Raw genomic sequence first — 57,182 nt, forward strand, 5'->3', positions numbered from 1 at the left:
CAGCTCCGCGCGGACCCACAGCTCGTGGGCGAGCCACACGGGGGCGTTGGTGGTCAGGCGCTTGACCGTGGCGAGGATCCGGTCCAGGACCTCCTCGCGGCCCTCGCGCGCGGCGGGCAGCTCGCGGGTGTCGGCCTCGGCCGTGGCGGCCTGGAGCAGCAGCGGCCAGGCGTAGCGCTGGGTGCCGGGCGGGAAGCCGGGGCGCAGGGTGCGGATCAGTTCGGCGCGGGCGTCGGGCAGGCGGCCCTCGGCCACGGCGACCCCGATGGTCAGGCCGGCGATCGGCAGGTCGTGCTGCGGCATCGGGTCGTGCGGGCCGTAGGAGGCGCGGCCCTCGGCGAGATGCCGGGCCGCCTCGGCCACCCGGCCGCGGGCCAGGGCGAGGAACGCCAGGATGTTGGCGCCGGCGCCGTGCGGCCCGGCCGTCTGCCCGCGCCGCTGGGCGTTGGCGGCGGCCTCGGCGGCCTCGTCCCAGCGGCCCAGGGAGACGAGCGACTCGGCGAGGTTCCCCCACACCCAGCCCTCGGGGTCCCGCAGCCCCAGCTCCGAGGTGAGCCGCAGGCCCTCGCGCAGGATGGCCACGGCCTCCTCGGAGCGGCCGACGCCTTCGAGGGCGGAGGGCAGGTTCACATGGCTGCGGCCCACGATGGGGGCCAGGCCGCGGACCACCACCTCGTCCTTGACCTCGTACATGTGCGCCAGCCCGGCCTCGATCTGCCCGGCGTCCACCATGAGCCCGCCGAGGGTGAGGCGGGCGTTGGACTCGATGGCGTCGGCGCCCACCATGCGCGCGTACTCCACGGCCCGCTCGGCGGCCGTCAGGGCGTCGGGGCCGGGTTCGTGCAGCATCGACCAGTGGGCGGCGGTGGCGAGCACCTCGGCGTGCACGGCGGACGGCGGCAGCCCGCGCACCAGGTCCTGCGCGGTGGCGATCTCCTTCCAGCCGTCGCCGCGGGCGAGCCCCTGCACCAGCCGGGAGCGCTGGATCCAGAACCAGGCGGCGCGCTGGGGGTCCCTGCCGTTCGCACGCGGTGGGGAGCCCGTGGCGGGGCCGCTGTCCTCGTCGAGGAGGCGCAGCGCCCGCTTGGTGATCTTCAGGGCGCGCTCGCGCTCCCCGCAGAGCCGTCCGGCCACGGCCGCCTCGGCCAGCAGGTCGAGGTGGCTCAGCGCGGTGGTGGCCGGGTCGCAGCCGCTGGGGGTCCCCCCACGCCGTTCAGGCAGTGAGGGAGGGTAGACCTCGGCGTGGTCGGCCGGGCGCAGGGTCGCGCGCACGGCCTCGGGAGCGGAGTCCCACAGCTCCATCGCGCGTTCCAGCAGGCGCAGTTGCTCCGAGTAGGCGTGCCGGCGGCGGGCCTCGACGGCGGCGTCCAGGACGGCGGGCAGGGCCTTGGCGGCGTCGTGGGCGTGGTACCAGTAGCTGGCCAGGCGGGTGGCCCGCTGGTCGGCGGGCACGAGGCCCGGGTCGGTCTCCAGGGCTTCGGCGTAGCGGCGGTTGAGGCGGGAGCGCTCGCCGGGGAGCAGGTCGTCGCTGACGGCCTCGCGGACCAGGGAGTGGCGGAAGCGGTAGCCGTCGCCGCCGGGCGCGGGGGTGAGGATGCCGGCGTTCACGGCGGCCCGCAGCGCCTCGATGAGGTCGTCCTCGGCGAACCGGGCGACGGCGGCGAGCAGCCGGTACTCGACGGTGGAGCCGCCCTCGGCGACGATCCGGGCGACCTGCTGGGCGGACTCGGGCAGTCCCTCGACGCGGACGAGCAGCAGATCGCGCAGGGAGTCCGGCAGGCCCGTGGAGCAGCCCTCGTGGGCGGCGACGGCGAGCTCCTCGACGAAGAAGGCGTTGCCGTCGGAGCGGGCGAAGATCGCGTCGACCTGGTCCGGGTCGGGTTCGTGGGCGAGGATGCCGGCGACCTGCAGGCACACCTCGTCGCGGGTGAAGCGGGCGAGTTCGAGGCGGCGGACGGTGCGGAGCCGGTCGAGTTCGGCGAGCAGGGGGCGCAGCGGGTGGCGGCGGTGGATGTCGTCGGAGCGGTAGGTGGCCAGGACGACGAGGCGGCCGGTGCGCAGGGTGCGGAACAGGTAGGAGAGCAGGTGGCGGGTGGAGGCGTCCGACCAGTGCAGGTCCTCCAGCGCGAGGACGACGGTGTGCTCGGCGGCGACGCGTTCCAGCAGGCGTGCGGTGAGCTCGAACAGGCGGGCCATGCCGTCCTCGTCGTGCCGGCCGGAGCCGGCTTCGCCCAGCTCGGGCAGGAGCCGGGCCAGCTGCTCCTCCTGGCCGGCGGCCGCGGCGGCCAGCTCGGCGGGCAGGGCGCGGCGCAGGGCGCGCAGGGCGGTGGAGAAGGGGGCGAAGGGCAGTCCGTCGGCGCCGATCTCGACGCAGCCGCCGAGCGCGACGACCGCGCCGTGGCGGCGGGCGGCGGCGGTGAACTCCTCGACCAGCCGGGTCTTGCCGACGCCGGCCTCCCCGCCGATGAGCAGGGCCTGCGGCTCTCCCTCCCGGGAACGGACGAGCGCGTCGTGCAGCGCGCCCAACTCCTCGGCACGGCCGACGAACACGGGGCTGACGGACCTGGTCTCCACGGCCCCGAGCATCGCACGCGAGTCCGACACCCCGGCACCGGTTTTCGTCCCCGCGGCACCGTCACGGCTCACACCGGCCTCCCCTCCTCCGGCTCCGCGACGCCCGGCCGCGACCTCGGCAGGCCCCGCGCCCCGCACGGGCCCCGCCATGTCCCGCACCGGCCCGGGCGCCGGTGCCGTACGGGTGGGCGGGGGGCTCACGCGAGCGGCCGCGGCCACCGTGGTGGTGGTCGCGGCCGCTGTGTTCCCCCGCGCGATGCCGGCCGTCGGCCCGTCGGCGGCGGCCGTTCCCGCTTCCGCGTTCACGCGGCCCGGGCCCAGCGGAGCCGCCGGAAGTGGCGGCTATGGCTCTCGTGCTCCGCGGCCCCGTGGCCGGCTGCGCGGCGGGCCTCGCGGCGGGCGCGGGTCGCCTCGCGGACGCGGCGCTCGTGGTCGGCCCGGCGGATGAGGGCGGCGGTGCGCAGCTGCTGGAGTTCGTACTCGTACATGGCGTGTCCTTGGTGAGAGGCCGTCCCGGAGGGGTTCCTCCGTGATGTCTCCACCTTCGTCTCCCAGGCGGGGCCGCCACATCGGGAGAGTTCCGCATCTTGGGAGGCCGGCGGGGCCTTAGACACGCGTGAGGGGTCTTAGTCCGTCCGTAAGGTGCTTACGAACGGACCAAGACCCCTCGGGAGCCGCGAGGGCTCAGCTCGCGGACGGCAGGCCGAGCAGCACGCCGGTGTACTTGAGGACGGCCAGGAACAGGCCGATGACGCCGAGCGCGACACCCGCCCAGGCGACCGACTTGATCCACGGCGCCTGGACGCGGCCGGGCGTGCCGAACGCGGGCCGGGCGAGCACCACGACGCCGACGACCAGCGCGGTCAGCGCGAACAGGCCGGCCCACAGGGCGGTCGTCTGCCAGGCGTCGCCGTAGACGGCCTGGATCTGCTTGGCCACGCTCGCGTTCTGCGCGGTCTCCAGCTGGCCGATCAGGTTGCGGCGGGCGGCCGCCACCGTGCCGACCCAGCTGCCGGTGAGCGAGACGACACCCAGCGCGGCGGAGACCACGGCACCGGCGCCCTGGCCGACTCCCTGGGAGCCGTCCTCCTTGGTCACGGGGGCCGGGGCCTCGGACCCGGTCACCTCGTCGGACTCGGTGATGTCCACCGCCTTCTCGTCGGTCGTGGCCTCGGTGGCCTCGGTCTCGTCCACTGCGTTCGTTGCCATGTCTCGCACCGTAGGGTCGCTGTCTGAGAAGTCTCTTAATGATCGCTGTGACCGGCACGCGCGCGTGCCTCACGCCACTCCGGCGCCAGCACCGACCAGACTTCGAGATCGTGCCGTACGCCACCGTAGTGGTGCGCCGCGCGGCGCACGCCGTCGCGGGTCATGCCGAGTCGCCGCGCCACGTTCAGGCTCGGCTGGTTGCCCGAGGCGGCGACCCATTCGACGCGGTGGATGCCGCGCTGCTCGACGGCCCAGTCGATCAGCACCCGCATCGCGCGTGTGACGAGACCCCGGCCGGTCCCGGCGGGCTCCAGCCAGCAGCCGACCTCGCAGGTGCCGTTGGCCGCGTCGAAGTTGAGGAACAGCACACCGCCGACGAGTGTCCCGTCCAGCCACAGTCCGTGCAGGGAGCCGGTGTCGGCGGCCCGCATGTCGGCGTAGACCTGGAGCTTCGCCCGGGCGGAGAGCAGGTCCGTCTCGGTCGTCCCGAACGGGATGTACCGGCCGATGAAGTCCCGCCCGCGCTCCAGGTGGGCCAGGAACTCGGCGGCGTGCCAGGGCTCCAGGGGCCTCAGCTCGGCGTCGTCACCCAGGGATATCGCGTACATCCCGCTGCCGCTCCTCCTCCGCCAGGACGTCCGCCACCTCGGCGTCCGTCGCGGCGGCCAGCCTCTCATGGGAGGCCCGCGTCTCGGGCGGCTCGATGCTGATGCGCGGCATGCGCTTGTCGAGCCACCGGGGCAGCCACCAGTTGGCGCCGCCGAGCAGGTGCATCAGGGCGGGCACCAGCAGCGTGCGCAGGACGAAGGCGTCCAGGGCGACGGCGGCCGCGAGGGCGATGCCGAACATGGCGATCACCCGGTCGCCGCTGAGCACGAAGGCCAGGAAGACGGAGATCATGATGACCGCCGCCGAGTTGATCACGCGGCTGGTCTCGGCGAGGCCGACGCGGACGGCCCGCCGGTTGTCGCCGGTCTCCAGCCACTCCTCGTACATCCGGCTCACCAGGAAGACCTGGTAGTCCATGGAGAGGCCGAAGAGCACCGACACCATGATCACGGGCAGGAAGGGCTCGATGGGCCCGGCGCTGCCCAGGCCGAGCAGTTCGCTGCCCCAGCCCCACTGGAAGATCGCGACGACGACACCGAAGGCGGAGGCCACCGCGGCGACGTTCATCGCGGCGGCCTTCAGCGGGATGCCGATCGACCGGAAGGCCAGCAGGAGCAGCAGACAGCCCAGGCCGATCACCACCCCGACGAAGACGGGCAGCTTGGAGACGATGACGTCGGCGAAGTCGTCGTAGCCGGCCGTCATGCCGCCGACCTGCACGTCGAGCGAGGTGCCTGACTCGGCGCGCGGCAGCACCTCGTCGCGCAGCCGGTCCACCAGGTCGCTGGTCTGCTTCGACTGCGGCGAGGACTCGGGGACGACGGTGAGGTACGCGCTGTGGCCGCCGGAGCCGAAGGTCACCGGGGTGACCGAGGCGACGCCGTCGGTGGCGCGCAGGGTGGCGTCCAGGTTGTCCAGGGCGAGCTTGTCGCCGGCCCCGTCGACCTCGGTGACGAGGGTGAGCGGGCCGTTCACGCCGGGGCCGAAGCCGTCGGCGAGCAGGTCGTAGGCCTGCCGGGTGGTGGCGGTGCGCGGGTCGTTGCCCTGGTCGGAGGTGCCCAGGTGCAGGGAGAAGGTGGGCAGCGCGAGGACGGCCATGACGACCAGGGCGACCGCCCCGAGCAGCTTGGGGTGGCGCTCCACGAACGCCGACCAGCGGGCGGCGAACCCGGTGGGCAGTTCGGGCTGGGGCCCGTGCTCGGCGAGGCGGCGGCGTTCGCGGCGGCTGAGCGCGCGCATGCCGATGAGGGAGAGCAGGGCGGGCAGCAGCGTCACGGAGGCCGCGACGGTGAGGACCACGGTCAGGCCGGCCGCTATCGCGACGCCGTTGAGGAAGCCGAGCCGCAGGATGAGCATGCCCAGCAGGGCGATGCAAACGGTGGCACCCGCGAACACCACGGCCCGTCCCGTGGTCTGCACGGCGTTCGTGGCGGCCTCGGTGACGGACAGCCCCCGATTCAGGCCGCGCCGGTGCCGGGTCACGATGAACAGCGCGTAGTCGATGCCCACGCCGAGCCCGATCAGCATGCCGAGCATGGGGGCGAAGTCGGCGACGGTCATGGCGTGCCCGAGCAGCACGATCCCGGCGTAGGCGGTGCCGACGCCGACCAGGGCCGTGGCGATGGGCAGCAGGGAGGCGGCGAGCGAGCCGAAGGCGAGGAACAGCACCACCGCGGCGACGAGCACGCCGACGATCTCCGCGAGGTGCCCGCCGGAGGACTGGGTCAGCGCGATGGCGCTGCCGCCCAGCTCCACCTGGAGCCCGTCGCTCTCGGCGCTCTCGGCGGTGTCGACGACGGCCCGTGCCTCGCCCTCGGCGATGTCCTCGGCCTGCGCCTCGAAGGTGACCGTGGCGTAGGCCGTGCGGCCGTCCGCGCTGATCCGGCCCGTGCCGGGCCCGTCGTAGGGGCTGGTGACCGAGGCGACGCCGGGGAGGTTCTCGATGCGGTCCAGGGTGCGGGTCATCGTCTGCTCGACGTCGGCGGCGCGGACGCTGCCGGAGTCGGTGTGCCAGACGACGGTGTCGCTGTCACCGCCGAGCTGCGGGAAGCCCTCGTGCAGCAGCTCGGTGGCGCGGCCGGACTCGGTGCCGGGGACCTGGTAGTCGTTCGAGTACGTGGTGCCGGCGACGGCGGCGCCCGCGGCGACCCCCGCGAAGGCGAGGAGCCACAGCAGAACGGTGACCAGACGGCGTCGGACACACCAGCGTGCGAGGGCTGCCACGAATCGTGCTCCCAGAGTTACTTTTTGCGGATCTTTGACCGGGAACAGTCGTCCATGAACTGAACAGCCCGCAAAGAACGCATGAGCAATGCGAAGCCACTCTTACAAACGAACGAGATCGTTTGTCGGTTTCGTGGGCTTATTCACAGCGGTCGCGGCCGGGAACGGTCAGTCGAACTGGTCCCCCAGTGCCATGACCATGACTCCGGCGATCAGCAGCCACAGCGCACGCCGGGTGCGGCCCCGGGAGCCGAGTACGGCGGCAGCCGCGCACACGGCGGCGCCCGTGGCGTACGCGGCCGGGACGAGGGGCGGGGCGGAGCGGGTGAGGCGGAGCAGTGCGGCGGCCAGACCCGCCAGGGTCAGGGCGGCACCGGTGCCGGCGGCGGTCCAGCGGGCCCGGCGGGCGTCCTCCCACAGGTCCTCGGCATCGTCCTGCTCAACGGCCGTCTCCGAGTCCGCTATCTCTGGGTCGGTGTCGGAATCAGCGCGTCCACTCATGGCCGAGACGGTAGCGCGTCGGCCGGGAAAACCGGGTGCGGGGGCCGGTCGCCCGCTGCTACCGTCCGCGCGTCCGAGCACACCCGTGGCATCCCGCCGCCCGGCCGAAGCAGGTGCGTTGTTTGACGGTCCGACCGAGCTCCTCCGCGTTCCCCTTCTCCCTCAAGGACTCAAGGAGCCCGTTCACCGATGTCGGACATCACGTCCCGGACCCCGAACGACCCCCTCGCTGACCGCGTGAGCCATCCCGGCTACCCGCGCAGCAACGGCTACGACGCCCGCTGGACCATCGACAACCAGATGGGCCCGCACGCCCTGTGGCTGCTGGAGTGGCTGGCCCCGGCCCTGGGACTCGACACCCTGAGCCCCGGCTCGCGCGTGCTCGACCTGGGCTGCGGACGCGCCATGACGTCGATCTTCCTGGCCAGGGAGTACGACGTGCAGGTCACCGCCGCCGACCTGTGGATCAAGCCCGACGAGAACGCCGGGCGCATCACCGCGGCGGGCGTCGCCGACCGCGTCCTGCCCGTGCACGCCGAGGCGCACGACCTGCCGTTCGGCGAGCACACCTTCGACGCGATCGTCTCCATTGACGCCTACCAGTACTTCGGCACCGACGACCTGTACCTGCCCGGGCTGACGCGGCTGCTGAAGCCCGGCGGGCGGATCGGCGTCGTCGTACCGGCGCTGCGCGAGGAGATCGACGGCGTCGAGCCGCCGGAGCACCTCGCGCCGTACTGGGAGCCCGCCTTCTGGTGCTTCCACACGGCCGCCTGGTGGCGCCGCCACTGGACGCGCAGCGGGGCCGTGGAGGTCGAGACGGCGGACTGGCTGCAGGACGGCTGGCGCGACTGGCTGCGCTGGAGCGAGGCCGTGGCCGAGGAGCACACCGACCCGTGGCACGTCGAGATGGCCGGCCGGTCGGCCGAGATGCTGCGCCTGGACCAGGGCCGCACGCTGGGCTTCGCCCGGGTCGTCGGGCGTCGCGACTGAGTGCATGACGAGGGGGGATGCACCGGCTCCGGTGCATCCCCCCTCGGTCGCGTCCGCGGGCGGGCTCAGCCCTCGCCGACGCCCAGCTTCTCCAGGATCAGCTCCTTGACGCGCGCCGCGTCGGCCTGCCCGCGGGTCGCCTTCATGACCGCGCCGACCAGGGCGCCGGCCGCGGCCACCTTGCCGCCGCGGATCTTGTCCGCGACGCCCGGGTTGCCGGCGATCGCCTCGTCGACGGCCGCCGTCAGCGCACCCTCGTCGGAGACGACCTTCAGGCCGCGCTTGTCGACGACCTCGTCCGGGGTGCCCTCGCCCGCGAGGACGCCCTCGATGACCTGGCGGGCCAGCTTGTCGTTCAGGTCGCCCTTGGCGACGAGCTCGGTGACCCGGGCCACCTGCTGCGGCGTGATCGCCAGCTCGTCGAGCGCCTTGCCCGACTCGTTGGCGCTGCGGGCCAGCTCGCCCATCCACCACTTGCGGGCGGAGGCGGCGTCGGCCCCGGCCTCGATGGTGGCGACGATCGGCTCCAGCGCACCGGCGTTGAGGATCGCCTGCATGTCGGTGCCGCTGATGCCCCACTCCTCGCGGAGCCGGTTGCGGCGGACCAGCGGCAGCTCGGGCAGGGAGGCCCGGATCTCCTCGACCCACTCGCGGGACGGGGCGACCGGCACCAGGTCGGGCTCCGGGAAGTACCGGTAGTCCTCGGCCTCCTCCTTCACGCGGCCCGAGGTCGTCGACCCGGTGTCCTCGTGGAAGTGGCGGGTCTCCTGCACGATCGTGCCGCCGGAGGAGAGCACGGCCGCGTGCCGCTGGATCTCGAAGCGGGCCGCGCGCTCCACGGACCGCAGCGAGTTGACGTTCTTGGTCTCCGAACGCGTGCCGAACTTCTCGGTGCCGTGCGGGCGCAGCGACAGGTTAACGTCGCAGCGCATCTGGCCCATCTCCATCCGGGCCTCGGAGACACCCAGCGCGCGGATGACCTCGCGCAGCTCACGGACGTAGGCCCGCGCGACCTCGGGAGCGCGCTCGCCCGCACCCTCGATCGGCTTGGTGACGATCTCGATGAGCGGGATGCCGGCGCGGTTGTAGTCCAGCAGGGAGTGGGACGCGCCGTGGATACGGCCGGTGGCGCCGCCGACGTGCGTCGACTTGCCGGTGTCCTCCTCCATGTGGGCGCGCTCGATCTGCACGCGGAAGGTCTCGCCGTCCTCCAGCTGCACGTCGAGGTAGCCGTTGAAGGCGATCGGCTCGTCGTACTGGGAGGTCTGGAAGTTCTTCGGCATGTCCGGATAGAAGTAGTTCTTCCGGGCGAAGCGGCACCACTCGGCGATCTCGCAGTTCAGCGCGAGGCCGATCTTGATGGCGGACTCGACGCCGGTCGCGTTGACGACCGGGAGCGCGCCGGGCAGGCCGAGGCAGACCGGGCAGGTCTGCGTGTTGGCGTCCTGGCCGAGAGCGGTCGAGCAGCCGCAGAACATCTTGGTCTTGGTGCCGAGTTCGACATGGACCTCGAGGCCCATGACGGGGTCGTAGGACGCGAGGGCGTCCTCGTACGACACCAGGTCGGTCGTGGTGGTCACGGTGAAGGTTCCCTCTCAGCCCAGCAGGACGTCGTCGTCGCCCAGCCGCTTCAGCTCGCGGTAGAGAATGGCCAGGTTGGTGACGACCGCCGCTCCGGTCACGACGGCGTCGAGCAGCCGCAGCGTGTCGTTGTCTCCGCGGGCCTTCTTGATCTGCTTGTAGACACCGACGGCGCCGAACGCCGACGTGGCCATCGAGACGTACAGACCGGACTTGGACTTCTTGAAGCCCTTGGCCTTGGACAGTGCGCTCACAGCGACGGAGCCTCCTCGATCAGCGGGTGGCCCCACTTTTCCACGAAGGCGGCCTCGACGGCGGCGCCCACCTTGTACAGGCGGTCGTCCTTCATGACGGGGGCGATGATCTGCAGACCGACCGGGAGGTTGTCCTCCGGGGCGAGGCCGCACGGCAGCGACATCGCCGCGTTGCCCGCCAGGTTGGTCGGGATGGTGCACAGGTCGGCGAGGTACATCGCCATCGGGTCGTCGGCGCGCTCGCCGATCGCGAAGGCGGTGGTCGGGGTCGTCGGGGAGACGATCACGTCGACCTGCTCGAAGGCCTTGTCGAAGTCCTGCTTGATGAGCGTGCGGACCTTCTGGGCGCTGCCGTAGTACGCGTCGTAGTAGCCGGAGCTGAGCGCGTACGTGCCGAGCATGATGCGGCGCTTGACCTCCGGGCCGAAGCCCGCCTCACGGGTGAGGGAGGTGACCTCCTCGGCGGAGTGCGTGCCGTCGTCGCCGACGCGCAGGCCGTAGCGCAGGCCGTCGAAGCGGGCGAGGTTGGAGGAGCACTCCGAGGGCGCGATCAGGTAGTACGCCGACAGCGCCAGGTCGAAGGAGGGGCAGTCCAGCTCGACGATCTCGGCGCCCAGCTCCTTGAGCAGCTCGACCGACTCGTCGAAGCGCTGGATGACGCCGGCCTGGTAGCCCTCGCCGCGGAACTGCTTGACGACGCCGACGCGCATGCCCCGCACGCTGCCGTTGCGCGCGGCCTCGACGACCGGCGGGACGGGCTCGTCGATGGACGTCGAGTCGAGCGGGTCGTGCCCGGCGATGACCTCGTGCAGCAGGGCCGCGTCGAGGACGGTGCGGGCACAGGGGCCGCCCTGGTCCAGGGAGGACGAGAAGGCGACCATGCCGTAGCGGGAGACCGCGCCGTAGGTCGGCTTCACGCCGACCGTGCCGGTGACGGCGGCGGGCTGGCGGATCGAGCCACCGGTGTCGGTGCCGATGGCCAGGGGCGCCATGTACGCGGCCAGCGCGGCGGAGGAGCCGCCGCCGGAGCCGCCGGGGATCTTGGTGAGGTCCCAGGGGTTGCCGGTCGGGCCGTAGGCGCTGTTCTCGGTGGAGGACCCCATGGCGAACTCGTCCATGTTGGTCTTGCCGAGGATGACGACGTCGGCGGCCTTCAGCCGCTGGGTGAGCGTCGCGTCGTACGGCGGGATCCAGCCTTCGAGGATCTTCGAGCCGACGGTGGTCGGGATGCCCTCGGTGGTGAAGATGTCCTTCAGCGCGAGGGGAACGCCGGCCAGCGGGCCGAGCTTCTCGCCCCGCTCCCGCTTCTCGTCCACGGCACGGGCCTGGGCGAGGGCGCCCTCGCGGTCGACGTGCAGGAAGGCGTGCACCTTCTCGTCGACGGCCTCGATGCGGGCGAGGTGGGCCTCGGTGACCTCGACGGCCGTGAGCTCGCCGGAGGCGATCTTCGCGGCGGTCTCGGCGGCGGTGAGCTTGATGATGTCCGTCACGGTCTTAGTCCTCCCCCAGGATCTGCGGCACCTTGAAACGCTGCTGCTCCTGGGCCGGGGCGCCGGAGAGCGCCTGCTCGGGGGTGAGCGAGGGACGGACCTCGTCCGGGCGCATGACGTTCGTCAGCGGGAGCGGGTGCGAGGTCGGCGGTACGTCTTGGTCGGCGACCTCGCTGACGCGGGCGACCGCGCCGATGATGTCGTCCAGCTGTCCCGCGAAGTGGTCGAGCTCTTCGGGCTTCAGCTCCAGACGCGCCAGCCGGGCGAGGTGGGCGACCTCCTCGCGCGTGATGCCAGGCATGCAGCGATCCTCTGGGGTGAGTGAATGTGGTGTGGCCCAATCCTATGGGGCGGGGGGCCGTGCCCGTGAAACGGTTTGCCCTCCCTCGCCCGGGAAGGCCGGCGGACCGCGTCTCGCGCCCCGGCCGCGGGCCGGGCTACCCCACGCGGCCGGAGTCGTCCGCCGCGGCCGCCGGAAGCGCGGCGCGGGGGCGCTGCCAGCCCCGCGAGCCCCGGGCGCGCAGCCAGGCCGTGGTCTCGTCGGGCGGCATCGCCGCGGCGACCAGCCAGCCCTGTACGGCGTCGCAGCCGAGGTCGCGCAGCCGCTCCCAGGTCTCGTCGTCCTCGACGCCCTCGGCGACGACGAGCAGGCCGAGGGAGTGCGCGAGGTCGACCGTGCAGCGCACGATCTCCGCGTCCTCGTGGTCGAGCACGAGCCGGGCCACGAACGAGCGGTCGATCTTCAGCTCGCTGACGGGGAGCCGGCGCAGGTGCACGAGGGAGGAGTAGCCCGTGCCGAAGTCGTCCAGGGACATCTTCACGCCGTGCCCGGTCAGCCCGTTGAGGGTGTCGGCGGCGCGCTGCGGGTCCTCCAGCAGGACGTGTTCGGTTATCTCCAGTTGGAGCGCTCCCGCGGGCACGCCGTGCCGGGCCAGCCGGGCGGCGACCGAGCCGGCGAAGCCGGGGGTGTGCACGTCGCGCGGGGAGACGTTCACCGCGACCGGCACGAACAGGCCCTGGGCGCGCCAGCGGGCGACCTGGCCGAGCGCGGTCTCCAGGACGTACTCGGTGAGGTGGGGCATCAGGCCCGAGGACTCGGCGATCGCTATGAACTCGTCCGGCGGCACCTTGCCACGCTCCGGGTGCACCCAGCGGACCAGGGCCTCCAGGCCCGCGACCTGGCCGTCGAAGCGGACCTTGGGCTGGTAGTGCAGGTGCACCTCGTGCGCGTCGAGCGCGCGGCGCAGATCACCGAGCAGACCGAGCCGGTCCGGGGTGTTGGAGTCGCGCTTGGACTCGTACACCTCGACGCCGGTGCGGTCCCGCTTGGCCTGGTACATCGCCACGTCGGCCCGGCGCAGCAGGCCTTCGGCGTCGAGCGCGTGGTCGGGGAAGACGGCCACTCCGGCGCTGGCCTCCAGGACCAGCGTGAGGCCGTCGAGGTCGAGGGGGGAGCTGAGCGCGGCGACCAGCTGGCGGGCGATACGGGTCGCGGACGTCGTGGAGTCGGCGACCGGCAGTAAGACGGCGAACTCGTCCCCACCGAGCCGCGCGGCCTCCGCTCCGCGTGGCAGCGCCACCCGCAGCCGGTCGGCGATCTGCAGCAGCAGCCGGTCACCGGCCAGGTGGCCGAGGGTGTCGTTGACCGACCGGAACCGGTCGAGGTCGATCAGCATCAGGGCGGCGCGGGCGTCGATCCGCTCGGCGTCGTCCAGCGCGGTCCAGATGCGCTCCAGCAGCCACTGCCGGTTGGGCAGCCCGGTGAGCGGGTCGCGCAGCTGCTCCTCCGCCCGGGCCCGGGCTATCCACAGGGTGGAGTCCAGGGCGATGAGGGGGATGGAGAACAGCGGCAGCAGGATCGGCTTGGCCTCGGCCACCACGCACACCAGCGGCGCGATGCCCAGCAGCGCGACCGCGACCAGGCCCTGTCTGACCAGGGCGGTGCGGGCGACGGTGGGCAGGCCGGGGCGCGGGGCGTGCAGATACCAGAGCAGGACGCGGGTGACGGCGAGGTAGGCGACGGCGACCAGGGCCACCTCGGGCGCCGTGGTGAGCGTCCAGCCGCCGGGGTCCGTGGGCGACTCGACGGACGGCACGGTGCCGAAGGCGGCCAGCACCAGGGCGCCGGCGCCGATGCCGAGGAGGTCGACGGCGCCGTGCAGCACGCCCTGGCGCCAGCGGTTGCGGCGGGCTATGCCGACCAGGACGACGACCGTGAGGCTGACCATGCCGGCCGGGAGCCAGCCGTAGAGCAGCAGCACGGCGAGGGTGAGGGCGGCGCCCGAGCCGGTGCCGCCCCACCAGCGGGAGCGGCCGAGCATGACGAGGTGTCCGACGATGATGCCGGTCAGCAGGGCCAGCGCCCAGCCGGTCGTGCCCGACGGGAAGAGGGCGTGGCCGCCGGTGAAGGCGCGGTAGAAGCCGGCGCCCAGGACGAACCCGGCGGCCGCGACGATCGCCGCGGGCAGCGCGGGCCAGGACGGGTGCCGTTCGCCGTCCGCGCCGGGGCCGGCCAGGGCCGGGGGGTGCTCGGTGCCCGGCTGGGCGGCACCCCGGCCGTCCGCGGCGGCGCGCCCGGCGGCGGTGCGTCCGGCGGCAGCGCGTCCGTCCGCGGTGTACTGTCCGACGGCGCGCACCTCCGCGCCCCCACGCTCCGCCGGCCGTCCGGCCCCACGGACTGCGCGCCACGCGACCGCCATCCGGCGCAGCCGTGAGCCCGGCACGGCGCTCTCGGTCGGTTCCATTCCCGTCCCTCTCACAGCCGGCGGTGCCCACGCCCCGCGGCCCGGTGCCCGACAAACTCAACGGCCCGCGTTGGAAAACCCTTCCCCGCACTCCGCGCGAGCACGAAGATGCCCCGACCGCAGCTGGGCACGGCAGGCGCACATCTCAACAGTAGGCCGCAGAAGGCTTCCACGGGCAGCGGTCGCCGACGGTTGCCCGAATGCGCCCCGGCCACCCGTATGCATCTGGTATGCGCCGAACGGGTGGCCTTCAACCGCTACTCCTCGGGCGAAAGGGCGACTTCGGCCGCTGCTTCCGGCCCTTCTTCCAGCAGGACCCCGAAACCTTCCTCGTTCAGAACCGGAACCTTCAGCTGCATGGCCTTGTCGTACTTCGATCCCGGGCTGTCCCCCACGACGACGAAGGACGTCTTCTTCGAAACGGAGCCGGTCACCTTCGCACCACGGCTCTGCAGGGCCTCCTTGGCGCCGTCCCGTGTGAAGTGTTCGAGGGTGCCGGTGACGACGACCGTGAGGCCTTCGAGGGGGCGCGGCCCTTCGTCCTCGCCGGTGCTCTCCGCCTCCATGCGGACGCCCGCGGCCTTCCACTTACGGATGATCTCGCGGTGCCAGTCCTCGGCGAACCACTGCTTGAGGGAGGCGGCGATGGTCGGCCCGACGCCCTCGGTGTTCGCCAGCTCCTCCTCCGTGGCCTGGTCGATGCGCTCGATCGAGCGGAACTCCCGGGCCAGGGCCTCGGCCGCCACCGGCCCGACGTGACGGATCGACAGGCTGGTGAGGATGCGGGCCAGGGGGCGCTCCTTGGCCGCGGCGATGTTCTCCAGCATGGCGAGGGCGTTCTTGCGGGGCTCGCCCTGCTGGTTCGCGAAGACCGTCGCGACCTTCTCCTCGCCGGTCTTGGGGTCGCGCTTGGGCAGGCCGCTGTCCTGGTCGAGGACGTAGGCCTTGATGGGCAGCAGCTGCTCGACGGTGAGGTCGAACAGGTCGCCCTCGTCCACCAGCGGCGGGGTCTTCGGCTCCAGCGGGGCCGTGAGGGCGGCGGCGGCGACGTAGCCGAAGTGCTCGATGTCCAGCGCCTTGCGGCCCGCGAGGTAGAACAGGCGCTCGCGCAACTGGGCGGGGCACGTGCGGGCGTTGGGGCAGCGCAGGTCGACGTCGCCCTCCTTCATCGGCCGCAGCGCGGTGCCGCACTCGGGGCACTCGCTCGGCATCACGAACTCGCGCTCGCTGCCGTCGCGCAGGTCGGCGACGGGGCCGAGGATCTCCGGGATGACGTCACCGGCCTTGCGCAGCACGACCGTGTCGCCGATGAGGACGCCCTTGGCCTTGACCACGTCCTGGTTGTGCAGCGTGGCGAACTCGACCTCGGAGCCGGCGACGGTGACCGGCTCGACCTGGGCGTACGGCGTGACCCGGCCCGTGCGGCCCACGCCCACGCGGATGTTGACGAGCTTGGTGTTGACCTCCTCCGGCGCGTACTTGTACGCGATGGCCCAGCGCGGGGCGCGCGAGGTGGAGCCGAGGCGGCCCTGGAGGGGGATCTCGTCGAGCTTGACGACCACGCCGTCGATCTCGTGCTCCACGGAGTGGCGGTTCTCGCCGAAGTGGGCGATGAACTCCCGTACGCCGTCGAGGCCGTCGACCACCTTGTTGTGCCGGGAGGTGGGCAGGCCCCAGGTCTTGAGCAGGTCGTAGGCCTGGGAGAGGCGGGTCAGGCCGGTGAAGCCCTCCAGGGCGCCGATGCCGTGGACCACCATGTGCAGGGGGCGGGTGGCCGTGACGCGGGGGTCCTTCTGGCGCAGTGAACCGGCGGCCGCGTTGCGCGGGTTGGCGAAGGGCTTGTCGCCGGCCTCGACCAGCCGGGCGTTGAGCTCCTGGAACTTCTCCATCGGGAAGTAGACCTCGCCGCGGATCTCCACGAGGTCGGGGACCTCGTCGCCCTTGAGGCGGTCGGGGATCTCCGCGATGGTCCGCACGTTCGGTGTGATGTCCTCGCCGGTGCGGCCGTCGCCGCGGGTCGCCGCGCGGGTCAGGCGGCCGTGCTCGTAGGTGAGGTTCACGGCGAGGCCGTCGACCTTCAGCTCGCACAGGAAGTGGTACTCCTGCTCGCCCAGTTCCCTGGCGATGCGCTCCGTCCAGGCGGCCATCTCGTCGTCGTTGAACGTGTTGTCCAGCGAGAGCATGCGCTCGCGGTGCGCGACCGCCGTGAACTCCGTCTCGTAGGACCCGGCGACCTTCTGGGTCGGCGAGTCCGGCGTGCGCAGCTCCGGGTACTCCTCCTCCAGCGCCTCCAGGGAACGCAGCAGCTGGTCGAACTCCGCGTCGCTGACGACGGGAGCGTCCTTCACGTAGTAGCGGAAGCGGTGCTCCTCGATCTGCTCCGCGAGGCGCGCGTGCTTCTCCCGTGCCTCGGCGGGCACCGTCGTCGTCTCCGCTTGCTTGTCGCCGGCCACCGTGTCGTCCTCCCGTTACTCTGGGTTGTCCGCGAGGGATCTCGCCGCCCTGACACAGTGGGCGAGAGCCTGGCGCGCGTACCCCGGGGAGACCCCCGCGAGTCCGCACGCCGGGGTGACCGTGACCGCCTCCGCGAGAAGCCCCGGAGACAGCCCCAGCCTGCGCCACAGCGTCCTGACACCCATGACGCTACCGGCAGGGTCTGACAATGGGCCCTCCGCGGACGGGACGACACCGGCGAACAGCCGGGTGCCGGCCTCCACGGCCTCCCCGATCGCCTCGTCGTCACGCTCGGTGAGCAGCGAGAAGTCGAACGAGACGGCCGCCGCGCCCGCCCGCCGCAGCAGGGCGAACGGCACCTCCGGGGCGCAGGAGTGGACCACGACCGGGCCGCCGGTGTGGGTCCCGACCAGGTCGCGCAGGGTCTGCTCGACGATCTGCCGGTCGACGGCCCGGTGGGTGCGGTACCCGCTGGCGGTCTTCACGCGGCCGTGCAGCACGGCGGTGAGGGACGGCTCGTCGAGCTGGAGCACGAGCTGCGCGCCCGGGACCCGCCGCTGCACCTCGGCGAGGTGCTGGCGCAGTCCCTCGGCGAGGGAGGCGGCCAGGTCCCGGCAGGCGCCGGGGTCGGACAGGGCCGCCTCGCCGTTGCGCAGCTCCAGGTGGGCGGCGAGGGTCCAGGGGCCGACGGCCTGGACCTTCAGCGGCCCCTGGTACTCCTGCGTGAACTCCTCCAGGGCGTCGAGGTCCTCGCCGAGCCAGGAGCGGGCCCGCTTGGTGTCCCGGCCCGGCCGGTCGCCGAGCCGCCAGCCGCTGGGCTCCACGCGCGCGTACAGCTCGACGAGCATCCCGGCGGTGCGGCCGAGCATGTCCGCGCCCGGGCCCCGGGCGGGCAGTTCGGGCAGGAAGGGGAAGTCCTCGAAGGTCCCGGTGACGGTTTTGGCGGCCTCCCGGGCGTCGCCCCCGGGCAGGGAGCCGACGCCGGTGGCCGGACCGAACCTGAACTGGCTGTTTTCGCTCACCGGAGCAGCCTACGGAACCGGTGAGCCCGGGTCAGTTCCCCGGTCGGACCGTCAGGTCGTTGACCTCCGCGTCGCGCGGCAGGTCCAGGGCCATCAGGATCGTCGTGGCCACCGACTCGGGGTCGATCCACCGCGAGGCGTCGTACTCCTTGCCCTCCTGCTGGTGGACCTTGGCCTGCATGGGGCTGGCCGTGCGGCCGGGGTAGACCGAGGTGACCCGCACGCCGTTGCCGTGCTCCTCGTGGCGCAGCGAGTCGGCGAGCGCCTTCAGGCCGTGCTTGGAGGCGGCGTAGGCGGACCAGTCGGCGTGGGCGTTGAGTCCGGCGCCGGAGTTGACGAAGAGCACGTGGCCGCGGGCGGCGCGCAGCTGGGGCAGGAAGTGGCGGGTCAGCTCGGCGGGGGCGACGAGGTTGACGTTGAGCTGGTGGCGCCAGGCCTTCGGCGTGAGCTCGCCGACCGGTCCGAGGTCGACGACCCCGGCGATGTGCAGCAGCGAGTCCACCCGGTCGGGCAGCGACTGGTGGGAGAAGGCCCAGGAGAGCTTGTCGGGGTCCGCCAGGTCGCCGACCAGGGTCCGGGCGCCCGGGAACCCGGCCGCCAGCTCCTTGGCGCGGCCCGCGTCGCGCGCGTGCAGCACGAGGTCGTCCCCGCGCGCGTGCAGCCGGCGGGCCACGGCCGCGCCGATGCCGGATCCGGCCCCGGTGATCACATGAGTAGCCATGACCGCCATGCTCGCATCAGGTCCGGGTCACGCGATGCCCCGGCTCTCCTCCAGGTAGGCCAGTGCCCCGACTGGCTCCTCCGCGAAGAAGACCAGCTCGGTCAGCGGGCGGGGCAGGAAGCCCTCGTCCTCCATGCGGCGGAACTGCTCCTTGAGGCCGTCGTAGAAGCCGGCGGTGTTGAGCAGGACCACCGGCTTGTCGGTGTGGCCGTGCTTCTTCAGCTCCAGGATCTCGGTCGCCTCGTCGAGCGTGCCCGTGCCGCCGACCATGACGACCACGGCGTCGGCCTTCTCCAGGAGGAGCTTCTTGCGCTCGGCGAGGTCCTCGGCGACGACCATCTCGTCGACGCCCGGGCGGACCTTGGACGCGAGGAACCGCACGGAGACGCCGGCCAGCCGGCCGCCCGCCTCCTGCACGCCGTCGGCGACGACCTTCATCAGGCCGACGTCGGAGCCGCCCCACACGAGGGTGTGACCGCCCTTGCCGAGCAGCTCGGCGAATTCCCGCGCGGGCCGGGTGTAGCGCTCGTCGAGGTCGGCGGCGGAGAGGAAGACACAGATGTTCATGAGCCCACCGTACGGGCCCGGTCGGCCGCGGCGGTCAGGCGCATCTTGGACTGGCGGTGGGGCAGGCGCTCCCAGTCGTCCATGAACCGGGCGTCCAGGCCGTGCCGCGCGGCGAGCCCGGCCAGGGTCCGCGTCCGGTAGTAGAAGTCCTCGTGCAGCACCTGGTGCTCCTCGCCCTCCGTGCGGTCGAAGGTGAAGTCGAAGAACCCGCCGGGCGCGAGGATCCGTCCGACGTGCGCGAAGCACTCCTCGATGACGGGCAGCGGCGAGTGCGAGAACACGCTGTGCGCGTGCACCACGTCGAAGTGCGCCTCGGGCAGGAAGGCGAAGGTCAGGTCGTCGGCGAGGGTGAGGTGGGGCAGCTTGGGCTGGAGCCTGTCGGCGACGAGGGTGTCCTGCGCGGCGAGCAGGATGTGCGGCGAGATGTCGATGCCGTAGTAGTGGCCGGTGTCGAGGTAGTCGATGAACAGCCGGCCGGCGCGCAGGTTGCCGCAGCCGATGTCGAGCATGCGGTGGTGCGGGCGCAGGCCGTGTCCCACGAGGTAGTCGAACTGCATGCGCCCGATGCGCGTCCACGCCTCGCGCGAGGGATTGTGTCCGACCGCCGCCTCCGCGCTGCGCGCCGCGTCGGAGGCCATGACGGCCCGGTAGTACGCGATGTGGTCGCGGTAGCGCAGCCGCAGCAGGGCGTCGCGCGCCACGCGCCGGGCGTGCGCGGGCACGCGCTCCGGGTGGCGGAGGGCGTACCGGATCTGGTGGGCCAGGCTGGTGCGGTCCCTGGCCGGTTCCGTGGCGCGCATCGGGGCCTCCTGCGGCGGGGGAAGAACTCGGCTTCAGCCTGCGCTGTACCTCGGGAGACGGCTACCCGAGGAGGGGCGATCGTGACGACAGGGCACCGCATCACCGTCGAGCGGAGCGGGCTGCACGTGCGCGTGGTGCGCGACGGGCAGGTCCTCGCGGAGAGCGACCGGCCGCTGCTCCTGCGGGAGACGGGCTGTCCCGACCGGTACTACATCCCGCCGGAGGACGTGCGCCTGGATCTGCTGACCCCGTCCGGCACGCGGACGTACTGCCCCTTCAAGGGCACCGCGTCCTACTGGTCGGTGCCGGGGGCGGCGGACCTCGTCTGGGCGTATCCGGACCCCAAGCCGGACGTCGCCGGGATCAAGGACCACCTGTGCTTCTACGACGTGGAAGTGACGTGATCGGCTGACGCACGGCCCGCCTCACCCAGGAACACCGCGCGGTGCGGCAGTCTCGACAGGCATGGACAAGAAGACCCTTTCGCGTGACGGCACGCGCATCGCCTACGAGAGCACCGGCCGGGGCCCCGCGGTCGTCCTGGTGAGCGGCGCGATGTCGACGGGCGGCACGCTGGCGCCGCTGGCGGTGTCGCTGTCGGAGCGCTTCCAGGCCGTCGTGTACGACCGCAGGGGCCGCGGCACCAGCGGGGACACCGCCCCCTACGCGGTGGAGCGCGAGATCGAGGACCTGGCGGCGGTCATCGAGGCGGTGGGCGGCGAGGCGCTGCTGTACGGCATCTCCTCGGGTGGCGCGCTCGCCCTGGAGGCGGCGGCGAGCGGACTGCCGGTGCGGCGCGTGGCGGTGTACGAGACGCCGTTCGCGATGTCCGAGGAGGGCGCGAGGGAGCGCGCGGAGTACACCCGGGGGCTGACGGAGGCGCTCGGCGAGGGGCGGCGCGGGGACGCGGTCGAACTGTTCCTGCGGCTGACCGGCCTGGCCGAGAGCGTGATCCAGAGCGCCCGCCAGTCCCCCATGTGGGCGGGCATGGAGACGCTCGCGCCGAGCCTCGCCTACGACGACGCCGTCATGGGTGACGGCCGCGTCCCCCGGAAGCGGCTGGCCTCGGTGGGCGTCCCCACGCTGGCGGTGGCGGGCGACGCGAGCCCGGCCTGGCTGCGCGAGGCGGCCCGGGCCATCGCGGACTCCGTGCCCGACGGGTCGTACCGCACGCTCCAGGGGCAGACCCACATGGTGGAACCGAACGTCCTGGCCCCGGTGCTGACGGAGTTCTTCAGCCGGGGCTGAGAGCCGGGGCGGAGAGCCGAGGCGGAGAGCCGGGGCTGAGAACTGTCGCGAGGCGGCCGCGACGCCGGACGCCGGCCGGACGGCCGCAGGGGCGGCGGTCCCGGCGATCGCAACGCAGCGAAGGCCCGACGGCCGCGGGGCAACGAGGGCTCAGCGATCGCGGAGCGGCGAAGACCCGGCGATCGCGGGGCAGCGAGGGCCCGGCGATCGCGGGGCAGCGAGCCCACGGCGGCGGCCGTGGGGCGGCGAGGACCCAGCGGCCGTGAGGCACCGAAGGCCCGGCGGGCGTGAGGCGGCGAGGACCCGGCGGGCGTGAGGCGGCGAGGGCCCGGCCGCCGTGGGGTCAGGCGACGCTCGCCGTTGCCCGCGTGGTCGACGCGATCGTCGCCGAGCCGACCACGCGCGTGCCGTCGTACAGGACGATCGCCTGGCCGGGGGCGACGCCGCGGACCGGCTCGGCGAAGGTGACCTCCAGGGAGCCGTCGACGACCTCGGCGGTCACCTCCGTCTCGCCGCCGTGGGCGCGCAGCTGGGCCGTGTACGTGCCGGGGCCGGTGGGCGCGGCGCCGCACCAGCGCGGCTTGATCGCCCGCAGCCCGGTGACGTCGAGCGCGTCGGCCGGGCCGACGGTCACCGTGTTGTCCACCGGGGAGATGTCGAGCACGTAGCGCGGCTTGCCGTCGGCGGCGGGCGTGCCGATGCGCAGCCCCTTGCGCTGGCCGATCGTGAAGCCGTACGCGCCCTCGTGGGTGCCCAGCTTGTTGCCGGCCTCGTCGACGATGTCGCCCTCGGCCTTGCCCAGCCGCCGCGCCAGGAAGCCCTGGGTGTCGCCGTCGGCGATGAAGCAGATGTCGTGCGAGTCGGGCTTCTTGGCGACGGCCAGGCCCCGGCGCTCGGCCTCGGCGCGGATCTCGTCCTTCGTGGTGACCGTGTCGCCGAGCGGGAACAGCGCGTGGGCGAGCTGCCGGTCGTCGAGCACGCCGAGGACGTACGACTGGTCCTTGGCCATGTCGGAGGCGCGGTGCAGCTCGCGGGTGCCGTCCTCGCGGACGATCACCTTGGCGTAGTGGCCCGTGCAGACCGCGTCGAAGCCGAGCGCGAGCGCCTTGTCCAGGAGGGCGGCGAACTTGATCTTCTCGTTGCAGCGCAGGCAGGGGTTGGGCGTGCGGCCGGCCTCGTACTCGGCGACGAAGTCCTCGACGACGTCCTCGCGGAAGCGGTCGGCGAGGTCCCATACGTAGAACGGGATGCCGATGACGTCGGCGGCGCGGCGGGCGTCACGCGAGTCCTCGATGGTGCAGCAGCCCCGCGCGCCGGTGCGGAAGGATTGGGGGTTGGCGGAGAGCGCGAGGTGGACGCCGGTCACGTCGTGGCCCGCCTCGGCCGCGCGGGCGGCGGCGACGGCGGAGTCGACGCCGCCGGACATGGCGGCGAGGACGCGGAGGGGGCGGGGGCGCTGCGGGGTGTCAGTCATAACCCCTCCAGGGTAAGGGGGCGCGGGAACCAGGACCCGCGAGTATCCGTTGACGATCACATGGGACAGCGGAAGGCTCCGAAGGACGGCGACCGGAAGGTCGGGCGTCGCGCGTTGCTGATCGGCGGCACGGCGGCCGCGGCGGGCACGGCCCTGCTGGCCCGGGACGAGCTGGCGCGGCTGTGGTGGCGCACCCCGGGCGTGGAGAAGCCGCGCAAGGAGGGCGAGGTCGACTTCGCGGGCGCGCGGTGGGTGGCGGCGTCGGACGCGAACTGGCGGCGCGCGGACCGGCCCGACGACTTCGGCATAGACATGGTGATCGTCCATGTCACGCAGGGCAGCTTCGACAGCGCGGTGAAGGCGTTCCAGGACCCGGGGCACCGGGCGGCCACGCACTACATCGTCCGCCAGGACGGGCACGTGACGCAGATGATCCGCGAGCTGGACGTGGCGTACCACGCGGGCAACCGCGACTACAACGAACGCAGTGTCGGCATCGAGCACGAGGGTTTCGTGGACCGCCCGCAGGACCTCACGGACGAGATGTACGAGGCCTCGGCGCGGCTGACCGCCCGGATATGCGCGCGCTACGACATCCCCGTCGACCGCGAGCACATCATCGGCCACGTGGAGGTCCCGGGCACGGACCACACGGACCCCGGGCCGCACTGGGACTGGGACAGGTACATGCGCCTGGTCCGCCGGGCCCGCACGTCGCCCGCCTGAGCCTCCGGCCCGGACCTGGGTCAGTCCCCCGCCGGGCCGGACCTGCGTCAGTCCCGCCGCACCTACGTCAGTCCCGCCGCCCGGGCCCGTTCCACCGCCGGGCCGATGGCCTTGGCCAGGGCCTCGATGTCGGCTTCGGTGGAGGTGTGGCCGAGGGAGAAGCGCAGGGTGCCGCGGGCCAGGTCGGGGTCGGTTCCGGTGGCGAGGAGGACGTGGCTGGGCTGGGCGACGCCGGCGGTGCAGGCGGAGCCGGTGGAGCACTCGATGCCCTGGGCGTCGAGCAGGAGCAGCAGGGAGTCGCCCTCGCAGCCGGGGAAGGTGAAGTGCGCGTTGGCCGGGAGGCGCCCCTCGGGGTCGGGGTCGCCGCCGAGGATCGCGTCCGGCACGGCCGAGCGGACCGCGGCGACCAGGGCGTCGCGCAGGGCGCCGACCTCGCGGGCGAACCACGCGCGCTGCTCGGCGGCCAGCCGTCCGGCGACGGCGAAGGAGGCGATGGCGGGCACGTCCAGGGTGCCGGAGCGCACGTGCCGCTCCTGGCCGCCGCCGTGCAGGACGGGCACGGGCGTGTGCTGGCGGCCGAGGATCAGCGCGCCGATGCCGTAGGGGCCGCCGATCTTGTGGCCGGAGACCGCCATCGCGGCGAGGCCCGAGGCGCCGAAGTCCACGGGGATCTGGCCGAAGGCCTGGACGGCGTCCGAGTGCAGCGGGACCGCGAACTCGGCGGCGGTGTCGGCCAGTTCGCGGACCGGCTGGATCGTGCCGATCTCGTTGTTCGCCCACATGACGGTGGCGAGGGCCACGTCGTCGGGGTTGCGGGCGATGGCCTCGCGCAGGGTGTCCGGGTGGACGCGGCCGTGGGTGTCGACCGGCAGGTACTCGACGGTGGCGCCCTCGTGTTCGCCGAGCCAGTGCACGGCGTCGAGGACGGCGTGGTGCTCGACGGGGCTGGCGAGGACGCGGGTGCGGGCCGGGTCGGCGTCGCGGCGTGACCAGTACAGGCCCTTGACGGCGAGGTTGTCGGCCTCCGTGCCGCCCGAGGTGAAGACGACCTCGCTGGGGCGTGCACCGAGGGCTTCGGCGAGGGTCTCGCGGGCCTCCTCGACGGTGCGGCGGGCCTGCCGGCCGGATGCGTGGAGGGAGGACGCGTTGCCGGTGGCACCCAGCTGGGCGGTGAACGCCTCAACCGCCTCCGGGAGCATCGGGGTGGTCGCGGCGTGGTCGAGGTAAGCCATGGTGAGCCCGATTCTACGGCTCGCCTCGCGCGGGCCTCAGATCAAGGTTGGCCGAAGGTGAGCCGCTGTGCGGCGCGGCGCGGCCCGTCGTCCCCGGGCCCCGGCGCGGCTCGCCGGCGCGTGCGCGGCCGACGGCGGCTCAGAAGCTCCAGGAGATGGTGCTGTCGGACGCCATGACGGCGGCCAGGACCAGCAGGTCGGCGACGCCCAGACCGAGACCGAGCAGGGCGCGGCCGCGGCGCTCGGTGCCGCGCCACAGGGCGACGCTCGCCAGCACGATGGCGATCGGGCCGAGGAAGATGTTGAGCACGAGCAGGCCGAGCAGGCCGAGGACGAAGGACGCGACGGCCATGCCGTCGGTGTCCCGGATGCCGGTGCGGCGCGAGGCCGGGGCGGTGAGCTGCATGCTGATCGACTCCCGTGGTCGGGTCGGACGTGCGGTGGTCAGTGGGCCTGGTCAGTGGGCCTGCGTGTGGCGCCGGCGGTTGCGCTCGCGCAGCGCGAAGACGCCGAGCCAGACGGCGATGACGGCGGCGGCGGCCAGGGAGAAGCCGAGCGGCGCGTGGGCGACGGTGCCCAGCACGACCCCCAGCAGCAGGAGTGCGGCGACGATGAACAGCACGGGAAACAACCCCCAGGATTTCGGTGAACGTTTGTAGTTACAGTTGTTCACTGACTTCCCAGTCTAGCGGCTCTCATGACTTTTCAATTCCAGAGAACAGTTGTTAACTGCATGGTATGAGTCACACCCTCGGCATCCGGCAGGCCCAGAAGCAGAAGACCCGGCAGGCACTCCTGGACGCGGCCCTGGGGCTATTGGAGGAGCAGAGCCTGAGCAGCCTCGGGCTGCGCGAGGTCACCCGCGCCGTCGGTGTCGCCCCGACCGCCTTCTACCGCCACTTCCGCTCCACGGCGGATCTGGGCGTGGCCCTGGTCGAGGAGGCGCTGGGCAGCCTGCACCCGATGATCCGGACGACGGTGTCCGGGACGGGTGATCAGGAGGAACGCATCACGCGTGCCATCGAGTTGATCGCCCGTCACGTCGACGGGTACCCCGCCCATGTCCGATTCATCGCCCGGGAACGGCATGGCGGAGTCCAGCCGGTCAGGGAGGCCATACGGGACCAACTGTCCCGGTTCGCCGGGGAGGTGAGGGACGAGCTGGCCAAGGACCCGGTGTCCGAGGGCTGGAGCGAGGACGACCTGCTGATGCTCGCCCATCTGTACGTCGACCAGATGCTGATCACGGCGTCACTCTTCCTGGAGGCGCTGGAGGGCCCCGAGGAGGCACGCGAGGAACGCGAGCGGGAGGTGGCCCGGGTGGCGACCCGGCAGATGCGCCTGATCGGCCTCGGCCGCCACCACTGGCTGGATTGAGCCACATCGCACGACGCCCCGGGGGCGGCCCGCCCTCGCACGACGACCGGGAGCGGCCCACCCTCGCACAACGACCGGGAGTGGCCCGCCCCCGCGCAACGGCTGGGGCAGCCCGCTCCGCACAACGACCGGGGGCGGCACGCCTGTTCGCGCGTGCCGCCCCCGTCGTGTTTCCGGCCGCACGGACGCGGCCCGGAGGTCAGGCCAGCCGGACCCGGGCCAGCTGACGGGACTGGGCCACCAGCCGGTCGGCGCTGTCCCACACCTCGGCGTCCTCCTCCAGGAAGCCGCCGGCCAGGTTCCGCGTGGTGATCGACACGCGCAGCGGCCCCGGCGCCGGACGGCAGCGCACGTGCACGGTCAGCTCGACGGTCGGCACCCAGCCCTTCAGGCCGAGTTCGAAGGCGGTGGGCGGCAGGGCGTCCACCGCGAGCAGGAGGGAGAGCGGGTCGGGGTCCCGGCCGTCCTTGAGGCCGAACCAGGCCCGCATCTCGCCCTTGCCGGAGGGCTGACCGAGTGCCCAGCCCAGGGTCGAGGGGTCGAGCTTGAGCATCAGCCGGTCGGTGATGGCCGAGCTGCCGTCGACGGGGGCGGGCCCGTCCTCCGGGCCGAAGCAGTGCTCGATCGGCGGGATCGCGGGCGGCCGGGCCGTCGTCCGGACGTCGTCGGGCAGGGAGTCCAGGTCGCCGTAGGAGGCGAGCACCCGGATGCGTTCGACCTCGCGGCCCTCGTCGTCGTACTGGAGGAGCGAGGCCTGGCCGGTCGACAGGGTGCGGCCGGTGCGGACGACGTCCGTGCGGACGACCGCCGGGCCGGGCTGCGAGGCCGTCAGGTAGTGCGCCGAGACGGTGAAGGGGTCGCCGTGCGGCAGGGCGTCCGCGAGCGCCCGGCCGAGGACGGCCAGCAGATAGCCGCCGTTGACGGCGCTGATGATCGTCCAGCCGGCGGAGAGGTCGATGTCGTAGACGCCGGGCGCGCGGCGGGTGAGCGCGGTGTCGCGGTCGAACTCGCTGTCGCCGATCGTGGCCCGGACGGCCGGTGCGGAGGCTGCTTCTGGCATGGCTGAACAGTACAAGAACTGACTACTAAGCGGTAGCTTTGCTCCCTCCCCGGCGAGCGGACCCGGGTGAGACGTGGGCAACTTCTTGGTAAGTGCCCGACTCGTCCGTAAACCTCGCGGCCGGTTCCGCCCTCTGTAGGGGCATGAGCCTCACCGGGACCCCGTTCCTCTGCACGCTGGTCGTGCTCACCGTCGTGGCCCTCGCACTGCCGCTGTCCCTCTGGTCGCGGGTCCGCGGCCCCCGCCCGCTGCGGGCCGCGGCCCGGACGCTGATGCTGCTGTTCACGCAGGCGACCGCCGTGGCGCTGGTCTTCACCCTGGTCAACAACGCCAACGGCCTCTACGACGACTGGACCGACCTGCTCGGCACCGGCGACCATGTGGAGCGGGCGGCGGACCTGGGCGCCGACGGCACCGGCGGTATCGCCCTGCAGCGGCTGCCCAGGGTGCGGCAGAGCTTCGAACCCACCGCCGGGCCCGGGATGCGCGCGGCCGGGGGCGTGCAGGTCACCCGGCTCGAGGGCTGGGTGTCCGGCGTGCACGCCGAGGTCTACGTCTGGCTCCCGCCGCAGTACGACGACCCGGCCTACCGGCACCACAGCTTCCCGGTGGTGGAGCTGCTGCCCGGCTACCCCGGCTCGGCGAAGGCCTGGTTCGGCTCGCTGCACGCGCACGAACAGCTGGAGCCGCTGATGCGCGACGGCCGGATCGCCCCGTTCATACTCGTCGCGCCCCGCACCAATCTGCTCGCCGGTGCGGACACCGGCTGCGCCAACATCCCGGGCACGGTCAACGCCGACAGCTGGCTGAGCGTCGACGTGCCGAGGATGGTCACGGACAACTTCCGCGCCCGGCCCGCCCCCGAGGGCTGGTCCGTCGCCGGCTACTCGGCCGGGGCGCACTGCGCGGCCAAGCTGGCCGTCGCCCGCCCCGACCGCTACCGGGCCGCCGTGAGCCTGTCGGGCTACAACGACCCGATCGGCGAACCCGGCTCGCTCGCCGCGCGGACCCCCGCGCTGCGCGACGCGAACAACCCCTGGCTGCTGCTGAACAGGGCCCCCGTCCCGCCGCGGATCGCGCTCTACGTCTCCGGCCAGCCGGGCGACGGGTACGAGGCGGGCCGGGCGCTGGAGCGGATCGCGCAGGCCCCGACGACCGTGCACGTGGTGTACGTCCCGGACAGCGCCGGCGGGCACACCATGGCGCTGTGGCGGCCGCAGGTCGTGCCCGCCTTCGCGTGGCTGACGCGGGAGACGGGCGCCCGTCCCGTCACGGCAGCACGGGCTGTTCCTCCTCGCTCACCGTCGAGCGCCGGTGCCAGGCCCGCGGAGCTCGCCAGTGGAACCGCATGGCGAGCAGACGCAGCACGAAGGCCGTGATCACCGCCAGCGCGCTGGTGAACGGGTTCAGGGCGTCGTAGCGGATGCACAGCGCGACCAGGGCGGAGCCGACGATCGCCGGGACCGCGTAGAGGTCGCGGTCCCAGCGCAGCAGGGAGGGCACCTCGTTGGCCAGGACGTCCCGCAGCACACCGCCGCCGACCGCGGTGGTCAGCCCCAGCCCGGCCGAGGCGGTCAGGCCGAGCCCGTACTCGTACGCCTTGATGGTGCCGGCGACGCAGAACAGGCCGAGGCCGGCCGCGTCGAAGACGTTCACGGCGACCTGGATGCGTTCCACCTGCGGGTGCAGGAAGAACACGAGGAGGGTGGCGAGCAGCGGGGTGAGGAAGTACCCCAGGTCCGTGAACGCGGCGGGCGGCACGGCCCCGATGACCAGGTCGCGGAAGAGGCCGCCGCCCAGCGCGGTGACCTCGGCGAGGACGGCCATGCCGAACACGTCGAAGTTCTTGCGCACGGCCAGCAGGGCGCCGGAGATCGCGAAGACGAAGATGCCGATCAGGTCGAGCGTGTGCTGGACGGACGGACTGAAGAGTTGCTGGAGCACAGGGGCATTTTCCCCCACGGGTGAGCCCCCGCCCTGATGTGCGAGGGCGGGGGCTCGGGTGGGGTCACTTCTCGACGGTCGCGGCGCCGCCGTTCTCGGCGGCGGCCTCCTTGGCCGAGGTCAGCAGCTTGGTGTCCTGCGGCTGCTGGTCCTCGAAGTTCTCCGGGTGGTGGCAGGCGACGCGCTGCCCGGCCCGCAGCTCCACCAGCGGCGGCTCGGTCGTCTTGCAGATCTCCGTCGCCTTCCAGCACCGGGTGTGGAAGCGGCAGCCGCTCGGCGGGGCGATCGGCGAGGGCACGTCGCCCTTGAGCAGGATGCGCTCGCTCTTGACGCCCCGGCGCTTCGGGTCCGGTATCGGCACGGCCGACAGCAGGGCCTTGGAGTAGGGGTGCATCGGCGACTTGTAGAGCTTGTCGCGGTCGGCCAGCTCGACGATCTTGCCGAGGTACATCACCGCGATCCGGTCGGAGACGTGCCGGACCACCGACAGGTCGTGCGCGATGATCACGTACGTCAGGCCGAGCTCCTGCTGGAGGTCGTCCAGCAGGTTCACCACCTGGGCCTGGATCGACACGTCCAGCGCGGAGACCGGCTCGTCCGCCACCACGAGCTTGGGGCTGAGCGCGAGCGCGCGGGCGATGCCGATGCGCTGGCGCTGACCGCCGGAGAACTCGTGCGGATAGCGGTTGTAGTGCTCGGGGTTGAGGCCGACCACCGACAGCAGCCGCTGGACCTCCTTCTTCACACCGCCCTCGGGCTCGACGCCCTGGAGCTTGAAGGGCGCGCCGACGATCGTGCCGATCGTGTGCCGGGGGTTCAGCGAGGAGTACGGGTCCTGGAAGATCATCTGCACGTCGCGGCGCATCGGGCGCAGATCGCCCACGCCGAGGTGCGTGATGTCCTTGCCCTCGAACTCGACCTGTCCGCCGGTCGGTTCGAGCAGCCGGGTGATCAGCCGGCCCATGGTGGACTTGCCGCAGCCGGACTCGCCGACGACGCCGAGCGTCTCGCCCTTGCGGACCTCGAAGTCGATGCCGTCGACGGCCCGGACCGCGCCGGTCTGCCGCTGGAGCAGGCCCTTGCGGATCGGGAAGTGCTTCTGCAGGCCGGTCACCTTCAGCAGGACGTCGCCGTCGGCGGTGGTGTCCTTGGTGAGGGTGCTGCCGCTGGTGTCCGGTTCGCTCACCGTTTTGTCGTCGCTCACAGCTTCGGCGCAATCTCTTCGGTCCAGATACGCTCCCGCTGCTCCTGGCTCATGTGGCAGGCGGCCCAGTGCGAGCCGCCGACCTCGGTCAGCTCGGGGCGGACCGTGCGGGTGACGTTGTCCTTCGGGATGTCCGCGTACGGGCAGCGCGGGTGGAAGGCGCAGCCGGACGGGAGGTTGATCAGGGAGGGCGGCGCGCCCTTGATCGGGATGAGCCGGTCGGTCTCCTCGCGGTCCAGGCGCGGCATCGAGCCGAGCAGGCCCCAGGTGTAGGGGTGCCGGGGCTCGGAGAAGACGTCCTCGGCGGGACCGCGCTCGACGCACCGGCCGCCGTACATGACCAGCAGGTCGTCGGCCATCTCGGCGACCACGCCCAGGTCGTGCGTGATCATGATGACCGCGGAGCCGAACTCCTTCTGCAGGTCGTGGATCAGGTCGAGGATCTGCGCCTGCACGGTGACGTCCAGGGCGGTGGTCGGCTCGTCCGCGATGAGCAGCTCGGGGTTGTTCACCAGCGCCATGGCGATCATGGCGCGCTGGCGCATACCGCCGGAGAACTCGTGCGGGTAGCCGTCCACGCGCTTGGCGGGCTCGGGGATGCCGACGCGGTCGAGCATCTCGATCGCGCGCTGCTTGGCGACCTTCTTGGACACGTCGTGGTGGACGCGGTACGCCTCCACGATCTGGTGCCCGACGGAGTAGTAGGGGTGCATCGCGGACAGCGGGTCCTGGAAGATCATGGCCATCTTCCGGCCGCGCAGCCGCCGGACCTCGTCGGGGTCGGCCGCGATCAGCTCCTGGCCGTCCAGCCAGACCTCGCCGGAGACGTGGGCGCGCGCCGAGCGGTGCAGGCCCATCACGCCGAGGGAGGTGACCGACTTGCCGGAGCCGGACTCGCCCACGATGCCCAGGGTCTTGCCCTTGCGCACGTCGAAGCTGACGCCGTCGACGGACTTGACCAGGCCGTCGTCGGTGTCGAAGTGGATGCGCAGGTCGCGGACGGACAGGAACACGTCGTCCGGGACGGACGGGGCGGTGGTGTCCGGTTCGCCGAGCGCGGCTTTGTCGAGCTTGCTCACGAGTACCTCACCCGGGGGTCGATGGCGGCGTACACCAGGTCGACGATCAGATTGCAGAAGACGATGAAGAACGCGGCGACCAGGGTCACGCCCATCACGATGGGCAGGTCGTTGTCCTTGATGGCCTGGACCGAGTAGGCGCCGATGCCCTGGAGGGAGAACACGGTCTCGGTGAGCACGGCGGTGCCGACGAGGGTGCCGAAGTCCATGCCGAAGATGGTGACGATCGGGGTGAGCGCGGAGCGCAGGCCGTGCTTGGTCACGACCGTGGTCTCCTTCAGACCCTTGGCCCTGGCCGTTCGGATGTAGTCCTCGTTCATCGTCTCCAGCATGCCCGCCCGGGTGAGCCGGGCGTACAGCGCGGAGAAGAGGAAGGCGAGGCTGATCCAGGGCAGCATCAGATGCCAGGCCCATTCGGCGGGGTTCTCGGTGAAGGGGACGTAGTCGATGCTGTCCCAGATGGGGATCTCGTAGACGAAGAGGGCGAGCAGGATCTGGCCCGTGAAGAAGATCGGGAGCGAGACGCCGGCGAGCGCGATGAACATGGAGATGCGGTCGATCGGCTTGCCCTTGCGCAGGGCCGAGATGACACCGGTCGTCACACCGGAGACCAGCCAGATCACGGCCGCACCGACGGCCAGCGAGAAGGAGACCGGAATCCGCTGCTCCAACTGCGGCCACACCTCGATGTGGCTCTTGAAGGAGTAACCGAAGCAGGGTGCGCTGCAGTGCGTCGCGTCGGGTCCGAACCGGTAGTCGGCGCCCGCCACGAGGCCCTTGATGAAGTTCCAGTACTGCTCGTAGACGGGTTGGTCCAGGCCCAGGTTCTTCTTGATCGCGGCGACGGACTCGGGGTTCGCGTCCTTGCCGACGTACTGGGTGGCCAACTGGTCGGCCGTCTGGCCCCCGAGGCGGGGCACCAGGAAGAAGATGGCGAAGGTGACTGCGCTGACCACCAGCAGCAACAGCACCGCGCCCATGACGCGTCGGAGGATGTACGCAGCCACAGCTGTACGGCCCCGGGTGGCCGCGGCGGGATCGTCCGCCGCGGCCACCCGGTGCCTTCACCTGCCTTTCGAAAGGTTCCGGCCTGCTGAATTACTTCGAGGAGCTCATCAGCAGGTAGTCGTACATGCCGAGGTAGGCCTGCGTGACCGTGACGTTGTTCGCGGACGTGGGCCGCAGCAGCAGGTTCTTGCGGTAGATCAGCGGGACGACCGAGGCGTTGTCGAGGACCATCTTGTCGATGTCACCCCAGGCCTTGGTGCGGGCGGCGTCGTCGGTGTTGGCGATCGCGTCCGTCAGGGCCTTGTTGATCTTCGGGTCGTCCAGCTCCATCAGGTTGTTGCCGCCGGAGGGCTTGATGGCGGCACCGTTGACGATCTGGTCGAGGAAGCCGTAGCCGGTCGGCCAGTCGGCACCCCACGCCATCGAGAGCATGCCGAGCTTGTTCTCGTGGACGTAGGACGGGACACCGGCGAAGTTGGAGAAGTACTTGCCGGAGGGGAACTGCTTGATCTCGATGTTGATGCCGATCTTCTTCAGCGACGCCTGGACGGCCGTGGCGGCCGCGACCTCGGCGGGCCGGTCCGAGCGGGCCGTGAGGATCGTGTTGAAGCCGTTCGGCTGACCGCAGGCCTTCAGCTCCGCCTTGGCCTTGGCTGCGTCACCCTTGTGACCGTCGGTCGCGTAGGTGTCGAACTTGGTGTAGCCGTTGACCGACGGCGGCAGCAGCGTGGTCGCCACGTCGCCCTTCGGCGAGCCGCCCATCGCGTCCAGCACGGACTGCTTGTCCAGACCCCACTGGACGGCCTTGCGGCAGTGCTCGTTGTCGAACGGCTTCACGTTGACGTTGAGCGCGATGTACTGCGTGGCGCCGGCGTAGGAGCTGTCCGTCTGGCCGGCGAGCTTGCCGCGCAGGACCTTCGGCTGGGTCTGCGGCTGCACACCGGTGCCCGCGGCGTCAGCCGTGATCTTGTCGGAGATGAGGTTGTTGTCGACCGTGACCGGGTTGACCTTGAACTTGATCGAGATCTTGTCCGGCAGGGCCTTGCGGATCGGGTCCGTCTTGGGGTCCCAGTTCTTGTTGCGCACGAGGGTGGCGCCGCGGCCCTCCTCGTAGGACTGGAACTGGTACGGGCCGGAGGACTGGATCGCCTGCACGTACTTCGCGCCGGTGTCCTTCGCCTTCGGCACGGGCGCCGTCTGCGAGAACGTCGCCAGGTAGTCGAAGTCGGCGAAGGGCTGCTTCAGCTTGAAGACGATCGTGCGGTCGTCCGGCGTCTCGATGGACTTGATGCCGTCGGCCGACTTGTCCTTGTACGGGCCCTGGTACTTGTCGCCGCCCTCCAGGTAGGCCTTGAAGTACGTCGGGCCGTTGGACAGGGCCTCGGGCGCGAAGTTGGAGCGCTCGATGGCGTACTTGACGTCCTTGGACGTCACCGGGGTGCCGTCCTGGAACTTCACACCCGCACGCAGCTTGTACGTCCAGGTCTTGGCGTCCGGGCTGGACTTGCCGAGGGACTCGGCGAGGTCCGGCACGACCTCCAGGCCTTCCTTGCCCGCCGCCGGCTTGAACGTGGTGAGCGTCCGGCCGTAGAGACGGGAGAAGTTCTGGACCCAGCCGTAGTACGTGTTGCCCGGGTCGAGGGAGTCCGGCACGTCCGAGTGCTCGTACGTGACCGTCCCTCCCTTCTTGTCCGACGCGTTGACGATCGAGTTCAGCGCGGCGTCCTTCTTGCCGTTGCCTCCCCCGTCGTTGTCGTCACCGCCGCCGCCGCACGCGGCAGCACCCAGCGACAGTGCCAGGACCGACGCAACGCCGGCGGTCACCCTTCTCGTCTTCACCTGAGGAAGCCCCCTCATTCGATGGATCACTTGCTGCGAGGGTCGAGGGCGTCACGCAGCCCGTCACCCAGCAGGTTGAAGGCCAGGACGGTGATGAAGATCGCCAGTCCGGGCACGAACATGTACTGCGGATCAGCCGTGTAGAGATCCACAGCGTTGCTGAGCATGCCGCCCCAGGAGGCCTGCGGCGGAGCGATACCGACACCGAGGAAGCTCAGTGCGGCCTCGAACAGAATGTTCGTCGGGATGATCAGCGTCGAGTAGACGAGGATCGGTGCGACGAGGTTCGGGAGGAGCTCCCGGAACAGGACGTACGGGCCGCGCGCCCCGAGGCTCGTGGCGGCCTCGATGAACTCCCGCTTGCGCAGGGTCATGGTCTGCGCCCGCACGATCCGGCCGATGTACGGCCAGCTGAAGAAGCCGATCACGAAGATCAGCACGCAGATGCGCAGGGACAGGCCGTCGAGACCGAAGAACCCGTCCTGCACGGAGGCGGAGATCGAGATGGCGAACAGCAGCAGCGGGAACGCCAGGAAGGTGTCCATCAGCCTGCTGATCACGCTGTCGATCCAGCCGCCGTAGTAGCCGGCCACCACGCCGAGGACCGTGCCGATGACCACCGACAGCAGCGTGGCGCCGCCGGCGACCAGCAGGGAGACCCAGGACCCGTCGATGATGCGGGCGAGCATGTCGCGGCCGTACTGCGGGTCCACGCCGAGCGGGTGGTCCCAACTCATGCCGCCCCAGCCGCCCTTGGGGGCGAGCAGCGCGGGGTCGATGAGGTCCTGGTTGAACTTGTTGGGATCGAGGCCGAAGATCCACTGGATCGGCTTGGAGAACACCGCCATCAGCACGAGCAGGACGACGACGACGCCGCCCGCCATCGCCACCTTGTCCCGCTTGAAGCGCATCCAGGCGATCTGGGTGAGCGAGCGCCCTTCGATCTGGCTCTTCTTGACCCCGGAGAGCACGGCCTCGGGCTGTGCTCCGGCTTCCGCCCCGGTGGTCTCGATCGGTGCGGTCACGGTGCGATTGACCCCTCTCGGGCCGGCGATCGCCTAGCCCCTGGCTGCCGCTGTAGCGGTTTTGTTTGTCTCGTACACGAGACCGACCGGCCCGTGTCTTGCCGGGAGTCTTCAACGCTTTGGCGATCTGTTGCCAGACTTGGCGATGAAAGGATGCGTAAACGTGATGCTGTCTGGGGGGTTCCGTTATCCGGACAACGGGTAACAGCGGTCGGACGCGTCGAGCTAGGTGGATTTTACGACGCACCCGTGCAATTCACCCGGATCTACGCGCGGAGAGCTGAGCAGTCCTCGCGTTTGCGCGGGGGTGTGGAACCGGCCTCGGGAAGGGTCCGCAGCGGCTCAGAACCTGCCCTGGGCGGGCGGGTATCCGTACCCGGACGCGGGGGCCTGGACGGGGGCGGTGGCGTGGGCCTCGCGGTCGTAGAACGGGCGGGCGTTGGCCCGCAGCCACATGGCGACCGGGTCGTGTTCGTCGGACATCGCGACCGTGGAGACGGGGAGTCCGTCCGGGACGGCGCCGAGGGACTGCTGCATCATCGCGCGCACGGAATCCACCGCCGGCGGCGAGGTGTCGTACACGTCCAGTCCGATGGCGAGGTACGGCGCGCCCAGCGCGGGCTGCACCCAGGCGCGGCGCAGCGAGCGGACCGCCGGGGTGCGGTGGGCGTTCTGCGCGAGCAGGGCGTAGAACTGCGGGATCTCGATGGCCGGCTCGGACAGCCGCAGGGGCCCGGCGGGCTGGCGGTCCAGGCCCGTGGCAATTCTGCGCAGGTCGAGCCAGGGGATGCCGACGCCGCCGCCCGGGGCGTGCGGGTTGAGCCAGAGGCCGTAGTGGTCGGGGTAGAGGGCGCGGGCCACGTCGACGCCGTCGACCACCTCGTAGGAGCGGTTCCAGCCGCTGGCCGAGAGCTCCTGGGCGGAGGTCACACAGGGCGCGTAGCCGTAGCCCTCGACCTCCATGTTTCCGTACTGGGCGTCCGGGGAGCCGGCCTGGCCCTGCCACAGGAGCATCCAGATCTGGCCGCTGTGCGGGGTGGCGAGCGCGCGCAGGAGTGCCTCGTAGGCGTCGTAGCGCCCGGGCGTGACCTGGCGCAGCATGTGCTCGACCTGTCCGGCCGCGGCCGTGCCGCTCGCGCTCACCTTTACCGCCCCTTCGTACAACGCCTCGACCGTGACCTAGCTTAAGCCCGCCCACCGACTCGGGACTTGCCCTCGTCCGGCGCGTGCGGGTCCGTCCATGGCGTGTCGCGCCCCCGCGGCGCAGCGGCATGGTGTCACAGCCGCGTCCCCCGGGCCGGTCGCCCTATCGCTGATAGAAGGGCCGGACCCGGTCCTTCATCCAGTGGCCCACCGGGTCCTCCGCCACGTCCAGGAGGACGAGGTTGACGGGCCAGGGGGCCGGTGACGCGGTGACGGCCCGGGTCAGCGCCTCCAGGGGCAGGGCGCGCAGATCGCCTTCCCACTGGGAGAGTTCGACGCCCACGAACATCACGGGGTCGGCGGTCTCGATCGCGGCGAGGCAGCGGCGGGCGGTGAGGACGACGCCGATCGCCTCGAACTCGGCGGAGGCGGCGGCGAGGAAGTCCACCGGGTCGTCCTGCCAGTCGGGCTCGAAGAGGCGGACCCGGCCGCCGCTCGCGGGGCCGTCCAGCGGGGTCCGGCCGGCCCGGCACAGGTCGGCGACGGCGGGCGGGGGCAGGGGTATGCCGACCACGCCGCCGGGGTTGACGACGATCCCCGCGTGCGGGGGCAGGCCGCGGGCGAACTCCACGGCGGGCGCGATGGTGTACGACATGTGCGGCCCTGCGGCCTGGCGGAACTGCTCCTCCGAGCTGAACACCGGCACGAACGCCTGGCCGTCGATCTCGACGGCGGGCAGGTCGAGCGGGCCGCTGTGCGGGCCGCCGCCGCTGGGGAGCGGGACCCAGACGAAACTCCGGCCGAGCACCTCGACGATCCGGCCGCCGGCCGCGGGTCCGGCGCCGAGGGCGGCCGAGAGCACCTCCTCCAGCTCGTTGCCGGGCCAGCCACCGTGCGGGTGGGTCTGCGTCTGCGCCGGGAAGTCCGCGGAGAAGTCCGCCGGGAAGTCCATCTGCCTACCGCCTGCCTGAAACCACTACTGAGGCGAAAAGGCTAACGGCTCGATCGAGGGGAGTACCCGGTCCGGGAAGACGGAGTCGGGGCCGGGCAGTGCCCGGGCCGGGAGGCGCGGCCGAGTAACGGGACTGCCCTGGCCCGGGAGGCGCGGCTCGGCCGACGGGAGCGACCCGACGAGGCCTGGCTCATGGACCGCATGCCGTCCGCCGTCCCGCAGCCGGCCAGGGCCCTTCGGCCGTCATGCCGAGGTTGCTGCCGGGGCCGCCGGACGGCCGTCCGCGGAGGGAACCCGCGGGTCACGCCGGCCTCACTGGCCCCACGGCGTCGTCCCACCGTCGCCCCGCCCCCGGCCTCCCGGTGGAGCCCCGGGCGTCACCTCGCCCCCCGGCTCCCGGTGAGCCGCGGGCGTCACCTCAACCCCCGAGTCGCCCCGGGCGTCACCCCAACCCCCGGCTCCCCGTGAAACCCCGGAGGTCACCTTCACCCCAAGCTCCCCGAAACCCCCTGCCTCACCCCGTGAAGCCGATGCGGCGGAGGGTGTTGGCTGTGGTGCGGTCGGCCAGGACGGCCGAGCCGCAGCCGGGCGGGAGGTCGCCCTGTTCCACCGCGCGCAGCAGGCGGGTGGTGGCCGCGCGGTGGCGCAGGAACGCGTAGCGCGAGACGCCGCGGCCGCGGTCGCGCTGGCCCGCCAGGGCCTGCTCGGGGGTGACGTCGAGAAGCAGCAGGTGCAGCGTGCCGCCCCGGCGGCGGGCCTCGCGGGCGAGCCAGCGGCGGACCCACGCCTGCGTGCCGCAGTCGTGCACCACGATCCCCTCGCCGCCGCGCAGCGCGCGGCGCAGCCCGGCGTAGTGGGCGAGCCGGACCAGCGGGCGGTAGACCGCGTACGGCAGGAAGCCCGGCATGCGCCGCTCCCAGCGGTCCCGGGTGTCCTGGGAGTCGACCCGCCGCCCCGGGACCGTGCGCCGCATCAGCGTGGACTTGCCGCTGCCGGGCAGACCGGTGACCACCACGATGTCCCGGGGGCCGAACAGCAGCGCGTGCGGGCCGCCGCCGGGGCGGTCGCGCAGATCGCGGACGACCGGCGCCGGGCCGCGGACCGCCCGGGGCGCGGCAGCCGGCTGCTCGGGCAGCGCGACGCCCGTCGTCGTGGCGTACGCCCTGGTCCTGTTCACCGTGATCGTCCTCCCCTGGGGCCGGGCACGGAGTCCCATCCCCGCCGAGTGTAAAAAGAAGGTAATGCCGCAGGCCTCTCATTTCCGTACTCTTCCTGCAACAGGGCTGCTACAGGTCGCCCTGTCCGGCGCGCGGGACTCGTGCACTCCCTGGGAAAGGTCCCCCTGCCGCGCCGGAAGGATGCGTGCAATGATGTGCGCGCCAACTGCATACCGGCCGTTTGAATCCGCGCGGGAGAGTTCCCAGCACCGCTGACGCTGGGGCGCCGAAGGAGCAAGTCCCTCCCTTGAATCTCTCAGGCCCCGTTACCGCGCGGGCGAGGCACATCTGAAAAGCGGGCCGCTGCCACAGCGGTCCCACCCAAGGTGCAAGCCATGGACCGGCGCGGTCATGGCGAACCTCTCAGGTTCCGATGACAGATGGGGAGGAACGACCTCGCCCCGTCATCGCCCTGGGAGACGACCGACCGTGAGCAGTACAGGAGAACTCCGTCACACCGCGCTCGATGCCCTGCATCGCTCGCTCGGCGCGACGATGACCGACTTCGCCGGCTGGGACATGCCCCTGCGCTACGGCTCCGAGCGCGACGAGCACATCGCCGTGCGCACGAAGGCCGGCCTCTTCGACCTCTCCCACATGGGTGAGATCACCGTCACCGGCCCGCAGGCCGCCGCCCTCCTCGACCACGCCCTGGTGGGCAACATCGGCGGCGTGAAGCCGGGCCGCGCCCGCTACACCATGATCTGCCGGGCCGACGGCGGCATCCTGGACGACCTGATCGTCTACCGCCTCGGCGAGACGGAGTACATGGTCGTCGCCAACGCCTCCAACGCCCAGGTCGTCCTCGACGCCCTGACCGAGCGCGCCGCCGGCTTCGACGCCGAGGTGCGCGACGACCGGGACGCCTACGCGCTGATCGCCGTCCAGGGCCCGGAGTCCCCCGGCATCCTGGCGTCCCTCACGGACGCCGACCTCGACGGGCTGAAGTACTACGCCGGCCTGCCCGGCACCGTCGCCGGGGTCCCGGCCCTGATCGCCCGCACCGGGTACACCGGCGAGGACGGCTTCGAGCTGTTCGTGAAGCCGGAGCACGCCGTCGAGCTGTGGCAGGCCCTGACCAAGGCCGGCGAGGGCGCCGGGCTGGTCCCGTGCGGGCTGTCCTGCCGCGACACGCTGCGCCTGGAGGCCGGCATGCCGCTGTACGGGCACGAGCTGACCACCGCCCTGACCCCCTTCGACGCCGGTCTCGGCCGCGTGGTGAAGTTCGAGAAGGAGGGCGACTTCGTGGGGCGCGAGGCCCTGCGCGAGGCCGCCGCCCGGGCCGAGCAGAACCCGCCGCGCGTCCTGGTCGGCCTGGTCGCCGAGGGCCGCCGCGTCCCGCGCGCCGGCTACGCCGTCGTCTCCGGCGGCGAGGTGATCGGCGAGGTCACCTCCGGCGCCCCCTCCCCCACCCTGGGCAAGCCGATCGCGATGGCCTACGTCGACGCCGCGCACGCCGCGCCCGGCACGCCCGGAGTGGGCGTGGACATCCGGGGCAGTCACGAGCCGTACGAGGTCGTGGCGCTGCCGTTCTACAAGCGCCAGAAGTAGACACTGGCCAGGGGCGCCACCAGCGCCCGGCCGCCTCCCCCCGCTCACCAGCGGTCCCCTTCACCAGCACTCCCGCGCGTACAGGAGAATCCAGGCCATGAGCAACCCCACGCAGCTGCGCTACAGCAAGGAGCACGAGTGGCTGTCGGCCGCCGAGGACGGCGTGTCGACGGTCGGCATCACGGAGCACGCGGCCAACGCGCTCGGCGACGTGGTCTTCGTCCAGCTCCCCGAGGTCGGTGACACGGTGTCCGCGGGCGAGACCTGCGGCGAGCTGGAGTCGACCAAGTCCGTGTCCGACCTGTACTCCCCGGTCTCCGGTGAGGTCACCGAGGTCAACGAGGACGTCGTGAACGACCCGTCGCTGGTGAACTCGGCCCCCTTCGAGGGCGGCTGGCTGTTCAAGGTGCGGGTCACGGACGAGCCGGGCGACCTGCTCTCCGCCGACGAGTACACCGCGTTCTCCGCCGGCTGAGGAGTCGTAGCCCCATGTCCGTCCTGAACACACCCCTGCACGAGCTCGACCCGGCCGTGGCCGCCGCGGTCGACGCCGAGCTGCACCGCCAGCAGTCCACGCTGGAGATGATCGCCTCCGAGAACTTCGCCCCGGTCGCGGTCATGGAGGCGCAGGGCTCGGTCCTCACCAACAAGTACGCCGAGGGCTACCCGGGCCGCCGCTACTACGGCGGCTGCGAGCACGTCGACGTCGTCGAGCAGATCGCGATCGACCGGGTCAAGGAGCTGTTCGGCGCCGAGCACGCCAACGTGCAGCCGCACTCGGGCGCCCAGGCCAACGCGGCCGCGATGTTCGCGCTGCTCAAGCCGGGCGACACCATCATGGGCCTGAACCTCGCCCACGGCGGTCACCTGACCCACGGCATGAAGATCAACTTCTCCGGCAAGCTCTACGACGTCGTCGCCTACCACGTGGGCGACGACGGCCGGGTCGACATGGCCGAGGTCGAGCGGCTGGCCAAGGAGTCCCGGCCGAAGCTGATCGTCGCCGGCTGGTCCGCCTACCCGCGGCAGCTGGACTTCGCCGAGTTCCGCCGGATCGCGGACGAGGTCGGCGCGTACCTGATGGTCGACATGGCCCACTTCGCCGGGCTCGTCGCGGCCGGGCTGCACCCCAACCCGGTGCCGCACGCGCACGTGGTCACCACCACGACCCACAAGACGCTCGGCGGCCCGCGCGGCGGTGTGATCCTCTCCACGGCCGAACTGGCCAAGAAGATCAACTCCGCCGTCTTCCCCGGTCAGCAGGGCGGTCCGCTGGAGCACGTGGTCGCCGCCAAGGCAGTCGCCTTCAAGGTCGCCGCCTCGGAGGACTTCAAGGAGCGCCAGCGCCGTACGCTGGAGGGTGCCCGCATCCTGGCCGAGCGCCTGGTGCAGGACGACGTCCGGGCCGTGGGCGTGGACGTCCTGTCCGGCGGCACGGACGTGCACCTGGTCCTGGTCGACCTGCGCGACTCCGAGCTGGACGGCCAGCAGGCCGAGGACCGGCTGCACGGCATCGGCATCACCGTCAACCGCAACGCGATCCCGAACGACCCGCGTCCGCCGATGGTGACGTCCGGTCTGCGGATCGGCACCCCGGCCCTGGCCACCCGCGGCTTCCGGGCCGAGGACTTCGCGGAGGTCGCGGACGTCATCGCCGAGGCGCTGAAGCCGTCGTACGACGCGGAGGCCCTCAAGGCCCGGGTGAAGGCCCTGGCCGACAAGCACCCGCTGTACCCGGGTCTGAACAAGTAGGAGCGCGGCCGGCGACGGCCGCGAAGAAACCTTTCGGGAGCCGCGCCGGCCACAAGCGGGCGCGGCACCCACCCCCTTGGCACCACCCCCGTAGTCAGGAGTTCCCCCGTGGCCATCTCGGTCTTCGACCTGTTCTCGATCGGCATCGGCCCGTCCAGCTCCCACACCGTCGGCCCCATGCGGGCGGCCGGCCTCTTCGTCCGGCGGCTGCGCAACGAGGAGCTGCTCGGGTCCGTCGCCTCGGTCCGGGCGGAGCTGTACGGCTCGCTCGGCGCGACCGGGCACGGCCACGGCACCCCCAAGGCGGTGCTGCTCGGCCTGGAGGGCGACTCGCCGCGCACGGTCGACGTGGAGACCGCCGACGAGCGGGTGGAGACGATCAAGGCCGACGGCAGGCTGAACCTGCTCGGTGAGCACCAGATCGCGTTCTCCTTCGACGACGACATGGTCCTGCACCGCCGCAAGGCCCTGCCCTACCACGCGAACGGCATGACCCTGTGGGCGTACGACGCCTCGGGCGCTCAGCTGCTGTCCAAGACCTACTACTCGGTCGGCGGCGGCTTCGTCGTCGACGAGGATGCGGTCGGCGCGGACCGCATCAAACTCGACGACACCGTGCTGAAGTACCCCTTCCGCACCGGTGACGAGCTGCTGCGCCTGGCCCGGGAGACCGGCCTGTCCATCTCGGCGCTGATGCTGGAGAACGAGCGGGCCTGGCGCACGGAGGAGGAGATCCGGGAGGGCCTGCTGGAGATCTGGCGGGTCATGCAGGCGTGCGTGGCGCGCGGCATGTCCCGCGAGGGCATCCTGCCGGGCGGTCTGAAGGTGCGCCGGCGAGCCGCCAACACCGCGCGCAAGCTCCGCTCCGAGGGCGACCCGCAGGCCCTGGCGATGGAGTGGATCACCCTCTACGCGATGGCCGTGAACGAGGAGAACGCGGCCGGCGGCCGGGTCGTCACCGCTCCGACCAACGGCGCGGCCGGCATCATCCCGGCGGTCCTGCACTACTACATGAACTTCGTGCCCGGCGCCGACGAGGAGGGCGTGGTCCGCTTCCTGCTCGCCGCGGGCGCGATCGGCATGCTGTTCAAGGAGAACGCCTCCATCTCCGGCGCCGAGGTCGGCTGCCAGGGCGAGGTCGGCTCCGCCTGCTCCATGGCCGCGGGCGCCCTCGCCGAGGTCCTCGGCGGCTCCCCCGAGCAGGTCGAGAACGCGGCCGAGATCGGCATGGAGCACAACCTGGGCCTGACCTGCGACCCGGTCGGCGGCCTGGTCCAGATCCCCTGCATCGAGCGCAACGGCATGGCGGCGGTCAAGGCCGTCACCGCCGCCCGCATGGCGATGCGCGGCGACGGCTCCCACAAGGTGTCCCTGGACAAGGTCATCAAGACGATGAAGGACACGGGCGCGGACATGTCCGTGAAGTACAAGGAGACGGCCCGGGGCGGGCTGGCGGTGAACATCATCGAGTGCTGACGGGCCGCCGGGGCGACGTCTCACATCGCGAGAAGGCTGTACCGGGAAACAAGATGGCTGACATCGTTGTACCAGCCATGTTTCACACGTGAAAGACCGAGCGATGCCCGCACCAGTCCCCGGTTCAGCCCCGACGCCCGTCAACCCCCGGTCCCGGGTCCTCGTCGCCAGCCTCATCGGCACGACGATCGAGTTCTACGACTTCTACATCTACGCGACCGCCGCGGTGCTCGTCTTCCCCCAGCTGTTCTTCCCGGACAGCGACCCGACCACCGCGCTGCTGTCGTCCTTCGCGGTCTTCGGCGCCGCGATGGTCGCCCGTCCGGTCGGCGCCGTCGTCTTCGGGCACCTCGGCGACCGGCTCGGCCGCAAGAAGACGCTCGTCGTCTCGCTCCTGACCATGGGCGTCGCCACCTTCCTCATCGGCGTGCTGCCCACCTACGCCCAGGCCGGCTGGGTGGCCACCGCGCTGCTGGTGCTGATGCGGCTCGCGCAGGGCTTCGCGCTCGGCGGGGAGTGGAGCGGTGCCGCCCTGGTCGCCACCGAGAACGCCCCCAGCGGCAAGCGCGCCCTGTACGGCACCTTCCCGCAGCTGGGCGCCCCGCTGGGCTTCATCATCGGCAACGGCCTGTTCCTGCTCATGGGCGCGCTGCTGCCCTCCGCGGCCGGCGCCGACCCCTCCCAGCCCTCGGACGCCTTCCTCGTCTGGGGCTGGCGCGTGCCGTTCCTGTTCTCCGCCGTGATGGTCGCCATCGGCCTGTGGGTGCGCTCCCGGCTCGTCGAGTCGGCGGTGTTCACCAGGACCCGCGCCGCGGGCGGGGTGCGGCGGCTGCCGCTGGCCACCGTGGTGCGCGGCCACGGCAGGCAGCTCGTCCTGGGCACCTTCATCATGCTGGCGACCTATGTGCTCTTCTACCTGATGACCACGTTCTCGCTGAGCTACGGACGGGCCGCGAAGAACGCCGCCGTGCCCGGACTGGGGTACGGCTACACCACCTTCGTCCTGATGCTGATCTTCGGCGTGCTGTTCTTCGCCGCCTTCACCCTGGTCTCCGGCCCGCTCGCCGACCGGTACGGGCGGCGCACCACGCTGATCCGGGTCACCGCGGCGATCGTGGTCTTCGGACTGGTCTGGGCCCCGCTGATCGGCCTGGGCACCTTCGGCGTGGTGATGTGGCTCGTGCTCGGCTTCACCCTCATGGGCCTGACGTTCGGCCCGATGGGCGCGCTGCTGCCCGAACTCTTCCCGACCAGCGTGCGCTACACCGGCTCCGGCATCTCGTACAACGTCAGCTCGATCCTCGGAGCGGCGGTCGCCCCGTTCATCGCGGTGGCGCTGTGGGAGGCCGGGGACGGCTCGCCGTGGCTGGTCGGCCTCTACCTCTCGGCGATGGCCCTGCTGACGCTGACCGCGCTGCTCCTCGGCAAGGAGACCCGGCACGTCTCCCTGGACGACGGCGAGACCGCCCGTACCGACGACCCGGAACGCTCCGTGACCGCGACCGGCGGAAGTTGACATCCGCACATCGGCCCGCAGCGGCCCGTGCCATGGTGGTGGGCACCAACTCCCCCTCCCCCACGAGCACTTCAGGGAGCCCCCCATGCTGCGCGGCATCGATGTGAGCGCCTACCAGTCCTCCTCCTACGACACCGACGGCCTCTCCTTCGTCTTCGTCAAGGCGACGGAGGGGCGGTCGTACGTCAACCCCCGGCTGGCCGCCCAGACCAAGCGGGCGCGGGACGCCGGCCTGGTCGTCGGCTTCTACCACTTCCTGTGGCCCGGCAACCTCACCGCCCAGGCGGAGTACTTCGTCGGCAAGGCGCCGGACCGGGCGGGCGACATCCTCGCCGTCGACTGGGAGACGACCGGCGACGGCACCCACGCGAGCAACGCGGAGAAGGACCGGTTCATACGGAAGCTGAAGGAACTGCGGCCGGACAACCGCGTGGTGCTCTACTGCAACCGGGATTTCTGGCTCAACGTCGACACGACCTCCTACGCCGGCGACGGGCTGTGGATAGCCGACTACGTCTCCGCGGGAAAGCCCCGCATCAAGGCGAAGTGGCGCTTCCACCAGTACACCGACGACCCGCTGGACAAGAACGTGGCCGACTTCGAGAGCAAGGCGGCACTGCGGAAGTGGGCCACGGACGCCTGATCCCGCGGACGCCTGATCACGCGGACACCCGGACCCGCGGCCACCCGGACCCGCCGGCTCTAGCCGCGGAAGTCCGGCGTGCGCTCCGGGGACGCCTCCGACAGGGCCTTGGTGACCTCCTGGACTCCGCCGCGCAGGCCGGAGACCGGGGTGCCGGGCTGCTGGCGCCAGGAGTCGTCCAGGCCGCCCGCGTCGACCGTGTCGAAGCCGAGTTCCCCGATCAGGTCGCGTACCTTCCGCTTGGCCGCCTCGTCGTCGCCGGCCACCGGGAGGGCGATGCGGTCGGGGTCGCCTTCCGGGCGGTGGCGGTCCAGGATGTCCTGGGCGTAGGTGCCGTTGAAGGCCTTGACCACGGGGTGGCCCAGCTGCCGTTCCGTCCAGCGGCTCTCCGTGAGGCCCTCGTCCTCGATCCCGGCGATCCTGCCGTCGCGCTGCCTGGGGTAGTAGTTGCCGGTGTCGATGACCGCGACGCCCTCCGCCGCGCCGTCCAGCAGGCCGGACGGCAGGTCCGGGACCGCCTTCAGGGGAATGGCCACCACGACGACCTCCGCGCCCCGAGCGGCCTCCTCGACCGGTACGGGCGTCGCGCCGGTCTCCTCCGCCAGGGCGGTGAGGGTGTGCGGCCCGCGGGAATTGGCGACGGACACGTCGTGGCCCAGGGCCGTGAGCCGCCGGGTCAGGTTGCCGCCGATGTTGCCCGCTCCGATGATGCCGATCTTCATGTCCTCGCCCTTCCGGGGGTGGATGGCGCCTCGCGGCTGCTGGTGACCTGGGCAACCTCGGGGGCGGGTGGGCTATTCCTGGCCCTGCGGGGCCGCGGGACATGCCGAGGGGCCCGGTCCGTGCGCGCACGGACCGGGCCCCTTCGCTCGGGTTCCCGGGCGGCCTACTTGTTCAGGTAGCCCCAGAACTCGTCGAAGCTCAGCTTCTTGTCGCCGTCCAGGTCGCGGCTCTTGATGACGACCTCGGCGACCGACTCGGTGACGTTCCAGTCACCCGACTGGGCCAGGGCGGTCTTGAACTCGGCAGCGGTGATGAAACCGTCACCGTCCGTATCGATCCGCTCGAAATGCTTGCGTGCTTCCTCGATGTCCGCCACCGATCGCCCCTCGTCTCGTGCTGTACGTCGTACTGACGCAGGTCAGATTAACCGCCCGCGCGAACACCCACCGAGCCGCCCACCCGGCCGGGCCCGGTCCGAGGGCGAAGCGCCCTCGTCGGGCCAGTAACGGATGGTGCGCAGGGTCAGTGCCGCGGTCAGTGCCAGGGCTTGTAGTGGGGGTTGCTCTCGCAGTCGCTCATGATCTCGGTCTTCGTCGCCTTGTCGACCGGGCAGACGCCGACGATGTACCGCCGGGCGATGCCGCCGGGGAAGGCGACCTCCTGCTGGTCGGCGTATTTGTGGGTGTCGCCGATGGTCTTGTTGACGTCGACGCCGCCGGGGGCGTCGACGTAGTAGTTGAAGGCGGACTTCCACTTCTTGAACAGGTCGTGGTCGTACGTCGTCGACACGTACGGGGACGGCTGGTTGACCAGGACGTACTTCTCCAGGTCGTACTGCCCGTTCACGACGTCCCTGGGGCGGAAGCCCTCCTCGAAGACCACGGAGGGGCCGCGGCCGTCGGCGCGGTAGAGGGTGCCGCAGGTGGTGCGCCAGGACGGGTCGGGCGTGATCCGGCCGAGGTCGACGCGGCGGTCGGCGGCGGCTTCGGCCTTGTCGTCGTACTGCACGGGGCAGGCGGCCGGTGCGGGGGCGGCGGGCCGGGCGGGCGCCTGGGCCGGTGCGGCGGCCGTGGTGGTCAGGACGGCCGCGAGGGAGAGGGCGGCGGCCGTGGCGCGCCGCGGGCGGAGAGTGATCATGCGGAGCACGATCGCGGTTCCGCCGCGGCGGGCCCGGGATCCTCACCCGATCAGGGCGTGTCAACTGCCGTGATGTGGACGGCGGATGGGGTCAGCGGAAGATGCCCGTGTGGCCGAGCGAGTAGCGGCCGGGCTGGGGGTAGACGGCGAGGCCGTGCGGGCCGCTGCCGACGGGGATGCGGGCGAGCTGGGTGCCGGTGCGGGTGTCGACGGCGTACACCTCGGCGTCGTAGCGGCCGGAGAGCCAGAGCACCTTGCCGTCGGCGGAGACGCCGCCCATGTCGGGGCTGCCGCCGTCGGGCAGCCGCCACTTCTTGGTGAGCTTGTTCTGTGTGAAGTCGAAGACGGAGATCGTGCCCTCGCCGCGGTTGGACACGTACATCTCGCGGGAGTCGCGGCCGACGTAGAGGCCGTGGCAGCCCTTGCCGGTGGGCAGCAGGGTGGGCTCGGTGAACCTGTCGCCGTCCAGGACCCACATGCCGTGGGCCATCATGTCGGCGATGTAGAACCTCTTGCCGTCGGGGGAGAGCTTCACGTCCTGCGGCATGGCGCCCTCGAACGGCAGCCGCTGCTGGCCGACGACCTCCATCTTCTCCGTGTCGACCTTGAGCAGCTCGCCGCTGAACTCGCAGGAGACGATGAAGTAGCGGCCGTCGAGGGAGAAGTCGGCGTGGTTGACGCCGTAGCAGGAGACCGGGACGGTCTTCCTGACCGCCATGGTGTGCGGGTCGCGGAAGACGAGCTCGCGGTCGAGGGAGGCCATGACGACGGCGTACTTGCCGTGGGGCGTGAAGTACAGGTTGTAGGGGTCGTGGACCTCGACCTCCTTGCCCGCCTTGCCGGTCTTCGGGTCGATCGGGGTGAGGGTGTGGCCGCGGTTGTTGTTGACCCAGAGCGTCTTCAGGTCCCAGGACGGAACGACGTGCTGGGGCTGCCGGCCCACGGGGATCGTCTCGATGATCTCGTACGTCTTCGGGTCGATGACGGAGACCGTGTCGGACTCGGTGTTGGGGACGTAGACCCGGGACGGGAAGTCCTTGACGACGGGGGACAGCCTGCCCGGGCGGTCGGCCGCGTAGACGTCCTCCGGGTCGAGGACGGGCGGCATGCCGGGCAGGCCCTCGACGGGCTTCTTCTCGGGCGGGGCGGGCACGGCGGCCTTGGTGCCGCGCGCCTCGGAGGTCCGCTCCCCGTCCGTGCCGCAGGCGGCGAGGACGGCGAGGGCGGCGCCCGTGACCAGGGCGCTTTTGACGAGGTGACGGTGCATTCCCCCATTTAAGGGGCGCATGATCGGGAATCGGGTCATTCGCCCGACCGGTGGCCGGGTGAGCCCCCGTCTCAGCGGTCGGCGACCCGCATCTCGAACCAGGTGGTCTTGCCCCGGGGCAGCAGGTCGACCCCCCAGCGGTCGGCCAGCTTGTCGACCAGGAACAGGCCCCGGCCGCTGATGTCCATCTCTTGCACCGGCATCAGGCACGGCAGCCCGCGGGAGGGATCGCGGACCTCGACGCGGATCCAGCCGCGGCGCCGGTGCAGGCGCAGTCCGAAGACGCGGGCGCCGGTGTGGCGTACGGCGTTGCCGACCAGTTCGGAGACGAGGAGGACCGCGTCCTCCGTGGTCTTGGGCGTGAGCCCCCAGTGGCGCAGGACCACGACCTGGGTGAGGCGCCTGGCGGTGGCGGCGGACTCGGGGCGGGACGGCAGTGGAACCTCTGCCTCCGTCGGGTTGCCGTACAACTCCAGCGCCTTCAGCGCGTGTTCGTCCTCGACGGTCGGCGACCAGCGTGCCGCGGACGCATGAGCGTGCCCCCGCGGCTGTTCCATACCCTCCAGCCCCGCCATGCCCCCATCATGGCCGTCCGGGGCGTCCGCCGGGGGCGTTCCCGGCGAATACGCCCCGGGGGACGGCTCGCGCACCGTCGGCCCTCCGTCATATGCCACTGACACTTCGGCCTGGTCCGCACCCGGGCTGACCTGCTGGAACGGACCATTCCGGGGCAATCGGCGGACTCCTTCGATCCGGCACGCTTAAGGTTGCCTTAAGGCTGCCATAAACCGCCCCATCGAGGGACCCGGATCAGACACGGCGTCAATTGCAACCCCCTGGAGGGATGTTCAGAGGAACTTCGCCTTGCCCGGCCCCTCTTCCACGAAGCTGCGCATCCCGCGCTCGCGGTCCTCGGTGGCGAACAGGCCGGCGAACCAGTTCCGCTCGATCGCGAGGCCGGTGTCGATGTCCGTCTCCAGGCCGACGTCGATCGACTCCTTGGCGGCGCGCAGCGCGAGGGCCGGGCCCTGGGCCAGCTTCGCGGCCCAGGCGTGCGCCTGCGCGTACACCTCGTCGGCGGGCACGACCCGGTCGACCAGGCCGATCTCCCTGGCCTCGTCGGCCTTGACCATGCGGCCCGTGAAGATGAGGTCCTTGGCCTTGGAGGGGCCGACCAGGCGGGCCAGGCGCTGGGTGCCGCCGGCGCCGGGGATCAGGCCGAGCAGGATCTCCGGCTGGCCGAGCTTGGCGTTCTCGGCGGCGATGCGGAAGTCCGCGCAGAGCGCGAGCTCGCAGCCGCCGCCCAGGGCGTAGCCCGTCACGGCCGCGACGACGGGCTTGGGGATGCGGGCCACGGCCGTGAAGGAGTCCTGCAGGGCGCGGGCGCGCAGGACCATCGCGGTGTGGTCCATCGCCTGCATCTCCTTGATGTCCGCGCCGGCCGCGAACACCTTCTCGCCGCCGTAGACCACCACGGCCCGCACGTCCTCGCGGCGCGCGGCCTCCTCGGCGAGTTCCTTCAGCCGGTCCTGCGTGGCGATGTCCAGCGCGTTCATGGGCGGTCGGTCGAGGCGGAGCGTGCCGACGCCTTCAGCGACTTCGAGAGAGATGGTCATGGGCAGCAGGTTAACGGGGACTAACGGACAGGGCCCCGGTGCGGTCCGTCACACCGGGGCCCTGCGTCAGCGCCGGAGTGCTACTTCTTCCACTTCTCCCACGACATGTTCCAGCCGTTGAGCCCGTTGTCCGGGTCGACGATCCGGTCCTCGGAGTTCTTGACGACGACCACGTCACCGATCATGGAGTTGTCGAAGAACCAGGCCGCCGGCACCTTCTTGTCCCAGCCGCCGCGCACGTCGCGCAGGCCGATGCAGCCGTGGCTGGCGTTGTAGTTGCCGAAGGCGCCGCCCGCCCAGTAGTTGCCGTGCAGGAACGTGCCAGAGGTGGTGAGGCGGACGGCGTGCGGGACGTCCTTGATGTCGTACTCGCCGCCGTAGCCGACGGTCTCGCCGTTCATCCGGGTGACCGTGAGCATCTCGCTGATGACCATCTGGCCGTTCCAGGTCTCCATGCCGGGCTTGCCGGTGGTGACCGGGATGGTCTTGACGACCTTGCCGTCGCGCATGACCTTCATGGTGAGCTTCTTGGCGTCGACCACCGAGACCTGGTTGCGGCCGATGGTGAACTCGACCTTCTTGTCCTGCTCGCCGTAGACGCCGGGGCGGCCCTCGACGCCGTCGAGGTTCAGGTCGACGGTCACCTTGGTGCCGGGCTTCCAGTACTTCTCGGGGCGGAAGTCGAGCCGGTCGTTGCCGAACCAGTGGCCCTCGACGTCGACGGCCGGCTCGGTCCTGATGCGGATGGCGTTCTCGACGGCCTCCGGGCTGGTGATGCCCCGGGAGAAGCGGAGGGAGAACGGCATGCCGACGCCGACCTTGGAGCCGTCCTCGGGAGTGAAGGTGCCGATGAAGGTGTTCTTCGGCGTCAGCGTGGTGAAGCCGGCGTCCTCCGCGGCGGTGCGGCCCTCGGCGTCCTTGGCGACCGCGTGGACGGTGTACTTGGTGGCACCGGCCAGGTGCGTGGACGGCGTCCACGTGGCACCGTCGCCGGATATCCTCCCGTCGATCCGCTTGCCCTCGGCGTCCTTGACGACGACCTCCGAGAGCCTGCCCTTGGCGGCGGTGACCTTCAGGGCGCCGCTGGTCTCGACGGACTTGGCCCCGTCCTTCGGCGCGATGCTGACGACGGCCTCGGACTGCTTGCTCTGCGCGGTGTCCGCGTCCTGGCCCTTGCCGCCGCCCGCGCCGGAACCGGAGCCGCCGTCCCCGCCGCCGCACGCCGTCACGGCGAACAGCAGCGCGCCGACGACCAGCGCGAGCCTGGCGTTCCCGTGTCCAACCGACGCCCCCGATATCGGTCGCACGTTCAAGTGGTTCTCCCCTCCCCGGACCTGGTCAGGCCCGCTCCCCGGCGCGTGTCCCCCGCGCACCGGCGAATAGTAACCACCAAGTGAGCGGCCCCGGCGGCCCGCGAATGTCACTGTTCGGTCCCAACGGAACGCGCCTCAACCCGCCCCCCTGTCCGGTTACTTCACCGCACTGCCCGCCTTCCATGCATTCCAGCCCATATTCCAGCCTCCGAGCCCGTTGTCGGGAGCGACCTTTTTGTCGTTGCTGTTGACCACCTCGACGACGTCCCCGACGAGGCTCCGGTCGAAGAACCAGCCGGCCGGGGTGTCCGAGCCGCCGCCCTTCACATCGCGCAGGCCGACGCACCCGTGGCTGACGTTGGTGCGGCCGAACACACTGCGGTGGGCCCAGTAGTTGCCGTGCAGGAAGGTGCCGGAGTCGGTCAGGCGCATGGCGTGCGGGACGTCGGGGATGTCGTACTCGCCCTTGCCGTCGCGCTTCTTGAAGCCGACCGTGGCGCCGTTCATCCGGGTGACCTCCAGCATCTCGGTCACCACCATCTTGCCGTTGTACGTGGTGGTCTTCGGGGCCCCGGCCGTCACCGGCACGGTGGCCAGCGGCTCGCCGTCCCGCCGCACCTCCATGGAGTGCCGGGCGGCGTCGACGACGGAGATCTGGCTGCGGCCGACGGTGAAGGAAAACCGCTTGTCCTGCAGGCCGTAGAGGCCGGGCCCGCCCTTCACGTCCCGCAGGCGCAGCTCGACGGTGACCCGGGTGCCGGGCTTCCAGTAGTCCTGGGGGCGGAAGTCGAGCCGGGTCCGGCCGAACCAGTGCGGGCGGATCTCGACGGCCGGGCGGGCGGTGACCCGCACGGCGCGTTCGACGGCCGCCCGGTCGGCGATCCGCCGGCTGAACTGCAGGGAGACGATCATGCCGGTGCCGACCGTGGCGCGGTGCTCCGGCGTGACGTAGCCGATGAAGCGCTCCTTGGGGACGTACGTGGTGAAGGTGGTGTGCCGGGCCGAGCGGCGTCCGCCGGCGTCCACGGCCACGGCGTCGATCGTGTACTTGGCGCCCAGCGCGAGCCGCCGCTCCTCGGGTTCCCAGGTGAGGCCGTCGGCGGAGACGTGCCCGGGCACGGGGGTCTCCTGCGCGTCCTGCGACCGGACGACCTTCACCGACTCCAGCCGGCCGTCGGGCACGCGCACCCGCAGTTCCTGCCCGGGGCGCACGCCCCTGGTGCCGTCGCCGGGCGTGACCTCGATGACGTCCTCGGGCGCCGGGGGCGCGCCGAAGACCCCGGCGATGCCGCCGCCGTCGTCCGAGGTACAGCCGGTGGCCCCGGCGAGGAGCCCTGCCCATGTCACTACGGCGGCCAGCGCGGCCCTCGCGCGCCGCGCGCGCCCTTGTACGTGCCTCACGAGGTGCCCAACGACCGGTCGCGTCCCCGGGAAACGACCATGCCCGCCCCCGGGGAAACGTGAGTGCGACCCATGCTCTGGGCAGAACAGTGGGGAGGACGACGCGCAGGGGAGCCGCGACCCGGGCCGCAGCACAGGGCCGCACCCCTCTGTCCCCCGTCGTTCCACGAGCCGCGGGAGGCTGACAGGTGTCCAGCGCAGCCGAGCAGGAGGCGGTGGCCGGTCATCAGGCCACCGGGAACGGGCGCCAGGCCGCCGCCGTGAACGGCACGCGGCGGGCCGCGCCGCCGCCCGTCGTGCCCGCCCGGCCGGGCGCGCCGACCCCGCTGGGCGCCCGGTTCCGGGTCGGTCCGGACGGGGTGGCCGGGACCAATTTCGCGTTGTGGGCGGGCGGGGCCGAGGGGGTCGAGCTGTGCCTCTTCGACGAGGCGGGCAAGGAGTCGCGGGTCCGGCTCGCGGAGCTGACCCACGAGATCTGGCACGGTTTCGTGCCGGGTGTGCTGCCCGGGCAGCGCTACGGCTACCGGGTGCAGGGCCGCTGGGACCCCTGGACGGGTGCCCGCTGGAACCCGGCGAAGCTGCTGCTCGACCCCTACGCACGGGCCGTCGACGGCGACTTCGGGCTGCCGCCCGAGGTGTACGGGCACGTCCGCGACTGGCCGCAGCAGCACGTCGCCGACACCGTGCGCGACGACCGGGACTCGGCGCCGTTCGTACCGAAGGGCGTCGTCGTCCACGATGACGACGACTGGTCCGACGACCGCCGCCCGAAGACGCCGTGGGCCGACTCGGTGATCTACGAGCTGCACGTCAAGGGCTTCACGCAGCTGCACCCGGGCATCCCCGAGGAGCTGCGCGGCACCTACGCCGGCCTCGCCCACCCGGCGGCCGTGGAGCACCTGGTGAGCCTGGGCGTGACCGCGGTGGAGCTGCTGCCGGTGCACCAGTTCGCGCACGAGGACCATCTGCTGCGCAGGAGCCTGCGCAACTACTGGGGGTACAACTCGGTCGGCTACTTCGCCCCGCACGCGGCCTACGCCGCCTCGGGGACGCGGGGCCAGCAGGTCGGCGAGTTCAAGCGGATGGTGCGCGCCCTGCACGCGGCCGGCATCGAGGTCATCCTCGACGTGGTCTACAACCACACCGCCGAGGCGGGCGAGCTCGGCCCGACCCTGTCCCTGAAGGGCATCGACAACCGCGGCTACTACCGCCTCCAGGACGACGCCCGCCGCTACGCCGACTACACAGGCTGCGGCAACACCCTGCACGTGGTCCAGCCGCACGTGCTGCGCCTGATCACGGACTCGCTGCGCTACTGGGTCACCGAGATGGGCGTCGACGGCTTCCGCTTCGACCTGGCGGCGGCGCTGGCCCGCTCGATGCACGACGTCGACATGCTCTCCCCGTTCCTGGCGGTGATCGCCCAGGACCCGGTGCTGCGCCGGGTGAAGCTGATCGCCGAGCCGTGGGACGTGGGGTCGGGCGGCTACCAGGTGGGCGCCTTCCCGCCGCTGTGGACGGAGTGGAACGACCGGTACCGCAACGCCGTGCGGGACTTCTGGCGGCACGCGCTGCCGGACGTCCGGGAGATGGGCTACCGCCTGTCGGGCTCCAGCGACCTGTACGCCTGGGGCGGGCGCCGGCCGTACGCGTCAGTCAACTTCATCACCGCGCACGACGGCTTCACGCTGCGCGACCTGGTGTCCTACGAGCGCAAGCACAACGAGGCCAACGGCGAGGGCAACCGGGACGGCACGGACGACAACCGGGCCTGGAACTGCGGCGCCGAGGGCGAGACGGACGACGAGGGCGTACGGGCGCTCAGGCGCCGGCAGCTGCGGAACCTGCTGACCACGCTGCTGCTGTCCACGGGCGTGCCCATGCTGGTCGCGGGCGACGAGCTGGGCCGCACGCAGCGCGGCAACAACAACGCCTACTGCCAGGACAACGAGATCAGCTGGCTGGACTGGGGCCTGCTGGAGGACCCCGGCTGGCGGGCCCTGTACGAGCTGACCTCGCGGCTGATCGCGCTGCGCCACCGGCACCCGGTGCTGCGCCGCCGGGCCTTCTTCTCGGGCCGGGCCCAGACCGCGGACGGGCTGCGCGACCTGGCCTGGTTCACCTCCCGGGGCACCGAGATGACGGAGCAGGACTGGTACGCGCCCGCCGCCACGCTGGGCATGTACCTCTCCGGCCGGGACATCCCGGGCCGGGACGAGCGCGGGGAGCAGATCCTCGACGACAGCTTCCTGGCGGTGCTGCACGCGGGCGAGGGGCCGGTGAGCTTCGTGCTGCCGGGGCCGCCGTGGGCGGAGCGCTACGAGGTCGTCGTCGACACGAGCCTGGAGGAGCAGGGACGGGCGCCGGGAGTGGAACACCCGGCCGGGACGGAGATCACGGTGCCGGAACGGTCGGTGCTGCTGCTCCGGGTGGCGGGCTGAGGCATCGTTCCGCCTCCGGCCGAGCCGCCGTTTCCCACCACGGCCGCGGCGGCGTTGCGGGTCCGTGAAATCGGTGGGGATCTTCTTGACCCGGCCGTTCCCGCGCTGGCAGCGTCCATGGTCATGAGGCCGACCGCTGAACTCCGGTGCGCATGTGCCGCGCTCGTCGAGCGGCGCCATGTCGACCTCTGCCGTCAGTCGAGCGCCGTCTGTCGCTGAGCCCGGCAGCCTTCTCCCGCTCTCTCCTCCCCCCGACTCCACACCCCAGGACGCCCCATGCCCGGAATATCCCGTCGTACGCTCGGTGCCCTCGTCGGCGGTGGCGCGGTGGGCGCCGTCGCCGGCACGGCCGGCACCGCCAATGCCGCCGAGGCCGCTCCCGCCGAACGGCCGTTCCGGGTCCGCCCCGGTGCGGGGTCCGGCCGGCGCCCGAACTTCCTCGTCATCCTGGCCGACGACCTCGGCTGGGCCGACCTGTCCTCCTACGGCGCCCCGCACATCCGCACGCCGAACCTGGACCGGCTGGCCCGCCAGGGCGTGCGCTTCACGCAGGCCTACTCCGGTTCCGCGACCTGCTCCCCGACCCGGTTCAGCCTCTACACCGGCCGGTACCCGGGCCGTACGAAGGGCGGGCTGGCCGAACCCGTCGGCGACCGGAGCCAGGGCCTGGACCCCGGCCACCCGACCCTCGCCTCCCTGCTGAAGGGGGCCGGTTACGCCACCGCCCTGATCGGCAAGTGGCACTGCGGCTGGCTGCCCGACTACAGCCCCACCAAGTCCGGCTGGGACGAGTTCTTCGGGAACTTCGGGGGCGTTCTGGAGTACTTCTCCAAGCTGGGCCAGCTGGGCGAGTACGACCTGTACGAGGGGGACGCCGAGTACCGGGACCTGCGCTACTACACGACGGTCCTCACCGAGCGGGCGGTGGAGTACGTCCGCCGGGACCACGACCGGCCCTGGCTGCTCAACCTCAACTTCACCACGCCGCACTGGCCGTGGCTCGCGGAGGGCGACGAGGAGGACGGCGCGCGGATCGAGGCGAAGGTCCGGGCCGCGCGGAACAAGTCGGAGGTCGTGACCGCGCTCAACCACTTCGACGGCGGCTCGGTCGCCAAGTACACGCAGATGGTGGAGAGCCTGGACGCCGCGGTCGGCGAGGTGCTGGCCGCGCTGCGCCGCTCCGGGCAGGAGGAGAACACCGTCGTGCTGTTCGCCAGCGACAACGGCGGCGAGCGGTTCTCCTACAACTGGCCCCTCAGCGGCGAGAAGTTCGTGCTGCTGGAGGGCGGCATCCGGGTGCCGACCATCCTGCGCTGGCCCGCCCGCGTCGACGGCCGCCAGGTCAGCCACGAGCCGAACTTCTCCCCCGACTGGACCGCGACCCTGCTGGAACTGGCCGGCGCCCGGCCCGACCCGGCGTACCCGCTGGACGGCACCAGCCTGGCCGGATACCTGCTGCGGGGGCGGGAGCTGCCCGAGCGGGACCTGTTCTGGCGGGTCCGGGGCAACCGCGCCCTGCGCCGCGGGGACTGGAAGTACTACCGGGACGACAAGGGCGCCGAGCACCTGTACAACCTCGCCGAGGACCAGCGCGAGCAGGCCGACCGCGCCGCGGACCGGCCGGAGCTGCTGGCCGAGCTGAAGGCGGCGTGGGAGAAGGTCGACCGCACGCTGCTGCCCTACCCGGGATAGGGCCCGCCGTTCGGGTGAAAGGACGAGGACCCGCAGGTCGTAGGACCAACGGCCGATGCGGATCGGGCGAAAACCCGGTGGGCAGTGTCAGTGGTGAACCGTAGGCTCGCTGCTGATGGCCACGACACCCGCACCCGCCCAGGACCGTTCCGTCGTGCGTACGCTGCTGCGCCTGTGGCCGTATGTCCGGCCGGTGCGGGCCAGGCTGTTCACGGCCGCGTTCGTCGCGATACTCGCCTCCTGCGTGGGCCTGGTCATCCCGCTGGTGCTGAAGTGGATGGTGGACGGACCGGTCGCCGGCCGGGACCCGGCCGGGGTGTGGCTCGGGGCGCTGTACCTGCTGCTGCTCGGCTTCGCCGAGGCCCTGCTGTTCGGGCTGCGCC

At 71.9% G+C, this 57,182-nt stretch carries 54 protein-coding genes and 2 riboswitches (2 of these 56 cut by a window edge); of the genes, 16 read left to right on the top strand and 38 right to left on the bottom strand.

Annotation, left to right across the window (positions count from 1 at the left end; genetic code table 11):
- From CHR28_RS26795 to CHR28_RS26820, 6 genes are all read right to left on the bottom strand, one after another.
- Positions 1-2,586: the 5' portion of a helix-turn-helix transcriptional regulator gene (locus CHR28_RS26795; protein ID WP_179272576.1), read on the bottom strand. It extends 528 nt beyond the left edge of the window; the window shows 2,586 of its 3,114 coding nt (coding positions 1-2,586); it begins with the start codon at positions 2,584-2,586; its stop codon lies off the left edge, out of view.
- 290 nt (positions 2,587-2,876) lie between these two features.
- Positions 2,877-3,062: a hypothetical protein gene (locus CHR28_RS26800; protein WP_094056265.1), complete on the bottom strand. Its 186-nt coding sequence runs from the start codon at positions 3,060-3,062 to the stop codon at positions 2,877-2,879.
- Positions 3,063-3,258: 196 nt separating this feature from the next.
- A complete protein-coding gene (locus CHR28_RS26805; RefSeq protein WP_094056266.1) occupies positions 3,259-3,783 on the bottom strand; it encodes a hypothetical protein in 525 nt (174 codons plus the stop codon).
- A gap of 35 nt (positions 3,784-3,818) precedes the next feature.
- Complete coding sequence (locus tag CHR28_RS26810) at positions 3,819-4,391, bottom strand: GNAT family N-acetyltransferase (RefSeq protein ID WP_094056267.1); 573 nt, start codon at positions 4,389-4,391, stop codon at positions 3,819-3,821.
- Complete coding sequence (locus CHR28_RS26815; RefSeq protein WP_094056268.1) at positions 4,369-6,615, bottom strand: MMPL family transporter; 2,247 nt, start codon at positions 6,613-6,615, stop codon at positions 4,369-4,371. The genes CHR28_RS26810 and CHR28_RS26815 overlap by 23 nt, the downstream gene beginning before the upstream one ends.
- A gap of 168 nt (positions 6,616-6,783) precedes the next feature.
- Positions 6,784-7,116 (bottom strand): hypothetical protein, encoded by a 333-nt coding sequence (locus CHR28_RS26820; RefSeq protein ID WP_094056269.1) that lies wholly within the window; start codon positions 7,114-7,116, stop codon positions 6,784-6,786.
- 189 nt (positions 7,117-7,305) lie between these two features.
- On the opposite strand from CHR28_RS26820, the gene CHR28_RS26825 reads away from it, so the two are divergent.
- Positions 7,306-8,109, top strand: coding sequence for an SAM-dependent methyltransferase (locus CHR28_RS26825; RefSeq protein ID WP_094056270.1), 804 nt, complete (start codon positions 7,306-7,308; stop codon positions 8,107-8,109).
- Positions 8,110-8,174: 65 nt separating this feature from the next.
- On the opposite strand, the gene gatB is transcribed toward CHR28_RS26825, so the two are convergent.
- The 10 genes from gatB to CHR28_RS26875 form a co-directional block, all read right to left on the bottom strand.
- Positions 8,175-9,689 (bottom strand): Asp-tRNA(Asn)/Glu-tRNA(Gln) amidotransferase subunit GatB, encoded by a 1,515-nt coding sequence (gatB, locus tag CHR28_RS26830; RefSeq protein ID WP_094056271.1) that lies wholly within the window; start codon positions 9,687-9,689, stop codon positions 8,175-8,177.
- Positions 9,690-9,704: 15 nt separating this feature from the next.
- Positions 9,705-9,944 (bottom strand): hypothetical protein, encoded by a 240-nt coding sequence (locus CHR28_RS26835; RefSeq protein ID WP_019329755.1) that lies wholly within the window; start codon positions 9,942-9,944, stop codon positions 9,705-9,707.
- Entirely contained in the window at positions 9,941-11,434 is a 1,494-nt protein-coding gene (gene gatA, locus CHR28_RS26840) for an Asp-tRNA(Asn)/Glu-tRNA(Gln) amidotransferase subunit GatA (protein WP_094056272.1), read from the bottom strand. Before gatA ends, CHR28_RS26835 begins: the two co-directional genes overlap by 4 nt.
- 4 nt (positions 11,435-11,438) lie before the next feature.
- The gene (gene gatC, locus CHR28_RS26845; RefSeq protein WP_031117542.1) at positions 11,439-11,735 is read right to left on the bottom strand and encodes an Asp-tRNA(Asn)/Glu-tRNA(Gln) amidotransferase subunit GatC; all 297 of its coding nucleotides are present in this window, start codon (positions 11,733-11,735) and stop codon (positions 11,439-11,441) included.
- A gap of 136 nt (positions 11,736-11,871) precedes the next feature.
- Positions 11,872-14,178, bottom strand: a complete 2,307-nt coding sequence (locus CHR28_RS26850; protein ID WP_094056273.1) for a putative bifunctional diguanylate cyclase/phosphodiesterase — start codon at positions 14,176-14,178, stop codon at positions 11,872-11,874.
- Positions 14,179-14,435: 257 nt separating this feature from the next.
- Positions 14,436-16,631 (bottom strand): NAD-dependent DNA ligase LigA, encoded by a 2,196-nt coding sequence (ligA, locus tag CHR28_RS26855; protein ID WP_094056274.1) that lies wholly within the window; start codon positions 16,629-16,631, stop codon positions 14,436-14,438.
- 15 nt (positions 16,632-16,646) lie between these two features.
- Complete coding sequence (locus CHR28_RS26860) at positions 16,647-17,654, bottom strand: methionine synthase (RefSeq protein ID WP_094056275.1); 1,008 nt, start codon at positions 17,652-17,654, stop codon at positions 16,647-16,649.
- Positions 17,655-17,685: 31 nt separating this feature from the next.
- Positions 17,686-18,384: an SDR family oxidoreductase gene (locus CHR28_RS26865; RefSeq protein WP_094056276.1), complete on the bottom strand. Its 699-nt coding sequence runs from the start codon at positions 18,382-18,384 to the stop codon at positions 17,686-17,688.
- A gap of 18 nt (positions 18,385-18,402) precedes the next feature.
- On the bottom strand, positions 18,403-18,942 hold the full coding sequence (locus CHR28_RS26870; RefSeq protein ID WP_094056277.1) for a TIGR00730 family Rossman fold protein: 540 nt from the start codon (positions 18,940-18,942) through the stop codon (positions 18,403-18,405).
- Entirely contained in the window at positions 18,939-19,742 is an 804-nt protein-coding gene (locus tag CHR28_RS26875; RefSeq protein ID WP_179272571.1) for a class I SAM-dependent methyltransferase, read from the bottom strand. Before CHR28_RS26875 ends, CHR28_RS26870 begins: the two co-directional genes overlap by 4 nt.
- Before the next feature lie 81 nt (positions 19,743-19,823).
- Here CHR28_RS26875 and CHR28_RS26880 point away from each other — a divergent pair, with 81 nt between their 5' ends.
- On the top strand, positions 19,824-20,147 hold the full coding sequence (locus tag CHR28_RS26880) for a DUF427 domain-containing protein (RefSeq protein WP_094056278.1): 324 nt from the start codon (positions 19,824-19,826) through the stop codon (positions 20,145-20,147).
- A 61-nt stretch (positions 20,148-20,208) separates the two neighbouring features.
- Positions 20,209-20,991, top strand: a complete 783-nt coding sequence (locus CHR28_RS26885; RefSeq protein WP_094056279.1) for an alpha/beta fold hydrolase — start codon at positions 20,209-20,211, stop codon at positions 20,989-20,991.
- Between the two features lie 343 nt (positions 20,992-21,334).
- On the opposite strand, the gene mnmA is transcribed toward CHR28_RS26885, so the two are convergent.
- The gene (gene mnmA / locus CHR28_RS26890; RefSeq protein ID WP_094056280.1) at positions 21,335-22,465 is read right to left on the bottom strand and encodes a tRNA 2-thiouridine(34) synthase MnmA; all 1,131 of its coding nucleotides are present in this window, start codon (positions 22,463-22,465) and stop codon (positions 21,335-21,337) included.
- Positions 22,466-22,525: 60 nt separating this feature from the next.
- On the opposite strand from mnmA, the gene CHR28_RS26895 reads away from it, so the two are divergent.
- Positions 22,526-23,191 (top strand): N-acetylmuramoyl-L-alanine amidase, encoded by a 666-nt coding sequence (locus CHR28_RS26895; protein ID WP_094056281.1) that lies wholly within the window; start codon positions 22,526-22,528, stop codon positions 23,189-23,191.
- 62 nt (positions 23,192-23,253) lie between these two features.
- On the opposite strand, the gene CHR28_RS26900 is transcribed toward CHR28_RS26895, so the two are convergent.
- From CHR28_RS26900 to CHR28_RS26910, 3 genes are all read right to left on the bottom strand, one after another.
- Entirely contained in the window at positions 23,254-24,423 is a 1,170-nt protein-coding gene (locus CHR28_RS26900) for a cysteine desulfurase family protein (RefSeq protein WP_094056282.1), read from the bottom strand.
- Between the two features lie 139 nt (positions 24,424-24,562).
- Entirely contained in the window at positions 24,563-24,829 is a 267-nt protein-coding gene (locus tag CHR28_RS26905) for a DUF4190 domain-containing protein (protein WP_094056283.1), read from the bottom strand.
- Between the two features lie 51 nt (positions 24,830-24,880).
- A complete protein-coding gene (locus CHR28_RS26910) occupies positions 24,881-25,045 on the bottom strand; it encodes a hypothetical protein (RefSeq protein WP_094056284.1) in 165 nt (54 codons plus the stop codon).
- A gap of 116 nt (positions 25,046-25,161) precedes the next feature.
- Between CHR28_RS26910 and CHR28_RS26915 the strand changes: the two genes are divergently transcribed.
- A complete protein-coding gene (locus CHR28_RS26915; protein ID WP_094056285.1) occupies positions 25,162-25,800 on the top strand; it encodes a TetR family transcriptional regulator in 639 nt (212 codons plus the stop codon).
- A gap of 199 nt (positions 25,801-25,999) precedes the next feature.
- Here the strand turns inward: CHR28_RS26915 and CHR28_RS26920 are convergent, their stop codons facing one another.
- The gene (locus tag CHR28_RS26920) at positions 26,000-26,860 is read right to left on the bottom strand and encodes a thioesterase family protein (protein WP_094056286.1); all 861 of its coding nucleotides are present in this window, start codon (positions 26,858-26,860) and stop codon (positions 26,000-26,002) included.
- 143 nt (positions 26,861-27,003) lie between these two features.
- Here CHR28_RS26920 and CHR28_RS26925 point away from each other — a divergent pair, with 143 nt between their 5' ends.
- Positions 27,004-28,239, top strand: a complete 1,236-nt coding sequence (locus tag CHR28_RS26925) for an alpha/beta hydrolase (protein WP_094056287.1) — start codon at positions 27,004-27,006, stop codon at positions 28,237-28,239.
- Here CHR28_RS26925 and CHR28_RS26930 read toward each other — a convergent pair.
- From CHR28_RS26930 to CHR28_RS26970, 9 genes are all read right to left on the bottom strand, one after another.
- On the bottom strand, positions 28,130-28,804 hold the full coding sequence (locus CHR28_RS26930; protein ID WP_094056288.1) for a trimeric intracellular cation channel family protein: 675 nt from the start codon (positions 28,802-28,804) through the stop codon (positions 28,130-28,132). The two genes, CHR28_RS26925 and CHR28_RS26930, sit on opposite strands and share 110 nt — an antisense overlap.
- 64 nt (positions 28,805-28,868) lie before the next feature.
- On the bottom strand, positions 28,869-30,008 hold the full coding sequence (locus CHR28_RS26935; protein WP_179272572.1) for an ABC transporter ATP-binding protein: 1,140 nt from the start codon (positions 30,006-30,008) through the stop codon (positions 28,869-28,871).
- Positions 30,005-31,087: an ABC transporter ATP-binding protein gene (locus tag CHR28_RS26940; RefSeq protein ID WP_094056289.1), complete on the bottom strand. Its 1,083-nt coding sequence runs from the start codon at positions 31,085-31,087 to the stop codon at positions 30,005-30,007. The genes CHR28_RS26935 and CHR28_RS26940 overlap by 4 nt, the downstream gene beginning before the upstream one ends.
- On the bottom strand, positions 31,084-32,094 hold the full coding sequence (locus tag CHR28_RS26945; RefSeq protein ID WP_094056317.1) for an ABC transporter permease: 1,011 nt from the start codon (positions 32,092-32,094) through the stop codon (positions 31,084-31,086). The genes CHR28_RS26940 and CHR28_RS26945 overlap by 4 nt, the downstream gene beginning before the upstream one ends.
- Before the next feature lie 91 nt (positions 32,095-32,185).
- A complete protein-coding gene (locus tag CHR28_RS26950) occupies positions 32,186-33,952 on the bottom strand; it encodes an ABC transporter substrate-binding protein (RefSeq protein WP_179272573.1) in 1,767 nt (588 codons plus the stop codon).
- An 8-nt stretch (positions 33,953-33,960) separates the two neighbouring features.
- Complete coding sequence (locus CHR28_RS26955) at positions 33,961-34,959, bottom strand: ABC transporter permease (protein WP_094056291.1); 999 nt, start codon at positions 34,957-34,959, stop codon at positions 33,961-33,963.
- Between the two features lie 342 nt (positions 34,960-35,301).
- On the bottom strand, positions 35,302-36,102 hold the full coding sequence (locus tag CHR28_RS26960) for an enhanced serine sensitivity protein SseB C-terminal domain-containing protein (protein WP_094056292.1): 801 nt from the start codon (positions 36,100-36,102) through the stop codon (positions 35,302-35,304).
- A 163-nt stretch (positions 36,103-36,265) separates the two neighbouring features.
- Positions 36,266-37,054, bottom strand: coding sequence for an enhanced serine sensitivity protein SseB (locus CHR28_RS26965; protein ID WP_094056293.1), 789 nt, complete (start codon positions 37,052-37,054; stop codon positions 36,266-36,268).
- Positions 37,055-37,568: 514 nt separating this feature from the next.
- Entirely contained in the window at positions 37,569-38,231 is a 663-nt protein-coding gene (locus CHR28_RS26970; protein WP_094056294.1) for an AAA family ATPase, read from the bottom strand.
- A gap of 222 nt (positions 38,232-38,453) precedes the next feature.
- Positions 38,454-38,553, top strand: a riboswitch (glycine riboswitch).
- Positions 38,554-38,661: riboswitch (glycine riboswitch) on the top strand.
- Between the two features lie 39 nt (positions 38,662-38,700).
- Here CHR28_RS26970 and gcvT point away from each other — a divergent pair.
- The 6 genes from gcvT (at position 38,701) to CHR28_RS27000 (ending at position 45,209) form a co-directional block, all read left to right on the top strand.
- The gene (gene gcvT / locus CHR28_RS26975) at positions 38,701-39,822 is read left to right on the top strand and encodes a glycine cleavage system aminomethyltransferase GcvT (protein ID WP_094056295.1); all 1,122 of its coding nucleotides are present in this window, start codon (positions 38,701-38,703) and stop codon (positions 39,820-39,822) included.
- A 97-nt stretch (positions 39,823-39,919) separates the two neighbouring features.
- Positions 39,920-40,297: a glycine cleavage system protein GcvH gene (gene gcvH, locus CHR28_RS26980; RefSeq protein WP_094056296.1), complete on the top strand. Its 378-nt coding sequence runs from the start codon at positions 39,920-39,922 to the stop codon at positions 40,295-40,297.
- 14 nt (positions 40,298-40,311) lie between these two features.
- Positions 40,312-41,574 (top strand): serine hydroxymethyltransferase, encoded by a 1,263-nt coding sequence (glyA, locus tag CHR28_RS26985; RefSeq protein WP_094056297.1) that lies wholly within the window; start codon positions 40,312-40,314, stop codon positions 41,572-41,574.
- Positions 41,575-41,682: 108 nt separating this feature from the next.
- Positions 41,683-43,050, top strand: a complete 1,368-nt coding sequence (locus CHR28_RS26990; protein WP_094056298.1) for an L-serine ammonia-lyase — start codon at positions 41,683-41,685, stop codon at positions 43,048-43,050.
- Positions 43,051-43,153: 103 nt separating this feature from the next.
- Positions 43,154-44,566 carry an MFS transporter gene (locus tag CHR28_RS26995; RefSeq protein ID WP_094056299.1) on the top strand — a complete coding sequence of 471 codons (1,413 nt, stop codon included), beginning with the start codon at positions 43,154-43,156 and terminating at the stop codon, positions 44,564-44,566.
- 85 nt (positions 44,567-44,651) lie between these two features.
- Complete coding sequence (locus CHR28_RS27000; RefSeq protein WP_094056300.1) at positions 44,652-45,209, top strand: glycoside hydrolase family 25 protein; 558 nt, start codon at positions 44,652-44,654, stop codon at positions 45,207-45,209.
- 59 nt (positions 45,210-45,268) lie between these two features.
- Here the strand turns inward: CHR28_RS27000 and CHR28_RS27005 are convergent, their stop codons facing one another.
- The 8 genes from CHR28_RS27005 to CHR28_RS27040 form a co-directional block, all read right to left on the bottom strand.
- Positions 45,269-45,955, bottom strand: a complete 687-nt coding sequence (locus CHR28_RS27005; protein ID WP_256984429.1) for an NADPH-dependent F420 reductase — start codon at positions 45,953-45,955, stop codon at positions 45,269-45,271.
- A 140-nt stretch (positions 45,956-46,095) separates the two neighbouring features.
- Positions 46,096-46,308, bottom strand: coding sequence for an EF-hand domain-containing protein (locus tag CHR28_RS27010; RefSeq protein WP_094056302.1), 213 nt, complete (start codon positions 46,306-46,308; stop codon positions 46,096-46,098).
- 158 nt (positions 46,309-46,466) lie between these two features.
- A complete protein-coding gene (locus CHR28_RS27015) occupies positions 46,467-47,069 on the bottom strand; it encodes an ADP-ribosyltransferase (RefSeq protein ID WP_094056318.1) in 603 nt (200 codons plus the stop codon).
- Between the two features lie 91 nt (positions 47,070-47,160).
- The gene (locus CHR28_RS27020; RefSeq protein ID WP_094056303.1) at positions 47,161-48,336 is read right to left on the bottom strand and encodes a YncE family protein; all 1,176 of its coding nucleotides are present in this window, start codon (positions 48,334-48,336) and stop codon (positions 47,161-47,163) included.
- A 71-nt stretch (positions 48,337-48,407) separates the two neighbouring features.
- Positions 48,408-49,016, bottom strand: a complete 609-nt coding sequence (locus tag CHR28_RS27025; protein WP_094056319.1) for an ATP-binding protein — start codon at positions 49,014-49,016, stop codon at positions 48,408-48,410.
- A 168-nt stretch (positions 49,017-49,184) separates the two neighbouring features.
- Positions 49,185-49,952: an enoyl-CoA hydratase/isomerase family protein gene (locus tag CHR28_RS27030; protein ID WP_094056304.1), complete on the bottom strand. Its 768-nt coding sequence runs from the start codon at positions 49,950-49,952 to the stop codon at positions 49,185-49,187.
- 80 nt (positions 49,953-50,032) lie between these two features.
- Complete coding sequence (locus tag CHR28_RS27035) at positions 50,033-51,265, bottom strand: L,D-transpeptidase (RefSeq protein ID WP_179272575.1); 1,233 nt, start codon at positions 51,263-51,265, stop codon at positions 50,033-50,035.
- 156 nt (positions 51,266-51,421) lie between these two features.
- A complete protein-coding gene (locus tag CHR28_RS27040; protein WP_094056305.1) occupies positions 51,422-52,666 on the bottom strand; it encodes a L,D-transpeptidase in 1,245 nt (414 codons plus the stop codon).
- Between the two features lie 188 nt (positions 52,667-52,854).
- On the opposite strand from CHR28_RS27040, the gene glgX reads away from it, so the two are divergent.
- From glgX to CHR28_RS27055, 4 genes are all read left to right on the top strand, one after another.
- On the top strand, positions 52,855-55,107 hold the full coding sequence (glgX, locus tag CHR28_RS27045; protein WP_094056306.1) for a glycogen debranching protein GlgX: 2,253 nt from the start codon (positions 52,855-52,857) through the stop codon (positions 55,105-55,107).
- 123 nt (positions 55,108-55,230) lie between these two features.
- On the top strand, positions 55,231-55,326 hold the full coding sequence (locus CHR28_RS39020; RefSeq protein WP_373453390.1) for a putative leader peptide: 96 nt from the start codon (positions 55,231-55,233) through the stop codon (positions 55,324-55,326).
- A 57-nt stretch (positions 55,327-55,383) separates the two neighbouring features.
- Complete coding sequence (locus CHR28_RS27050; RefSeq protein ID WP_094056307.1) at positions 55,384-56,799, top strand: sulfatase family protein; 1,416 nt, start codon at positions 55,384-55,386, stop codon at positions 56,797-56,799.
- A gap of 115 nt (positions 56,800-56,914) precedes the next feature.
- Positions 56,915-57,182, top strand: the 5' portion of a protein-coding gene (locus CHR28_RS27055; RefSeq protein WP_094056308.1) for an ABC transporter ATP-binding protein. Its footprint extends 1,526 nt past the window's final position; the window shows 268 of its 1,794 coding nt (coding positions 1-268); its start codon is at positions 56,915-56,917; its stop codon lies off the right edge, out of view.

Source organism: Streptomyces sp. XY006, assembly GCF_002237655.1.
GTDB classification, from domain to species: Bacteria; Actinomycetota; Actinomycetes; order Streptomycetales; family Streptomycetaceae; genus Streptomyces; species Streptomyces levis.

Coding starts and splice junctions, on each gene's coding strand:
- CHR28_RS26800 (WP_094056265.1), bottom strand. CDS start 3,062: ATGTACGAGTACGAACTCCAGCAGCTGCGCACCGCCGCCCTCATCCGC.
- CHR28_RS26805 (WP_094056266.1), bottom strand. CDS start 3,783: ATGGCAACGAACGCAGTGGACGAGACCGAGGCCACCGAGGCCACGACC.
- CHR28_RS26810 (WP_094056267.1), bottom strand. CDS start 4,391: ATGTACGCGATATCCCTGGGTGACGACGCCGAGCTGAGGCCCCTGGAG.
- CHR28_RS26820 (WP_094056269.1), bottom strand. CDS start 7,116: ATGAGTGGACGCGCTGATTCCGACACCGACCCAGAGATAGCGGACTCG.
- CHR28_RS26825 (WP_094056270.1), top strand. CDS start 7,306: ATGTCGGACATCACGTCCCGGACCCCGAACGACCCCCTCGCTGACCGC.
- gatC (WP_031117542.1), bottom strand. CDS start 11,735: ATGCCTGGCATCACGCGCGAGGAGGTCGCCCACCTCGCCCGGCTGGCG.
- CHR28_RS26850 (WP_094056273.1), bottom strand. CDS start 14,178: ATGGAACCGACCGAGAGCGCCGTGCCGGGCTCACGGCTGCGCCGGATG.
- CHR28_RS26865 (WP_094056276.1), bottom strand. CDS start 18,384: ATGGCGGTCATGGCTACTCATGTGATCACCGGGGCCGGATCCGGCATC.
- CHR28_RS26870 (WP_094056277.1), bottom strand. CDS start 18,942: ATGAACATCTGTGTCTTCCTCTCCGCCGCCGACCTCGACGAGCGCTAC.
- CHR28_RS26875 (WP_179272571.1), bottom strand. CDS start 19,742: ATGCGCGCCACGGAACCGGCCAGGGACCGCACCAGCCTGGCCCACCAG.
- CHR28_RS26885 (WP_094056279.1), top strand. CDS start 20,209: ATGGACAAGAAGACCCTTTCGCGTGACGGCACGCGCATCGCCTACGAG.
- mnmA (WP_094056280.1), bottom strand. CDS start 22,465: ATGACTGACACCCCGCAGCGCCCCCGCCCCCTCCGCGTCCTCGCCGCC.
- CHR28_RS26895 (WP_094056281.1), top strand. CDS start 22,526: ATGGGACAGCGGAAGGCTCCGAAGGACGGCGACCGGAAGGTCGGGCGT.
- CHR28_RS26900 (WP_094056282.1), bottom strand. CDS start 24,423: ATGGCTTACCTCGACCACGCCGCGACCACCCCGATGCTCCCGGAGGCG.
- CHR28_RS26905 (WP_094056283.1), bottom strand. CDS start 24,829: ATGCAGCTCACCGCCCCGGCCTCGCGCCGCACCGGCATCCGGGACACC.
- CHR28_RS26915 (WP_094056285.1), top strand. CDS start 25,162: ATGAGTCACACCCTCGGCATCCGGCAGGCCCAGAAGCAGAAGACCCGG.
- CHR28_RS26920 (WP_094056286.1), bottom strand. CDS start 26,860: ATGCCAGAAGCAGCCTCCGCACCGGCCGTCCGGGCCACGATCGGCGAC.
- CHR28_RS26925 (WP_094056287.1), top strand. CDS start 27,004: ATGAGCCTCACCGGGACCCCGTTCCTCTGCACGCTGGTCGTGCTCACC.
- CHR28_RS26950 (WP_179272573.1), bottom strand. CDS start 33,952: ATGAGGGGGCTTCCTCAGGTGAAGACGAGAAGGGTGACCGCCGGCGTT.
- CHR28_RS26965 (WP_094056293.1), bottom strand. CDS start 37,054: ATGGACTTCCCGGCGGACTTCTCCGCGGACTTCCCGGCGCAGACGCAG.
- gcvH (WP_094056296.1), top strand. CDS start 39,920: ATGAGCAACCCCACGCAGCTGCGCTACAGCAAGGAGCACGAGTGGCTG.
- glyA (WP_094056297.1), top strand. CDS start 40,312: ATGTCCGTCCTGAACACACCCCTGCACGAGCTCGACCCGGCCGTGGCC.
- CHR28_RS26995 (WP_094056299.1), top strand. CDS start 43,154: ATGCCCGCACCAGTCCCCGGTTCAGCCCCGACGCCCGTCAACCCCCGG.
- CHR28_RS27000 (WP_094056300.1), top strand. CDS start 44,652: ATGCTGCGCGGCATCGATGTGAGCGCCTACCAGTCCTCCTCCTACGAC.
- CHR28_RS27015 (WP_094056318.1), bottom strand. CDS start 47,069: ATGATCACTCTCCGCCCGCGGCGCGCCACGGCCGCCGCCCTCTCCCTC.
- CHR28_RS27020 (WP_094056303.1), bottom strand. CDS start 48,336: ATGCACCGTCACCTCGTCAAAAGCGCCCTGGTCACGGGCGCCGCCCTC.
- CHR28_RS27030 (WP_094056304.1), bottom strand. CDS start 49,952: ATGACCATCTCTCTCGAAGTCGCTGAAGGCGTCGGCACGCTCCGCCTC.
- CHR28_RS39020 (WP_373453390.1), top strand. CDS start 55,231: ATGAGGCCGACCGCTGAACTCCGGTGCGCATGTGCCGCGCTCGTCGAG.
- CHR28_RS27050 (WP_094056307.1), top strand. CDS start 55,384: ATGCCCGGAATATCCCGTCGTACGCTCGGTGCCCTCGTCGGCGGTGGC.